General features: G+C 70.6%; 50 protein-coding genes, 1 other RNA gene and 1 riboswitch (2 of these 52 cut by a window edge). Of the genes, 10 read left to right on the top strand and 41 right to left on the bottom strand.

Translation table 11 applies throughout. The annotated features are described in order from the left end of the window. The 10 genes in view from murC to J2Y70_RS10355 are tightly spaced (at most 14 nt apart) and all read right to left on the bottom strand, a layout consistent with a single transcriptional unit that may run on beyond the window. A protein-coding gene (gene murC / locus J2Y70_RS10400; RefSeq protein ID WP_309916889.1) for a UDP-N-acetylmuramate--L-alanine ligase crosses the window boundary here: on the bottom strand, positions 1-961 show its 5' portion. It extends 476 nt beyond the left edge of the window; 961 of the gene's 1,437 nt are visible here — the first part of the coding sequence; it begins with the start codon at positions 959-961; its stop codon lies off the left edge, out of view. Beyond that, positions 958-2,259 (bottom strand): undecaprenyldiphospho-muramoylpentapeptide beta-N-acetylglucosaminyltransferase, encoded by a 1,302-nt coding sequence (gene murG / locus J2Y70_RS10395; RefSeq protein WP_309916886.1) that lies wholly within the window; start codon positions 2,257-2,259, stop codon positions 958-960. Before murG ends, murC begins: the two co-directional genes overlap by 4 nt. Beyond that, complete coding sequence (gene ftsW, locus J2Y70_RS10390; protein WP_263397276.1) at positions 2,256-3,578, bottom strand: putative lipid II flippase FtsW; 1,323 nt, start codon at positions 3,576-3,578, stop codon at positions 2,256-2,258. The genes murG and ftsW overlap by 4 nt, the downstream gene beginning before the upstream one ends. After that, positions 3,578-4,663: a phospho-N-acetylmuramoyl-pentapeptide-transferase gene (mraY, locus tag J2Y70_RS10385; RefSeq protein ID WP_263397275.1), complete on the bottom strand. Its 1,086-nt coding sequence runs from the start codon at positions 4,661-4,663 to the stop codon at positions 3,578-3,580. Before mraY ends, ftsW begins: the two co-directional genes overlap by 1 nt. Next, complete coding sequence (gene murF, locus J2Y70_RS10380) at positions 4,653-6,227, bottom strand: UDP-N-acetylmuramoyl-tripeptide--D-alanyl-D-alanine ligase (protein ID WP_309916881.1); 1,575 nt, start codon at positions 6,225-6,227, stop codon at positions 4,653-4,655. The genes mraY and murF overlap by 11 nt, the downstream gene beginning before the upstream one ends. Next, complete coding sequence (locus J2Y70_RS10375) at positions 6,224-7,720, bottom strand: UDP-N-acetylmuramoyl-L-alanyl-D-glutamate--2,6-diaminopimelate ligase (RefSeq protein WP_309916878.1); 1,497 nt, start codon at positions 7,718-7,720, stop codon at positions 6,224-6,226. The genes murF and J2Y70_RS10375 overlap by 4 nt, the downstream gene beginning before the upstream one ends. Next, entirely contained in the window at positions 7,717-9,588 is a 1,872-nt protein-coding gene (locus J2Y70_RS10370) for a penicillin-binding protein 2 (RefSeq protein ID WP_309916873.1), read from the bottom strand. Before J2Y70_RS10370 ends, J2Y70_RS10375 begins: the two co-directional genes overlap by 4 nt. Next, a complete protein-coding gene (gene ftsL / locus J2Y70_RS10365) occupies positions 9,585-9,848 on the bottom strand; it encodes a cell division protein FtsL (RefSeq protein WP_263397271.1) in 264 nt (87 codons plus the stop codon). The genes J2Y70_RS10370 and ftsL overlap by 4 nt, the downstream gene beginning before the upstream one ends. Beyond that, entirely contained in the window at positions 9,845-10,894 is a 1,050-nt protein-coding gene (gene rsmH / locus J2Y70_RS10360; protein WP_263398391.1) for a 16S rRNA (cytosine(1402)-N(4))-methyltransferase RsmH, read from the bottom strand. The genes ftsL and rsmH overlap by 4 nt, the downstream gene beginning before the upstream one ends. Positions 10,895-10,908: 14 nt before the next feature. After that, positions 10,909-11,310, bottom strand: coding sequence for a division/cell wall cluster transcriptional repressor MraZ (locus J2Y70_RS10355; protein ID WP_255424114.1), 402 nt, complete (start codon positions 11,308-11,310; stop codon positions 10,909-10,911). Positions 11,311-11,683: 373 nt separating this feature from the next. Here J2Y70_RS10355 and J2Y70_RS10350 point away from each other — a divergent pair, with 373 nt between their 5' ends. Next, positions 11,684-12,472 (top strand): NRDE family protein, encoded by a 789-nt coding sequence (locus J2Y70_RS10350; protein WP_309916869.1) that lies wholly within the window; start codon positions 11,684-11,686, stop codon positions 12,470-12,472. A gap of 411 nt (positions 12,473-12,883) precedes the next feature. Here the strand turns inward: J2Y70_RS10350 and rnpB are convergent. From rnpB to rsmI, 3 genes are all read right to left on the bottom strand, one after another. Beyond that, positions 12,884-13,250, bottom strand: an RNA gene (rnpB, locus tag J2Y70_RS10345) — RNase P RNA component class A. Positions 13,251-13,278: 28 nt separating this feature from the next. Next, entirely contained in the window at positions 13,279-13,956 is a 678-nt protein-coding gene (locus J2Y70_RS10340; protein ID WP_309916867.1) for a hypothetical protein, read from the bottom strand. 58 nt (positions 13,957-14,014) lie between these two features. Further along, positions 14,015-14,842, bottom strand: a complete 828-nt coding sequence (gene rsmI / locus J2Y70_RS10335) for a 16S rRNA (cytidine(1402)-2'-O)-methyltransferase (RefSeq protein WP_309916864.1) — start codon at positions 14,840-14,842, stop codon at positions 14,015-14,017. Between the two features lie 81 nt (positions 14,843-14,923). Here rsmI and J2Y70_RS10330 point away from each other — a divergent pair, with 81 nt between their 5' ends. The 6 genes from J2Y70_RS10330 to J2Y70_RS10305 all read left to right on the top strand — a co-directional run bounded on the left by J2Y70_RS10330 (position 14,924) and on the right by J2Y70_RS10305 (position 20,512). Beyond that, entirely contained in the window at positions 14,924-16,648 is a 1,725-nt protein-coding gene (locus J2Y70_RS10330) for a penicillin-binding protein activator (protein ID WP_309916861.1), read from the top strand. Further along, entirely contained in the window at positions 16,638-17,006 is a 369-nt protein-coding gene (locus tag J2Y70_RS10325) for a YraN family protein (RefSeq protein ID WP_309916858.1), read from the top strand. The genes J2Y70_RS10330 and J2Y70_RS10325 overlap by 11 nt, the downstream gene beginning before the upstream one ends. A 1-nt stretch (position 17,007) precedes the next feature. Next, a complete protein-coding gene (locus J2Y70_RS10320) occupies positions 17,008-17,553 on the top strand; it encodes a metal-dependent hydrolase (RefSeq protein WP_309916855.1) in 546 nt (181 codons plus the stop codon). Beyond that, positions 17,550-18,935 carry an FAD-linked oxidase C-terminal domain-containing protein gene (locus J2Y70_RS10315; protein WP_309916852.1) on the top strand — a complete coding sequence of 462 codons (1,386 nt, stop codon included), beginning with the start codon at positions 17,550-17,552 and terminating at the stop codon, positions 18,933-18,935. Before J2Y70_RS10320 ends, J2Y70_RS10315 begins: the two co-directional genes overlap by 4 nt. A 386-nt stretch (positions 18,936-19,321) precedes the next feature. Continuing rightward, positions 19,322-20,278, top strand: coding sequence for an acyl-CoA thioester hydrolase/BAAT C-terminal domain-containing protein (locus J2Y70_RS10310; protein WP_309916849.1), 957 nt, complete (start codon positions 19,322-19,324; stop codon positions 20,276-20,278). A gap of 48 nt (positions 20,279-20,326) precedes the next feature. Further along, positions 20,327-20,512, top strand: coding sequence for a hypothetical protein (locus tag J2Y70_RS10305; protein ID WP_309916846.1), 186 nt, complete (start codon positions 20,327-20,329; stop codon positions 20,510-20,512). A 44-nt stretch (positions 20,513-20,556) separates the two neighbouring features. On the opposite strand, the gene J2Y70_RS10300 is transcribed toward J2Y70_RS10305, so the two are convergent. The 20 genes from J2Y70_RS10300 to J2Y70_RS10205 form a co-directional block, all read right to left on the bottom strand. Further along, positions 20,557-20,790 carry a hypothetical protein gene (locus tag J2Y70_RS10300; protein ID WP_309916843.1) on the bottom strand — a complete coding sequence of 78 codons (234 nt, stop codon included), beginning with the start codon at positions 20,788-20,790 and terminating at the stop codon, positions 20,557-20,559. Between the two features lie 475 nt (positions 20,791-21,265). Then, positions 21,266-22,000 (bottom strand): response regulator transcription factor, encoded by a 735-nt coding sequence (locus J2Y70_RS10295; RefSeq protein WP_309916841.1) that lies wholly within the window; start codon positions 21,998-22,000, stop codon positions 21,266-21,268. Next, positions 21,990-24,680: a sensor histidine kinase KdpD gene (locus tag J2Y70_RS10290; protein ID WP_263397260.1), complete on the bottom strand. Its 2,691-nt coding sequence runs from the start codon at positions 24,678-24,680 to the stop codon at positions 21,990-21,992. The genes J2Y70_RS10295 and J2Y70_RS10290 overlap by 11 nt, the downstream gene beginning before the upstream one ends. A gap of 73 nt (positions 24,681-24,753) precedes the next feature. After that, positions 24,754-25,395 (bottom strand): potassium-transporting ATPase subunit KdpC, encoded by a 642-nt coding sequence (gene kdpC, locus J2Y70_RS10285; protein ID WP_309916837.1) that lies wholly within the window; start codon positions 25,393-25,395, stop codon positions 24,754-24,756. Positions 25,396-25,435: 40 nt separating this feature from the next. Beyond that, entirely contained in the window at positions 25,436-27,496 is a 2,061-nt protein-coding gene (gene kdpB, locus J2Y70_RS10280) for a potassium-transporting ATPase subunit KdpB (RefSeq protein WP_263397258.1), read from the bottom strand. Between the two features lie 10 nt (positions 27,497-27,506). Continuing rightward, complete coding sequence (gene kdpA, locus J2Y70_RS10275) at positions 27,507-29,228, bottom strand: potassium-transporting ATPase subunit KdpA (RefSeq protein WP_309916833.1); 1,722 nt, start codon at positions 29,226-29,228, stop codon at positions 27,507-27,509. 15 nt (positions 29,229-29,243) lie between these two features. Next, complete coding sequence (locus J2Y70_RS10270; RefSeq protein ID WP_046977662.1) at positions 29,244-29,336, bottom strand: potassium-transporting ATPase subunit F; 93 nt, start codon at positions 29,334-29,336, stop codon at positions 29,244-29,246. Between the two features lie 18 nt (positions 29,337-29,354). Next, a complete protein-coding gene (locus J2Y70_RS10265; RefSeq protein ID WP_309917069.1) occupies positions 29,355-30,047 on the bottom strand; it encodes a TorF family putative porin in 693 nt (230 codons plus the stop codon). A gap of 213 nt (positions 30,048-30,260) precedes the next feature. Further along, a complete protein-coding gene (locus tag J2Y70_RS10260) occupies positions 30,261-31,841 on the bottom strand; it encodes a CocE/NonD family hydrolase (protein WP_309916830.1) in 1,581 nt (526 codons plus the stop codon). Between the two features lie 458 nt (positions 31,842-32,299). Beyond that, positions 32,300-33,274: a thiamine-phosphate kinase gene (thiL, locus tag J2Y70_RS10255; protein ID WP_309916827.1), complete on the bottom strand. Its 975-nt coding sequence runs from the start codon at positions 33,272-33,274 to the stop codon at positions 32,300-32,302. Positions 33,275-33,477: 203 nt separating this feature from the next. Next, positions 33,478-33,951, bottom strand: a complete 474-nt coding sequence (nusB, locus tag J2Y70_RS10250) for a transcription antitermination factor NusB (RefSeq protein ID WP_309916824.1) — start codon at positions 33,949-33,951, stop codon at positions 33,478-33,480. Then, positions 33,948-34,415, bottom strand: coding sequence for a 6,7-dimethyl-8-ribityllumazine synthase (ribH, locus tag J2Y70_RS10245; RefSeq protein WP_263397252.1), 468 nt, complete (start codon positions 34,413-34,415; stop codon positions 33,948-33,950). Before ribH ends, nusB begins: the two co-directional genes overlap by 4 nt. 98 nt (positions 34,416-34,513) lie before the next feature. After that, positions 34,514-35,695, bottom strand: a complete 1,182-nt coding sequence (ribB, locus tag J2Y70_RS10240) for a 3,4-dihydroxy-2-butanone-4-phosphate synthase (protein ID WP_309917065.1) — start codon at positions 35,693-35,695, stop codon at positions 34,514-34,516. A gap of 115 nt (positions 35,696-35,810) precedes the next feature. Next, entirely contained in the window at positions 35,811-36,410 is a 600-nt protein-coding gene (locus tag J2Y70_RS10235; RefSeq protein ID WP_263397251.1) for a riboflavin synthase, read from the bottom strand. A gap of 78 nt (positions 36,411-36,488) precedes the next feature. Further along, a riboswitch (FMN riboswitch) is annotated at positions 36,489-36,660 on the bottom strand. 153 nt (positions 36,661-36,813) lie between these two features. Then, positions 36,814-37,932, bottom strand: a complete 1,119-nt coding sequence (gene ribD, locus J2Y70_RS10230) for a bifunctional diaminohydroxyphosphoribosylaminopyrimidine deaminase/5-amino-6-(5-phosphoribosylamino)uracil reductase RibD (RefSeq protein ID WP_309916819.1) — start codon at positions 37,930-37,932, stop codon at positions 36,814-36,816. Further along, a complete protein-coding gene (locus J2Y70_RS10225; protein WP_309917062.1) occupies positions 37,929-38,414 on the bottom strand; it encodes a GNAT family N-acetyltransferase in 486 nt (161 codons plus the stop codon). The genes ribD and J2Y70_RS10225 overlap by 4 nt, the downstream gene beginning before the upstream one ends. Continuing rightward, positions 38,411-38,941 (bottom strand): transcriptional regulator NrdR, encoded by a 531-nt coding sequence (nrdR, locus tag J2Y70_RS10220; protein ID WP_263397249.1) that lies wholly within the window; start codon positions 38,939-38,941, stop codon positions 38,411-38,413. The genes J2Y70_RS10225 and nrdR overlap by 4 nt, the downstream gene beginning before the upstream one ends. A gap of 144 nt (positions 38,942-39,085) precedes the next feature. Further along, on the bottom strand, positions 39,086-40,339 hold the full coding sequence (gene glyA, locus J2Y70_RS10215) for a serine hydroxymethyltransferase (RefSeq protein WP_263397248.1): 1,254 nt from the start codon (positions 40,337-40,339) through the stop codon (positions 39,086-39,088). A gap of 123 nt (positions 40,340-40,462) precedes the next feature. Next, on the bottom strand, positions 40,463-40,930 hold the full coding sequence (locus tag J2Y70_RS10210) for an RcnB family protein (RefSeq protein ID WP_263397247.1): 468 nt from the start codon (positions 40,928-40,930) through the stop codon (positions 40,463-40,465). Between the two features lie 240 nt (positions 40,931-41,170). Further along, the gene (locus J2Y70_RS10205) at positions 41,171-42,124 is read right to left on the bottom strand and encodes a helix-turn-helix transcriptional regulator (RefSeq protein WP_309916811.1); all 954 of its coding nucleotides are present in this window, start codon (positions 42,122-42,124) and stop codon (positions 41,171-41,173) included. Between the two features lie 152 nt (positions 42,125-42,276). On the opposite strand from J2Y70_RS10205, the gene J2Y70_RS10200 reads away from it, so the two are divergent. The 3 genes from J2Y70_RS10200 to J2Y70_RS10190 all read left to right on the top strand — a co-directional run bounded on the left by J2Y70_RS10200 (position 42,277) and on the right by J2Y70_RS10190 (position 46,895). Beyond that, positions 42,277-43,749: an MFS transporter gene (locus J2Y70_RS10200; protein WP_309916808.1), complete on the top strand. Its 1,473-nt coding sequence runs from the start codon at positions 42,277-42,279 to the stop codon at positions 43,747-43,749. Positions 43,750-43,887: 138 nt separating this feature from the next. Beyond that, positions 43,888-45,549 (top strand): energy-dependent translational throttle protein EttA, encoded by a 1,662-nt coding sequence (ettA, locus tag J2Y70_RS10195; RefSeq protein ID WP_263397244.1) that lies wholly within the window; start codon positions 43,888-43,890, stop codon positions 45,547-45,549. 329 nt (positions 45,550-45,878) lie between these two features. Beyond that, a complete protein-coding gene (locus tag J2Y70_RS10190) occupies positions 45,879-46,895 on the top strand; it encodes a DUF4434 domain-containing protein (protein WP_309916805.1) in 1,017 nt (338 codons plus the stop codon). 36 nt (positions 46,896-46,931) lie between these two features. Here the strand turns inward: J2Y70_RS10190 and J2Y70_RS10185 are convergent, their stop codons facing one another. The 8 genes in view from J2Y70_RS10185 to J2Y70_RS10150 are tightly spaced (at most 26 nt apart) and all read right to left on the bottom strand, a layout consistent with a single transcriptional unit that may run on beyond the window. Next, positions 46,932-48,065 (bottom strand): acyl-CoA dehydrogenase family protein, encoded by a 1,134-nt coding sequence (locus J2Y70_RS10185; RefSeq protein ID WP_309916801.1) that lies wholly within the window; start codon positions 48,063-48,065, stop codon positions 46,932-46,934. 2 nt (positions 48,066-48,067) lie between these two features. Further along, complete coding sequence (locus tag J2Y70_RS10180; protein ID WP_309916798.1) at positions 48,068-48,754, bottom strand: alginate O-acetyltransferase AlgF; 687 nt, start codon at positions 48,752-48,754, stop codon at positions 48,068-48,070. Further along, entirely contained in the window at positions 48,751-50,223 is a 1,473-nt protein-coding gene (locus J2Y70_RS10175; protein ID WP_309916796.1) for an AMP-binding protein, read from the bottom strand. Before J2Y70_RS10175 ends, J2Y70_RS10180 begins: the two co-directional genes overlap by 4 nt. Before the next feature lie 26 nt (positions 50,224-50,249). Continuing rightward, positions 50,250-50,480 (bottom strand): acyl carrier protein, encoded by a 231-nt coding sequence (locus tag J2Y70_RS10170; RefSeq protein WP_263397239.1) that lies wholly within the window; start codon positions 50,478-50,480, stop codon positions 50,250-50,252. A gap of 13 nt (positions 50,481-50,493) precedes the next feature. Then, complete coding sequence (locus tag J2Y70_RS10165; RefSeq protein WP_309916791.1) at positions 50,494-52,074, bottom strand: MBOAT family O-acyltransferase; 1,581 nt, start codon at positions 52,072-52,074, stop codon at positions 50,494-50,496. Positions 52,075-52,087: 13 nt separating this feature from the next. Beyond that, complete coding sequence (locus J2Y70_RS10160; RefSeq protein WP_309916788.1) at positions 52,088-53,212, bottom strand: cell division protein FtsQ; 1,125 nt, start codon at positions 53,210-53,212, stop codon at positions 52,088-52,090. Positions 53,213-53,216: 4 nt separating this feature from the next. Next, positions 53,217-54,254 (bottom strand): twin-arginine translocation pathway signal, encoded by a 1,038-nt coding sequence (locus tag J2Y70_RS10155; protein ID WP_309916783.1) that lies wholly within the window; start codon positions 54,252-54,254, stop codon positions 53,217-53,219. A 17-nt stretch (positions 54,255-54,271) separates the two neighbouring features. After that, positions 54,272-55,704, bottom strand: partial view of a hypothetical protein gene (locus J2Y70_RS10150; protein ID WP_309916780.1) — the 3' portion only. Its footprint extends 1,399 nt past the window's final position; 1,433 of the gene's 2,832 nt are visible here — the last part of the coding sequence; its start codon lies off the right edge, out of view — the gene reads right to left on this strand; its stop codon occupies positions 54,272-54,274.

Genomic DNA, 55,704 nt, shown 5'->3' with positions numbered 1-55,704 from the left:
CGATGCCGGCGAAGCTCTGCAGCGCGCTGGCGATCGCCTCGGGCGCCACGCCCAGCTGCCAGCCGATCGCAGCGGCGGCCAGCGCGTTGAGCACGTTGTGGCGGCCCGGCAGGGCCAGCGTCACCGGCGTGCTGCTGCCTTCCGGCAGGCGCAGGGTGAAGCGCATGTGCGGACCGTGCTGGACCACGTCCTCGGCGCGCACGTCGGCGTTCTCGCTGAGCCCGTAGCTCATCACGTGGCGCGGGGTCTTGGCGGCCAGCGCGGCCACTTCCGGATCGTCGATGCACAGCACCGCCAGCCCGTAGAACGGCAGGCGCTGCAGGAATTCGGCGAACGCGGCCTGCACGCGGGCGAAATCGTTGCCGTAGTTCTCCAGGTGATCGGCGTCGATGTTGGTGATCACCGAAATCAGCGGATTCAGGCGCAGGAAGCTGCCGTCGCTCTCGTCGGCCTCGGCCACCAGCCACTGGCCGCCGCCGAGTTTGGCGTTGGCGCCGGCGGCGAGCAGCTGGCCGCCGATGACGAAGGTCGGATCCAGCCCGCCTTCGCTGAGCACCGCCGCGGCCAGGCTGGTGGTGGTGGTCTTGCCGTGGGTGCCGGCCACCGCGATGCCGCGGCGGAAGCGCATCAGCTCGGCCAGCATCGCCGCACGCGGCATGATCGGGATGCGCTGGCTGCGCGCCTCCATCAGCTCCGGGTTGTCGTCGCGGATCGCGCTGGACACGACCACGCAGTCGGTGCCGAGCACGTTGGCCGCCGAATGCCCGCGCATCACCCGCGCGCCGAGCTTGACCAGGCGCCGCGTTGCCGCGTTGTCGGCGTTGTCCGAACCGGAGACCTCGTAACCCAGGGTCAGCATGACCTCGGCGATGCCGCTCATGCCGGTGCCACCGATGCCGACGAAGTGCACGCGCGGGAACGCGCGGACCAGATCGCCGGTGTCGTGGAGACGGCGGATCATGCGCGAACTCCGTTCGCGGCGGGACCGGGGACCGGGGACCGGGGACCCGGAAAAAGCGGAGCGGCGGCGCTGCGCGCCTGGCCGTGGAGATTGTCTGTGTGCATAGGCTTCTGCTGTTGATCTTGCTTGTCGCCGGTCCCCGGTCCCTGGTCCCTGGTCCCGCTACGGGTCCCCGGTCCCCGGTCCCCGGTCCCGGCTTCTTCCAAAATGATGTCCGCGATCCGCTCGGCCGCATCCGGCTTGGCCAGGCTGCGCGCGGCGTCGGCCATGGACAGGCGACGTGCGGGGTTGCCGAGCAGGTCGCGCAGCACGCCCTGCAGGTTGGTCGCCAGGGCGTCGTCCTGCTTCAGCAACACCGCGGCGCCGCGTTCGACCAGGTATTCGGCGTTGCGGGTCTGGTGGTCGTCGACCGCGGCGGCGAACGGCACCAATACGCTGCCGATGCCGACCGCGCACAGTTCGGCCAGGGTCGAGGCGCCGGCGCGGCATACGATCAGGTCGGCCCAGGCGTAGGCCGCGGCCATGTCGCCGATGAAGGCTTCGACGCTGGCGGCGACGCCGGCGTCGGCATAGGCCTGGGCCGCTTCGTCGCGCAGTTTTTCGCCGCACTGGTGGCGCACCTCGACCTGCGCACCGAGCGCGGCCAGTGCGCGCGGCAGCGCCTGGTTCAGCGCACGCGCGCCTTGGCTGCCGCCGAGCACCAGCAGCCGCACCGCGCCGTCGCGCGCGGCCAGGCGCTGCGCCGGCGGCGCCAGCGCGGCGATCTCGGCGCGCACCGGGTTGCCCACCGCTTCCTCGCGCGCGGCGAAGCTGCCCGGGAACCCGGTCAGCACGCGACGCGCGACGCGCGACAGCACTTTGTTGGTCAGGCCCGGGGCGCGGTTCTGTTCGTGCACCAGCAACGGCAGTTTCAGCAGGCGCGCGGCGATGCCGCCCGGGCCGGCCGCGAAGCCGCCGAAGCTGACCACCGCGCGCGGCATCCGCCGGCGCAGCACGAAGCCGGCGGCGCGGATCGCGCGCATGACCCGCAGCGGCGCGCCGAACAGCGCCAGCGCGCCCTTGCCGCGCAGGCCGCCGATCTCGATGGTGTCGATCTCGATGCCGTGCTGCGGCACCAGTTGCGTTTCCATGCGCCCGGCCGCGCCCAGCCACACCACTGGCACGCCGCGCGCGCGCAGCACCTTGGCCACCGCCAGCGCCGGGAAGATGTGCCCGCCGGTACCGCCGGCCAGGATCATCACCGGGCGCGACGCAGCGTCGGTCATAGCGGTGCTGGTCATCGGTACGGACGCACTCATCCCAGCCTCCCGAAGGTCGGCTCGACCCGCGGCTGCATGCGGCTGGTGCCGCGCGCCGGGGTGCCGGCCTGGATCGCCGCGGCCACCGCGCTGGCGCTGGCCTCGCGTGCGGCCTGCAGGTCCTCGGCGCTGTCCACGGTCTGCCTGACCGGCGGCGCCGCATCGCTGCGCACCTTCGCCACCTGGCGTTCGGCGCGATCGAGCTCGTAGGACACGCGCAGCAGCAGGCCCATCGCCACGCAGGTCATCAGCACGCTGGAACCGCCGGCGGAGATCAGCGGCAGGGTCAGGCCCTTGGTCGGCAGGATGCCCAGGTTGACGCCGACCGAGACGAAGCTCTGCAGGCTGATCCACAGGCCGATGCCGAAGGCGATGTAGCCGGAGAAGTGGCGCTTCATCTCCACGCAGCGCATGCCCAGCCAGAACGCGCGGCCGACCAGCAGCGCGTACAGCGCGATGATCAGGCACACGCCGGTGAAGCCCAGTTCCTCGGCGATCACCGAGAAGATGAAATCGGTATGCGCTTCGGGCAGGTAGTTGAGCTTCTGCACCGAGCCGCCCAGGCCGACCCCGAACAGTTCGCCGCGGCCCACCGCCATCAGCGCGTTGGACAGCTGGTAGCCGGAGCCGAGCTGGTCGGCCCACGGGTCCAGGAACGAGGTGATGCGGCGCAGGCGGTACGGTTCCAGGATCGCGATGAAGGCGAACACCGGCAGCCCGATCACGATCGGCATCGACATGCGCGGCAGGTTGACCCCGCCCAGCACCAGCATGCCGGCGGTGATCGCCAGCAGCAGCGTGGAGGAACCGAAGTCCGGCTGCATCAGCAGCAGGCCGACCAGCGCCACCGCCACGCCCAGCGGCTTGAGCATCGCCGGCCAGGTCGCGTTGACCTCGTCGCGGAAGCGCACCAAGTAGCTGGACAGCCACACGATGTACAGCACCTTGACCGCTTCCACGGTCTGGAACTTGGAGATGCCCAGGTTGATCCAGCGCCGCGCGCCGTTGACGCTGCTGCCCAGCCCGGGCACGAACACCACGATCAGCAGGCCGAAGCAGGCCAGCAGCAGCAGCTGGTTGTACTGCTCGATGTTCTTCAGCTCGGTGCGCATGGTCCAGATCGCCAGGCCGATGCCGCCGGCCAGGAATAGCAGATGCCGGGTCAGGTAGTAGAACGGGCTGACCGTCAGCTCGATCGAGCTGGAGCCGACCATCACCACGCCCAGCGAGGCCAGCGCCACCACGGCGCCGAGCAGCCACGGGTCGTAGCGGCCGCCGATGGCCTCCAGTCGGGTCGCCTGGCGCGTGCTGTCGTTCATCAGCGCACCTTCAACGTGGCCAGGCCGACCAGCACCAGCACCACCGAGATGATCCAGAAGCGCACGATCACCCGCGGCTCGGGCCAGCCCTTCAGCTCGAAGTGGTGGTGGATCGGCGCCATGCGGAACACGCGCTTGCCGGTGAGCTTGAACGAGGCGACCTGGATCATCACCGACAGCGTCTCGATCACGAACACGCCGCCCATGATCACCAGCACCAGTTCCTGGCGCACGATCACCGCGATGGTGCCGAGCACCGCGCCCAGCGCCAGCGCGCCGATGTCGCCCATGAACACCATCGCCGGGTAGGTGTTGAACCACAGGAAACCCAGCCCCGCGCCGGCGATCGCCGCGCAGATGATGATCAGTTCGCCGGCACCGGGAATCGACGGGATCTTCAGATAGGCCGAGAACACCGCGTTGCCCGAGGCGTAGGCGAACACGCCCAGCGCGCAGGCCACCAGCACCGTGGGCATGATCGCCAGCCCGTCCAGGCCGTCGGTCAGGTTGACCGCATTGGAGAAGCCGACGATCCAGAAGTAGGCGATGGCGACGAAGCTGATTCCGGCCAGCGGCAGCGCGATCGACTTGAACATCGGGATGTAGAAGGTGATCGCGGCCGGCACGTCGGCGGTGTAGTACAGGAACAGGCCGGCGGCCAGGCCGAAGATCGACTGCAGCAGATACTTCCAGCGCGACTTCAGCCCGTTCGGGTCGCGGCGCACGATCTTGATCCAGTCGTCGTACCAGCCGATCACGCCGAACGCCAGCATCACCGCCAGCACCAGCCACACGTAGCGGTTGCGCAGGTCGCCCCACAGCAGCACCGACAGCAGCACGGTGAGCAGGATCAGCGAGCCGCCCATGGTCGGCGTGCCGGCCTTGGAGAAGTGGGTCTGCGGGCCGTCCTTGCGGATCGGCTGGCCGCCCTTGAACTGCGCCAATCTGCGGATCACCGCCGGGCCCAGCCACAGCGACAGGAACAGCGAGGTCAGCGCCGCCAGGATGCCGCGGAACGTGAGGTAACCGAACAGCCCGAACAGGCTCTCCAGCTGCTGCAGCCAGCGGGACAGTTCAAGCAGCATGCGGCGTCTCCTCACCCTGCGCCAGCAGCGCGCTCACGATCTTGTCCATAGCGCTGCCGCGGGAGCCTTTGACGAGGATGGTGGCCGGGACTCGGGACTCGGGACTCAGTGAAGCCGGGACTCGGGACTCGGGACTCGGGACTCGGAGGGGCGCAACGCCAGCGGACGCCGCACCGGTGCTCTCATGCATTTGCTCTGTTTCCTGCTCTGTTTCCTGCTCTTGATCCTGCTTTTCCCGAGTCCCGAGTCCCGAGTCCCGAGTCCCGGCTGCGCGAAGATCCGCACGCAACGCCGCGATCAACGCCGCATGGCTGTCGAACACGCGTCCGTTCTCGCCGAAGGCCTGCGCGGCGACCGCGCTCAGCGGGCCCAGTGCGTACAGGCGGGTCAGGCCGGCGTGGCGGGCGCGGCGGCCGCCGCGGGCGTGCAGCGCCTCGGCGCCGTCGCCGAGTTCGCGCATGTCGCCCAGCACCAGCCAACGCTCGCCGCCGGCCGCGGCCAATGCGTCGATCGCCGCGGCCAGCGAGCCGGGATTGGCGTTGTAGCTGTCGTCGATCAGCACCGCGCCGCCGGGCAGCGTGTGCGCGATCTGCCGGCCCGGCACCGGCTGCACCTGCGCCAGGCCCGCGGCGATCATGGCCGGCGCGATGTCCAGCGCCAGCGCCAGCGACGCGGCGGCCAAGGCGTTCATCAGGTTGTGGCGACCGGGCAGCGGCAGCGTCGCGTCGACCTCGCCGTGCGGGGTGACCAGCACGAACTGCGAGCGGTCCGCGCCCACGCGCAGCCGCGTGGCGGTGACCTCGGCGCTGGCCTGCAGGCCGAAGCGCAGCACGCGCGGGGTCAGCGGCGCCGGCAGGCGCTGTTCGAACCACAGCCCGAACGCATCGTCGGCATTGATCACCGCGGTGCCGTCGGGCGGCAGCGCGGCGTAGATCGCGCCCTTGGTCTCGGCCACGCCGAGCAGGCTGCCCATGCGTTCCAGGTGCGCCGGGGCGATGTTGTTCACCAGCGCCGCGTGCGGAGCGACGATGTCGGTCAGGTAGGCGATGTCGCCCGGCTTGCCGGCGCCCATCTCGTAGATCGCGTAGTCGGCCGCGTCCGGCGCCTCGATCACCGCCAGCGGCAGGCCGATCTCGTTGTTGCGGTTGCCGGGGTTGGCGTAGACGCTGCCGCCGTTCACCCGGCAGGCGTGCTGCAGGATCGCCAGCAGCAGCGCCTTGACGCTGGTCTTGCCGTTGCTGCCGGTGATCGCGGCCACGCGCGTGGCGCGGCCGCGCTGCATGCCGGCGGCGATCCGCGCCAGCGCCAGCTGGGTGTCGGCGACCAGGATCTGCGGCAGTTCGACCTGCGGCTGCAGCGCCTGCACCAGCAGCGCGCTGGCGCCGCGCGCGGCGGCGTCGGCGACGAAGTCGTGGCCGTCGAAACGCTCGCCGCGCAGCGCCACGTACAGGCTGCCCGGCGCCAGCGTGCGGGTGTCGTGGGCGATCGCGTCGATCGCCACGTCGTCGCCGTGCAGTTCGGCGCCGGCCCAGTGCGCGAGCATCGACAGCGGCAGGCGCTTCATCGTGCACGCTCCATGGCCGGAGCGGCGGCGCGCGCCTGCAGCGCCTGCGCGGCAATCTTGGTGTCGTCGAACGGATGCTGGATGCCGGCGATTTCCTGGTACGGCTCGTGCCCCTTGCCGGCGATCAGCACGATGTCGTCGGGACCGGCTTCGGCCACGGCCTGGGCGATGGCCTGGGCGCGGTCACGCTGCACACGCACCGCCTGCAGGTCGGTGAAGCCGGCCAGGATGTCGGCGACGATGCGGTCGCCGTCCTCGCCACGCGGGTTGTCGTCGGTGACGATCACCACGTCGGCCAGGCGCTGCGCGATCGCCGCCATCTGCGGGCGCTTGCCGGTGTCGCGCTCGCCGCCGCAGCCGAACACGCACAGCAGGCGGCCGTGCACGTGGCCGCGCAGGCTCTCCAGCGCCTGCTCCAGCGCGTCCGGGGTATGCGCGTAGTCGATCACCAGCAGCGGCTGCGCCGCGCTGCCGCCGAGGCGGTTCATGCGCCCGCGGATCGGCTGCAGCTGCGACAGCGTCGCGGCGATGCGCGCCGGCGCCACGTCCTGCGCATGCAGCGCGCCGGCCACCGCCAGCAGGTTGTCCACGTTGAAACGGCCCAGCAGCGCCGACTGCACCGGATGCCGCGCGTCGCCGACCAGCAGGTCGAAGCCGATGCCACGCGCGTCCAGGCGCAGCGCCTCGGCGCGCAGCGTGGCGCCGGCCTGGCCGCGCGAGCTGACGCCGATGCGGCGCAGTTCCGGGTCCAGCGTCGCCAGCAACTCGCGACCGAACGCGTCGTCGAGGTTGACCACCGCCGCCTTCAGCCCCGGCGTGGCGAACAGGCGCGCCTTGGCCGCGCCGTAGCCGGCCATGTCGCCGTGGTAGTCGAGATGATCGCGGGTGAGATTGGTGAACACCGCCACGTCGAAGTGCACCGCATCCACGCGGCCCTGGTCCAGCGCGTGCGAGCTCACTTCCATCGCCACCGCCTGCGCGCCGGCGTCGCGCAGCTGCGCCAGCAACGCATGCGTCTGCAGCACCAGCGGCGTGGTGAAACCGGTCGGCACCACGTCGCCGTACAGGCCGACGCCGAGCGTGCCGATGCTGCCGCTGCGCGTGCCCAGGCTCTGCCAGGCCTGCGCCAACAGCTGCACGGTGGAGGTCTTGCCGTTGGTGCCGGTGACCCCGACCATGGTCATCGTCTGCGACGGATGGCCGTGGAACTGGTCGGCCATCGCGCCCATGCGCGCGCGCAGGCCCGGCACCGCGATCGCGTCGGCAGGCGCCGGCAACTCGGCCGGGGCCGGCGGTTCGAACAGGATCGCCGCGGCGCCATTGGCCTGCGCCTGCGCGACGAAGCCCAGCCCGTGCGCGCCGAACCCGGCGATCGCCACGAAGGCATCGCCGGGGCGCACCGCACGGCTGTCCATGACCAGCCCGGACACCTGCACGTCGCGCGCCAGCGCCAGATCCGGCAGCAGGTGCGACAGCGGCAGCGCGCGGCTCACTGGCGGGTCTCCTGCAACGGCACCGGCTGTGCGGCCGGCGGCGGCGCGACGGCACGCGCGCTGGGCAGCGCCGCTTCCACCTCGGTGGCGGCGTCGGGCACCAGGGCCGGATCCGGCTCCACCGGCGGCGGTGGCGGCGCATGGCCGCTCTTGCCGGCGGCCTGCGCCGCCAGCCACGCCTGGATGTCGTCCGGCGGCACGTCCATCAGCCGCAGCGCCCCTTCCATCACGTTGTGGAACACCGGCGCCGAGACCAGGCCGCCGTAGTACTTGGCGCCCTGCGGGTCGTTGATCACGATGACCGTGGCGAAGCGCGGATTGGTCGCCGGCACCAGGCCGGCGAACAGCGCGTTGTAGTGGCCGCGGATATAGCCGCCCGGCCCGTTGAGGCGCGCGGTGCCGGTCTTGCCGGCGACGTGGTAGCCGAGGATCGCCGCGCCCTTGGCGCCGCCCTGGGTCACCACGGTTTCCATCATCGCCACCACTTCCCGCGCCACTTCCGGGCTGATCACTTCGCGCGGTTCCTGGTGCTGGCCCTTGACGAAGGTCGGCTGCATCAACTTGCCGCCGTTGCCCAGCGCGGTGTAGGCGGTGGCGATCTGCAGCGGCGTCACCGACAGGCCATAGCCGTAGGACATGGTGGTCTTGGTGGTGCCGTACCAGCTGCGGCTGCCCGGATGCGACACCACGCCGGCCGATTCGCCGGGGAAGCCGCTGTGCGGCGCCGTGCCGTAGCCGAAATTGCGCACCGACTTGTAGAACGCCTGGTCGTCCAGCTTGGCGACGATCTTGGCCGCGCCGATGTTGGAGCTGCGGGTGATCACGCCGGTGACGTTGAGCACGCCGTTGTTGCGCGGCACGTCGCGGATGGTGTAACGGCCCAGGGTCATGAACCCCGGGTTGGTATCGATGATGGTATTGGGCGTCACCACCCCTGCCTGCAACGCGGTCGCCACCGTCAGCGGCTTCATCGTCGAACCCGGCTCGACCAGGTCGGTGACCGCGCGGTTGCGGCGCGCATCGGAATTGACCCCGCTGACCGCATTCGGGTTGTAGGTCGGCAGGTTGACCATCGCCAGCACTTCGCCGCTCTTCACGTCCACGATCACGATCGAGCCGGCGGCCGCCTTGTTCTCTTCCAGCGCGTTGCGCAGCTGCTTGTAGGCCAGGAACTGGATGCGGCGATCGATGCTCAGGGTCAGGTCCTTGCCCGGCTCGGCCGGCTTGACCAGGTCGATGCTCTCCACGATCGCGCCCTTGCGGTCGCGGATCACGCGCTTGGAGCCGGGCTTGCCGCGCAGCCATTCGTCGAACGCCAGCTCCAGCCCTTCCTGGCCGCGGTCGTCGATGTTGGTGAAGCCGAGCACGTGCGCCATCGCTTCGCCCTGCGGGTAGAAGCGGCGGAACTCGCGCTGCGAGAACACGCCGGGGATGCCCAGCGCGACCACCGCATGCGCCTTGTCCGGATTGATCCGGCGCTTGAGGTACATGAACTCCTTGTCCGACTTCTGCGACAGCTTGGCGGCCAGCTCGTCGCTGGGCAGTTCCAGCGCCCGCGCCAGCTGCGGAATGCGGTCGGGATTGCGCAGCAGTTCCTGCGGATTGACCCAGATCGACTCCACCGGCGTGGACACCGCCAGCGGCTCGCCGTTGCGGTCGGTGATCATGCCGCGCGAGGTCGCGATCGGCAGCTCGCGCAGGTAGCGCGCCTCGCCCTGGCGCTGGTAGAAATCGCTGTTGATGATCTGCACGTAGGCGGCGCGGCCGATCAGCGTGACCGAGCACAGGCTCAGCGCCGCACCGACCAGCACCAGCCGGCCACGGAGATTGAAGTTGCTGCGCGGGCGGTTGCGGCCGGTCTTGCTCATGGCCGCACCACCACGATGTCGCCGGTTTCCGGGAACTTCATGCCCAGCCGCTCGCGCGCGACCTGATCGACGCGATTGCTTTCCGCCCAGGTCGCCTGCTCCAACTGCAGCCGGCCGAACTCGATGTTCAGCTCGTCGCGGTTGTGCTCCAGCCGGGACAGCTCGACGAACAGCTGGCGATGGCGATGGCGCATGTACACCACCCCGATCGCCGAGGCGATGGTGCAGGCGAGCAACACGACGAGCAGCAGCCGGCTCATTGGGCGTCTCCTGGCGGAGACGCCGGGATTGGGGATTGGGCATTGGAGATTCGGGAAGAGCGCTCTTCCAATCCCGAATCCCCAATCCCCAATCCCAGCTTCTCAGCCACCCGCAACACCGCACTGCGCGCCCGCGGGTTGCCGGCCAGTTCGTCGGCATCGGCCTTGATCGCGCCGCCATGCAGTTGCAGGGTCGGCACGAACGCCTGCGCTTCGGGCAGGCGGCGGTTGCTCGGCGGGGCCTTGGCGTGGCGGTTCATGAACTGCTTGACGATGCGGTCTTCCAGCGAATGGAAGCTGATCACCGCCAGCCGGCCGCCCGGCTTGAGCTTGGCCAGCGCCGCGTCCAGCCCGGCTTCGAGGTCGGCCAGTTCGCGGTTGATGTGGATGCGGATCGCCTGGAAGCTGCGCGTGGCCGGGTGGGTCTTGCTGTCGCCGCGCGGCATCACGCTGGCGATCAGCTCGGCCAGCTGCGCGGTGCGGGTCAGCGGCTGCTCGGCGCGGCGCGCCACGATCGCGCGGGCGATGCGCCGGCTCTGGCGTTCGTCGCCGTAGGTCCACAGCACGTCGGCGATGGCGCGTTCGTCGGCGCGCGCCAGCCACTGCGCGGCGCTCTCGCCGGCGTCCGGGTCCATGCGCATGTCCAGCGGGCCGTCCTTGCCGAACGAGAAACCGCGCTCGGCCACGTCCAGCTGCGGGGAGGACACGCCCAGGTCGAACAGCACTCCGTCCAGGTCGGCGGCGGCGTCCCACTGCCCCAGTTCGGCGAAGCTGCCGCGACGGATGCTCACCCGCGCGTCGCCACCGAACGCATGTTCGGCTTCGGCGATCGCCTCGGGATCCTTGTCCATCACCAGCAGCCGGCCTCCCGGGCCGAGTTTGTGCAGCACCCCGCGCGCGTGTCCGCCACGCCCGAACGTGCCATCCAGATAGATTCCGTCTTCGATCACCTGCAGCCCGTCCATGACCTGCGCGAACAACACCGGCACATGCGCCGCCGGCGGTTGCGACACCGGAAGGTGACCGGCCTGCGCCTGTCCGCGCATCCGGACACCCCGGCTCACAACTTCAGATCGAGCAATCCATCGCCCAGATCCTCATCAGACAATGTCTGCTGGATCAGTGCGCGATGAGCCTGCTCGCTCCATAGTTCGAACTTGTCGCCCATGCCCAACAGCACGGCGCGCTTTTCGATGCCCACCGCGGCGCGATGGCTCGGCGGGATGGTGATGCGGCTGTTGGCGTCCAGCTCCAGCGCGGCCGAGGAACCGACCAGCTTCTGCTGCAGGATCCGCACCACGCGCTGGGTGTTGGGCTTGGCCATGACGTCGTCACGGACCCGCTCCCATTCCTTTTCCGCGTACAGCCACAGGCATCCGGCCTCGAACGGGTTGTAGGTCAGCACCAGCCGATTGCCGCTCGCGCGCACGACGAGGTCGCGGTACGCGGTGGGAACCGCCATACGCCCCTTGTCGTCCACTGTGATTGCGGTCTCGCCCTGAAACACGACGCCTACACCTTTCCAAATCCGCCTGGGCGGTCATTGAACCACGAAAAACCACAAAAAACCCGGTTTTCCCTCAGGTGCCCACCTTAGCAGCGCGCGAAAGGTTGTCAACAACTTTGCGACCGATAAATCGCCAGCCACATCAATGGCTTGCGCCATTCTTTAGAGACTTGTTCAAAGCTTATCCACAAGTTGCTGTTTCGTCTCATATTTTGAGATTGGGGGAAAATTCAGCCCTGTGCACAAGGCGTTAAGACGGCGGTCGGCTGCCGTGCCGGCGGCCGGCAGGCTCGCGCGCCACTGCGCAAAGGCGCACAATCGGCGGCCTATGTGCCTGGTCGCCCTCGCCCTCCGCTCGCACCCGCGCTGGCGCCTGCTGCTGGTCGGCAACCGCGACGAATTCCATGCCCGCCCGACCGCCCCGCTGCAGCGCTGGGCGGCTCCGGCACAACGCGTGCTGGCCGGACGCGACCTGCGTTCGGGCGGCAGCTGGGTGGGCCTGGACGACGCCGGCCGCTGCACGGTGGTCACCAACGTGCGCGATCCGCTGGCATCGATGTCCGGCGCCTCGCGTGGCGCCCTGGTCGCCGACTATCTGGCCGGTGCCGACCCGGCGGCCGCCTTCGCCGTCGCCCTGGCGCTGCGCGCCGACGCCTACCCGCCGTTCAATCTGCTGCTGGCCGATGCCGACGGCGCCGAATACATCGGCAACCACCCGCCGGCCCGGCAGCGCCTGGCGCCCGGCATCCACGGCATGTCCAACGGCGCGCTGGACGCGCCCTGGCCGAAGACCGCGCGCCTGTGCGACGCCGTGGCCGACTGGATCGCCGCCGGCGACGAGGACCTGGCCCCGCTATGGCGAGCGCTGGCCGACGAGACCATCGCCGCCGACGCGCAGCTGCCCGACACCGGCGTGGGCCTGGAACTGGAGCGGCGCCTGTCGCCGGCCTTCATCCGCGGCCACGAATACGGCACCCGCGCCAGCACCATCGTGGCGGTGGACGGCGACGAATACGGCTGGATCCACGAGCGCCGCTTCGGTGCGGACGGAGTGTTCCTGGGGGAGACGAGGCTTGAAGGGATCGGGACTGGGGGCTCGGGACTCGGGACCCGGTAAGAGCAACAGCAAAAGCGAAACGCGCTTCCATCTGCTACAGATCTCCGGTCAAGGCTCGCAGCACAGATGCCACAAATGCGCGCGGCGCAGGCCAGCAAGGCTGCCGCATCCGCGTAAGCAACGCCCACCGGCGGATCGGCCCTGCAGTCGGGACTGAAGTCCCTCCCACAACAGTTGAGCCAGCTTGGCAGCCACGGCAGCCACGGCAGCCGGAAGAACCACAGCGGCAGCACGCGCGGCTACATCTGAGCAGAGCGATCTGGGCAGAGCCCGCCGTGCATCTGGAGCAAAGCCCCCTTTAGTAAAGCGGGCGCGGCGAAGCCGCGGGGATTTGGCAGGCCAAGGGCCTTGGGGCCCAAACTTTTGCACAGCAAAAGTTTGGGGCTTTATTTGCGCGGCGCGCAAATAAAGCGGCGGAGCCGGCCGATAAGCCGGGTTCTGTCGTGGACAGTCATTCTTCTAGGCGCCGCGTCACCGCGGCGCTCGAGCAACCTACCCGGACCCGACGCGGGCAGCGCCATGAGGTCCCTATTTGGTCTTGCTCCAGGTGGGGTTTGCCGTACCGGTCCGTTACCGGACTCGCGGTGCGCTCTTACCGCACCATTTCACCCTTACCGGTCTGCTTGCGCAGACTTAGGCGGTATCTTTCTGTTGCACTGATCCGTCGGCTCGCGCCGCCCAGGTGTTACCTGGCACCTTGCCCTATGGAGCCCGGACTTTCCTCGGCACCCCGCCGCACCGAAATGCACCGGGATGACGCGACTGTCTGGCCGACTCCGCCGCGCGCATTATCGCACGTTTCGTAGTCAGAAGCTGATGCCATCCCCCTCACGGGACACAAGCAATACGCGCGAGAAACGGCTTTCCAAACACCATTCGGTGGCGTTCCGCGGTATCGACAAACTAGCCGCCATGGGCCATAAGTCGCAAATGACCAAGAGCCATACGTTATCGCAACACCCCAAGTAACCATCGATTTTTTTGTCTTTCTTGAAAACCGCAGCCTGCAGCATGGCTTGCGTCAAGCTCGGCGTACTCCAAACCGAACCACCGATCCAGCGAGAAGGCTCATCTGACTCTCGAATACGGATCGTCAATCCCTGTAGCCACCCAGGAAGGAGTGTCCGGGCTCGGGCCTCCAATGCCAGCACTTGGAACATGCCACCCGTTTCGGGGCGATGCCTCTCCACGAGCTCCACCAGTTCGCGAGCCGCTGCCTTTTTTGCAGGCGGAGCACCACTCTTGAACGAAGCGTTGATGAACAAGCCATGCCCATAAGAGGCTTCATATAGCCGTCTGGCCTCAACGAGAATGTTGCGCTGTGCAGCTTCGATTTCTCGAATAGGGATACGCAATGTTGCGTCGTCGAGCTGAAAGAGCTGAGTGACCTCAATGCCCAACACCCCTCTGTCGCTTCGAATCAGAAGGTCGGGAGCAGGTGGATGCAGTTGCTCTACTATCCCCTCAGGAATTGTCCCCGGCATTAGGGTTCTGGCGAGGTCGAGCCAAGCCAGTTCCTTGGCCTTCTGACGCGCGGCCTTGCTAGCCGCCCCCATACAACGCCTTGCGCGGCGCCCCTGTGATCTCCGCGGCCAGCTTGGCGGCGGTGGACGGCGGCAGGTGTTCGCTCAGCGTGGCGTAGACGCGGCGGCCTTCGGCCAGTTGCGCGTCGGCATCGTCGCCGGCGCCCTGCACGATCAGCACGAACTCGCCCTTGCGCTGGTTGTCGTCGGCTTCCACCCGCGCCTGCAGGTCGGCCAGGCTGCCGTCGAGCACGGTCTCGAACAGCTTGGTCAGTTCGCGCGCCAGCACCGCCGGACGCGCGTCGCCGAACGCGGCGCGGCAGTCGGCCAGGGATTCGACGATGCGATGCGAGGACTCGTAGAACACCAGTGTGCGCGGCTCGCCGGCCAGGCGTGCCAGGCGCTCGCGGCGGGCGGAGGCCTTGGCCGGCAGGAAGCCTTCGAAGCTGAAGCGGTCGCTGGGCAGGCCGGCCACGCTGAGCGCGGCGATCGCCGCGCAGGCGCCGGGCACCGGACTGACCCGCACCCCGGCCTCGCGCGCCGCGCGCACCAGCCGGTAGCCCGGATCGCTGACCAGCGGGGTGCCTGCGTCGCTGACCAGGGCCAGCGAGTCGCCGCCGAGCAGGCGCACGACGATGCGCTGCGCCAGCGCCTCTTCGTTGTGCTCGTGCAGCGCCAGCAGCGGCTTGTCGATGCCGAAATGCGCCAGCAGCTGGCCGCTGCGGCGGGTGTCCTCGGCGCAGATCGCGGCGACCGCGCGCAGCACCTCCTGCGCGCGCGGCGTCAGGTCGGCGAGGTTGCCGATCGGCGTGGCGACGACGTGCAGGGTTCCGGGCTGGGCGCTCATCTACGGCTTTCCATGGTCAAGGGTAGAATCGTAGCGGTTTTCCCCGGCGCGCCCCGGCGTGCCCTGCCGAATGGACCAGAAATGAACAAGCGATTCGCAAGGATTTCCGCCCTGTCGCTGCTGGCGCTGCTGTTCGCCGGCTGCGCCACCACCAGCGTCACCCAGAGCGCGTCGCCGGCCCAGTCCGCGGCGCTGGCGCTGCTGGACCAGGGCAAGCCGCGGGAAGCGGCGCAGCAGCTGGAAGCGCAGGCCGCCGGCGCCACCGGCAGCGAGCGCAACCAGTTGCTGGCCGACGCCGCCTTCGCCTGGTACGAGGCCGGCGACGTCGCGCGCGCGCGCAGCCTGGTGGCGCAGGTGCAGCCGCGCCAGCTGTCGGGCCTGAGCAAGGTGCGGCTGGCCCTGGTCAACGCCGAGCTGGCGCTGGTCGACCGGCAGCCGGCGCAGGCGCTGCAGGCGCTGGGCAGCGATCCGCAAGCCGTGCCGCAGAACCTGCGCGGGCGCTGGCACCTGGCCCGCGCGCAGGCGCTGGAAGGCACCGGCGACGGCAACGCGGCGCTGGACGAACGCGCCCGCGCCGACATCGGCCTGACCGGCCAGGCGCGCACCGACAACCAGCGCGCCATCGTGCGCCTGCTGGCCGCATTGAACGACGCCACGCTGCAGGCGCGCGCCGCCGCGCTGCCGGCCGGCGACCCGCTGTACAACTTCGCCGGGCGCGCGCTGATCAGCCGCGGCCTGCCGCTGCCGCGCCCGTTCGACCGCGGCGCGCAATGGGGCTTCGACACCAGCAAGCGCCCCCCCGCCGAGCGCGACGGCTATCGCCCGCCGGCCAAGCTGGCGGTGCTGCTGCCGCTGAGCGGCAGCCTGGCCACCGCGGCCGCGCCGGTGCGCGACGGCCTGCTCGCCGGCTACTACGGCGAGACCCGGCGCCGCCCGGAGATCAACTTCATCGACACCACCGGCACCGCCGCCGGCGCGCTGGCCGCCTACCAGAAGGCGATCGATGGCGGCGCCGACTTCGTGGTCGGCCCGCTCGGCCGCGACGAGGTCAGCGCGCTGTTCGCGCGCGACGCGCTGCCGGTGCCGCTGCTGGCGCTGAACCGCGGCACCGCCGCGCCGCCCGCCGGCAGCGCCGGCTTCTCGCTGGCGCCGGAAGACGACGGCATCGCCGCCGCCGAATACCTGCTGGCGCACGAGCGCCGCAACGCGCTGGTGATCGGCAGCAACGACGACAACGGCCGCCGTGCGGTGGCCGCGTTCCGCGAGCGCTTCAGCGAGCGCGGCGGCAAGGTCGTGGCCAGCGTCAGCGTGGCAGAGACGCCGGGCGATGTCGGCGCGCAGCTGCGCAATGCCGGCGCCGCCGACGCGGTGTTCCTGGCGGTCAAGGGCGGCACCGCGCGCGCGCTGGCGCCGCAGCTGGCGCTGGCCGGTTTCGCCGGCAAGAGCCGGGTCGCGACCTCGCAGCTGGTGCTGGGCACCGGCAAGGCGGAGGACGACCTGGTGCTGGACGGCATCGCCTACCCGAGCGAACTGTGGAACGTGCGCGGCGTCGGCGGCCTGCCGGCGGCGACCAGCGTAGCCGAGACCCTGCCGACCGCGCGCGGCCCGGCCGGGCGCCTGTTCGCGTTCGGCTACGACGCCTGGCAGATCAGCGCCTACCTGGAAAAGCTCGCCACCGGCGCCGAAGCCAACCTGCGCGGCGCCACCGGCGTGCTGCACCTGGACGGCTTCGGCAACATCCTGCGCACTCCGGCCTGGTCCACCTTCAGCGGCGGGCGCGCGACGCCGCTGCCCGATGGGCGTTGACCGCCGGCAACGCGGCAACGACGTGGAAGCGGCGGCGCGCGCCGAACTGGAGCGCGCCGGACTGCAACTGATCGCCGCGAACGTGCGCTATCGCGGCGGCGAACTGGACCTGGTGATGCAGCAGGCGCAGTGCCTGGTGTTCGTCGAGGTGCGCTACCGGCGCACCGACGCATTCGGCGGCGGCGCCGCCTCGGTCGACCTGCGCAAGCGCCGCCGGCTGGTGCTGGCCGCGCAGCTGTTCCTGGCCGCGCACCCGCGCTACGCGAACTGGCCGTGCCGCTTCGATGTGGTCGAAGCCGACGGCGAACCGCCGCGGCTGACCTGGCTGCGCGACGCATTCCGCGCCGACGACTGCTGACATGCCCAGCATCTTCACCCACGCCGCGGTGCCGCTGGCGCTGTGGGCCGCCGCCGATCGCGGACGCATCTCCGGGCGCCTGCTCGGCGCCGGCATCGCCGCGTCGATGCTGCCGGACCTGGACGTGGTCGCGTTCGCCCTGCACATTCCCTACGCCGACGCGTTCGGCCATCGCGGCGCCAGCCATTCGCTGCTGTTCGCCGCGCTGCTGGGCGTACTCGGCGCGCTGCTGTACCGACCGTTGCGCGCCGGCGCGCTGCAGGCGGCGACGTGGATGTTCGTGTGCACCGTCTCGCATCCGCTGCTCGACGCCATGACCTCCGGCGGGCTCGGCGTCGCGCTGGCGTGGCCGTGGAGCGAGCAGCGCTGGTTCGCGCCGTGGCGGCCGATCCGGGTGTCGCCGTTCGCCAACGGCTTCTTCGGCGCGCGCGGCGTCGCCACCCTGCTGTCCGAGCTGCGCTGGGTGTGGCTGCCGCTGGCGGCGGCGGTCGGCGCCTGGAAACTGCTGCAGCCACCCTCCTCTCCCGCACCGCGTTCGCCACCATGACCACGCCCTTGCCCACCGCCCTGACCGACACCCTCGCCGCACTGCTCGGCGGCGACGGCTGGCGCACCGACGACGCCAGCCGCCGCAGCTACGGCGAGGACGATTCGCGACGCTGGGCGCTGGCCGACGCGGTGGCGCTGCCGCAGACCCGCGAGCAGGTGCAGGCGATCGTGCGCGCCTGCCGCGCGCATCGCGTGCCGATCGTCGCGCGCGGCGCCGGCACCGGCACCGCCGGCGCCGCGGTGCCGTTCGGCGGCGGCGTGGTGCTGTCGTTCGCGCGCATGAACCGCATCGTGCAGCTGCGCCCGCAGGACCGCTGCGCGGTGGTCGAGCCGGGCGTGCTCAACGGCGACCTGCAGCAGGCGCTGATGCCGCACCGCCTGTTCTGGCCGCCGGACCCGTCCAGCGCCGAGATCTGCAGCATCGGCGGCAACCTGTCGACCAATGCCGGTGGCCCGCGCGCGGTGAAGTACGGCGCCACCCGCGACAACGTGCTCGGCGTGGTCGCGGTGACCGGCACCGGCGAGCTGATCCGCTGCGGCGGCGCCTACACCAAGGACGCCACCGGCTACGACCTGACCCATCTGCTGGTCGGTAGCGAAGGCACCCTGGCGCTGATCGTGGAGGCCACGCTGAAGCTGTCGCCGCGGCCGCTGGCGCAGGCCGGGCTGCGCGCGTTCTACCGCGATGCCGCCAGCGCCGCGGCGGCGGTGTCGCGGCTGATGGCGCAGCCGACCACGCCGGCGATGCTGGAATTCATGGACCGCAGCGCGATCGCGCTGCTGCGCCGCAACGGCAGCGACGTGCCCGAGGCCGGCGCGATGCTGCTGATCGAAGCCGACGGCGACCACGACACCCTGCCCTACGCCCTGCAGGCGCTGGGCGCGGCGGCCGAGGGCGACGGCCTGCTGTCGCTGGACGTGGCCACCGACGGCGCCGCGCGCGACCGGCTGTGGGCCGCGCGCCGCGCGCTGTCGCCGGCGCTGCGCACGATCAAGCCGGGCAAGATCAACGAAGACGTGGTGGTACCGGTGTCGCGCATCCCCGAACTGGTGGCCGGGGTGGAAGCGCTGGCGGCGGAATTCGACCTGCCGATCGTCGCCTTCGGCCACGCCGGCAACGGCAACCTGCACGTCAACATCATGTACGCGCCCGACGATGCCGCCGAGACCGCGCGTGCGCATGCGGCGCTGCCGCGCCTGTTCGCGCTGGTGCTGGCGCTGGAAGGCACGCTGTCGGGCGAGCACGGCATCGGCGTGGCCAAGCGCGACTACATGGCGCAGGCCTTCGATGCGGCGACGCTGGACGCGATGCGCGCGGTGAAGCGCGCGCTGGACCCGGACGGCATCCTCAATCCGGGGAAAGTGTTGCCGGAGGCGTGAGCGGGACTCGGGACTCGGGACTCGGGACTCGCAAGCATCGGCCTGGCTCCGCCATGCAGGCAAGCTGCACCCGCTTTTGTAGGAGCGGCTTCAGCCGCGACGAACGAAGCAGAAAAGGCTGACAACGTCGTAACCTGTCGAGGCTGAACCATCCTGTGGCACACGGGACCGGCCAACCCTGGCCACGTTTGCGGGAGACGCCCAGTCGTCAGCCACGGCTCGCATTGTCGGTAGCGCCTGCACGGCCGGGTCGCCTCGCCGGCGTCAAGGCATGACCATCCGGCCATGCGACCGAGGCATGAATGCACGATAGTGCCGCGGTGCGAACGGGGACGTGCGGCGCATCCGTGCCGCGACCCGAGCGCCCACACCAGGAACGGCGCTTCATGACGATCAGATTCGGCCTCGCGGCCGCCGTTGTATGGCTGGCCGGCTGCGGCGTCGCGACGGCGCAGCCGATCGACGAGCGCTCGATCGAGACCGCGACGCTCTCCGCCACGCTGTACACCCCCGAGGACACTGCGGCGCACCCGGCGGTGCTGGTATTGGGCGGCGCGGAAGGCGGACGCGCCTGGGCCAAGCGCATCGCCAGGCGCCTGGCCGAGCAGGGCTACGTCGCGCTCGCACAGAGTTACTTCAATGGGCCCGGCCTGCCGTCGCAACTCAGTGCGATCCCGCTGGAACGGCTGCAGGCCGGCGTCGACTACCTGGCGCAGCAAGGCCCGGCAGCGCCGCCGCGGATCGCCGTGCTGGGATTGTCCAAGGGCGCCGAAGCCGCACTGACGCTGGCTGCGCACGATGCGCGCATCGCTGCGGTGGTCGCCGCGTCGCCATCGGATGTGGTCTGGCAGGGCATCGACCGCAGCGGCGGCGCAGCGGCCAGCTCGTGGACCCTGGCCGGCACGCCGCTGGCCTACGTGCCCTTCACGCCCTGTCCCGATTGCAAGGGCCTGCTCGATCTCTACACGCACAGCGGCAAGGCGGTCGCCGCCGACAGCCCTGCCAGGATCGCGGTCGAACGCATCCACGGCCCGGTGCTGCTGATCGCCAGCGCGCAGGACCAGGTGTGGCCGTCCGCACAGATGGCCGATGCGATCGCCGAGCGGCTGCAGCGGCGCCAGTTCGCCCACCAGGTCAGCGTGCTGCAGTACCCGCAGGGCGGACATTTCGCCTTCGGCCTGGCGCCGACCGAGACCACGCTGCAGGAAGACATCGGCTTCGGCGGCGGCACGCCCTCAGGATTGACCGAAGCGCGCGCGGACAGCTGGACGCGGACCACGGCGTTCCTGGATGCCGCATTGCGCGACACCGGCGATACGCGTCCGGCAGCACCCGTGCGCTGACCCGGCAACCTGCACGTCGGCACCAGTACGCCCCAGCACCACGCGCAGATGCATAGCCACGGCTGTTCGGGCTGCTGGACGGCACGCTGTCGGGCGAACGCAGACATCGGCGCGGCCAAGCGCGACCACATAGCGCAGGCCTTCGACGCGGCGACGCTGGACGCAAGCGCGGTGAAGCGCGCGCTGGACCCGGACGGCGTTCTCGATCCGGGAGAGGTGCTGCTGGACAAGTAGCTGAGCGAAGACCGGGAAAGTGCAGCTCGCGCGTGCAAAGAAGGTTAGCGCCCCGCAATTGGGAATCTGATCGACGCCGCCGCATCCCTTGGCCATGCGCTGCGTTTTCCGATCACCGCCTTTGCCTTTGCCTTTGCCTTTGCTTTTGCCTTTGCTTTTGCCTTTGCTTTTGCCTTTGCTTTTGCCTTTGCTTTTGCCTTTGCTTTTGCCTTTGCTTTTGCCTTTGCTTTTGCTTTTGCTTTTGCTTTTGCCTTTGCTTTTGCCATTGCCATTGCCATTGCTATTGCTATTGCTGTTGCTGTTGCTGTTGCTGTTGCTCGTGACTTTGAATTGGCTTTTGACTTACCGGGTCCCTTCCGCAGCGGCGGGCGTGGCGGGGAAAAACCCGAAGGGCGACGCGCATGGATGCGCGTCGTTCGCGGCAGGGGCAGGAGCCCCTTCCGCGAATCCCCGCCGCGCCCGCGGACCTGGAGCGCGCAGCGCGGAAGGCGCGAGGACAGGGTGTGCTTTCTTTTGGTTACTTTTCTTTGCACAAGCAAAGAAAAGTAACTCGCGCCCGCAGGGCGTGAAATGCATTGAACAATGCGCTGCGTGCCAACTAAGTAGGATCAAATGCTGAAACGTGTTCCCGTCGCATTCACCGCGGCGCAGACCCACGCCACCGGGCAGAAGCTGGAAGCCAACGGCGTCAAGTCGTTACAGCTTTCTCCGCGCATCTGTCGCACCGGGCGCCTTGTCCGCGACACCCAGACATCAACGAAACTCAGGATTGCTCTGCACCCCGATGAAACGCAACCCCACACCCGGCTCCGTAGCGATGTAGCGCGGCGCCACCGCGCTGTCGCCGAGCTTCTGCCGCAGCTTGCCGACCAGGATGCGCAGATAATGGGTGTCCTCTTGATGCGTCGGCCCCCACACTTCGCGCAGCAACTGCGGCTGGGTGAGCACGCGCCCACTGTGGCGCAGCAGCAGCGCCAGCAACGCGTATTCCTTGCGGCTCAGCGGCAGCGGCTCGCCACCCAGGCGCACCTCGCGCAGGCCAAGGTGGATGTGCAGGTGGCCGTCGTCGAACACCGGCTCGGCTTCGCCGGCGGCCGGTTGCATGCGCAGCAGTACGCGGATCCGCGCCATCAGTTCCTGCACGCCGAACGGCTTGGTCACGTAGTCGTTGGCGCCGGCATCCAGCGCCTGCACCTTCTCCGTTTCGCCAGCGCGCACGGTGAGCATGATCACCGGCACCGTGGACCACTGGCGCAGTTCGCGCAGCACGCTGTGTCCGTCCTGATCGGGCAGGCCGACGTCGAGCACCACCAGTTCGGCGCCGTGCGCGGCCAGCTGCGCCAGGCCGTCGCCGCCGGTGGCCGCCTGCAGCACGCGGTAGCCCTGCGCGCGCAGGCTGATGTCCAGGAAGCGCCGGATCTGCGGCTCGTCATCGATGACCAGCACGCGCGGCGGCGGAATCGGATCGGCGTGGGAATCAGTCGGCATCGGGGCGGGGCGGCGGGGCGGCGGGTTCGATCAACGGCAGGGTAATGCGGATCGTGGTGCCGCGGCCATCGGCGCCGGGCAGCGCCTCGACGCTGCCGCCGTGCGCGCCGATCATGCCCTGGCAGATGGTCAGGCCCAGGCCGGTGCCGTGGCGGCCGCGGTCGCCGCGCTCGACGCTGTAGAACATGTCGAAGATGCGCGCGCGCTCGTCTTCGGGAATGCCGGGGCCGCGATCGCCGATATCGATGCGCAGGCGTCCGTCGACCATCGCCGCGGCGACGCGTATCGCCTCGTCCTGCGGCGAAAACTTCGCCGCGTTCTCCAGCACGTTGAAGATCGCCTGCTCGACCAGCGCCGGGTGCACCCACAGCGTCGGCAGGTCCGCCGCCAGCGCGATGTCCAGCCGCACCTGCGGCTGGTAGCGCTGCAGGCGCCGCGCGGCCGAGCCGATCAGTTCGTCCACGCCGATCCAGTCGCGGTTCAAGGTCAGCCCGGTGTGGCCGAGCCGGGTCATGTCGAGCAGGTTCTGGATGTAGCGGTCCAGGCGCTCGCCTTCCAGCTGGATCGTCTCCAGCAGGCTGCGGCGGTCGTCGGCGTCCATCGCCTGGCCATAGCTGGACAGGCTGCTGGCGGCGCCGATCATCGCCGCCAGCGGCGAGCGCAGGTCGTGCGACACCGACGACAGCAACGCCGAGCGCAGGCGTTCGGTCTCGCCGCTGACCCGCGCGCTTTCCAGGTCGGCGACCAGCCGCGTGCGCAGCGCGGCCTGGCCGATGTCCTCGACCATGGCCTCGGCCAGGCGCTGCTGCTCCAGTCCGGGGCGCTGCACGCCGGCAGCGAACTTCAGCCCGACCACGCCGATCGCGCCGCGTTCGTGGCGCACCGGCAGGAACCACCAGCTGGCGCCGGCCAGGGTGTCGGTGAAGCGGCCGGTGGCCTGGCCGTGGCGCTGCGCCCAGTCGGCGGCGCTGCGGTCCACCGCCGCCATCGACGGCGCGTAGTCGTGCGCGCCGTCCTGCGCGGCGGCGTGCGCCGCCTCCAGCGGCTGCAGCCGCACCCACGCTTCCGCTTCCAGCGTGGCGGCCAGCGCACGGCGCCCGGCCTCCAGCACCTGGCCCAGGTCGGCGGCGCTGGTCAGTTCGCGGCCCAGCCGCTGCAGCGCGGTGGTCTGCGCGTTGGCCGCGCGCAGCGCCAGCACCTGCATGCGCAGCCGCGACGCCAGCCGCCCGGCGACCAGCGCCGCGACCAGGAACAGCAGCACCGTGACCAGGCCCTGGCGCGCGCCGATGTGCAGCGTGTAGCGCGGTTCGATGAAGAAGAAGTTGTAGGCGAAGAAGCTCAGCAACGCCGACAGCACCGCCGCGGCCATGCGCGTCTTCGCCGCGACCATCACCACCGCGACGATGAACACCATCGACAGGTCGTCGATGCCGACCCAGCGTTCGGCGATCCAGGCCACCGCCACCGCCAGCAGCGACGCGACGGTGGCGAATGCCAGGTCGTCGCGCGACAGCCAGTGGCCGGGACTGCGCCAGCGCCGCCGCGCGCGCGCGCGCGCCTCCGGCGAACTGATGATGACCAGCTCGTAGTGCGCGCCGCGCTGCAGCAGTTGCTGGGTCAGGGTGCGATTGATCATCCGCGCCAGCGGCCGCTCGCGGGTGCGGCCGAGCAGCAGCGTGGACACGCCGTTGTGCGCGGCATGGTCGAGCAGCGCATCGGCCACGCTGGCGCCGTGCAGCAGTGCCGCGTCGCCGCCGAGCCTGCGCGCCAGCGCGAAGGCGCGATCGATCTCCAGCTGCCACGCTTCTTCCGGCTGCGCCTGGGTCTGCACGGTGACCACGCTCCATGGCGCGCCGCGGCGCTCGGCCAGGCGCCGCGCCACCCGCACCAGGTAATCGGACTGGCCGCGCCCGTCGATCGCCACCAGCACTCGCCGCCGCAGCGCCACGCCGGTGCGGCCCTGCGCGGCCTGCACGTCGCGCAGGTCGTTGTCGACGCGGTCGGCCGCGGTCTGCATCGCCAGTTCGCGCAGCGCGGCCAGGTTGGACGGCGAGAAGAACGCCTGCAGCGCCTGCCCCGCCTGCTCGGGCAGATAGACCTTGCCTTGCTGCAGGCGTTCGATCAGTTCGCGCGGCGGCAGGTCGACCAGCACGATGTCGCGCAGCCGGTCGAAGATCGCATCGGGCACGGTCTCGCCGACGCGGATGCCGGTGATGCGGTGGACAACGTCGTTGAGGCTTTCCAGGTGCTGGATGTTGACCGTGCTGTAGACGTCGATGCCGGCGTCGAGCAGTTCCTGCACGTCCTGCCAGCGCCGCTCGTGGCGGCTGCCGGGCGCATTGCGGTGGGCGAGTTCGTCGACCAGCACCAGCGGCGGGCGCCGTGCCAGCAGCGCATCCAGGTCCATTTCCTCGAGCGTGCGGCCGCGGTACTCCACGCGCCGCCGCGGCTGCACGGTCAACCCGTCGAGCAGCGCCGCGGTCTCCGCGCGGCCATGGGTCTCGACCACCCCGACCACCACCTCGCTGCCCTGCTGCTGCAGCTGCCGCGCGCGCGACAGCATCGCGTAGGTCTTGCCCACGCCCGGCGCCGCGCCCAGGAACACGGTCAGCCGCCCGCCGCGCTCGCGCTGGAGCGCGCCGATCAAGGCGTCGGCCTGTTGGGTGCGGGGATCGGGCATAGGTGCGGTTCGGGACTCGGGACTCGGGACTCGGGACTCGGGACTCGCAGAGCCTACAGCGCGGGCCGTCGGCTTATTGCTTTTGTTCTTGATTTTCCCGAGTCCCGGGTCCCGAGTCCCCAGTCCCGGCTCCATCCAACGCCAGGTTCAGCGCCAACACATTCACCCGCGGCTGGCCGAGCACGCCGAACTGGCGCGGCTGCACCTGCGCGGCGACCAGCGCGGCGACGGTCGCGACCGGCAGCTCGCGGGCCTTGGCCACGCGCGCCACCTGCTGCTGCGCCGCGGCCACGCTGATGTCCGGATCCAGGCCGCTGCCGGATTGGGTCAGCAGGTCGTCCGGCACCTGCGCCGCGGCGACGCCGTCGCGCGCGGCCAATGCCGTGCGCGCGTCGGCGATGCGCTGCTGCAGTTCGGGATTGTTGCGCGCCTGGTTGCTGCCGGCCGCGGCCATCGGATCGAACTTGGCCGCCGACGGACGCGGCTGGAAGTAACCGGGCGCGGCGAACGGCTGCGCGACCAGCGCCGAGCCGAGCACGCGGCCGTCGCGTTGCAGCAGGCTGCCGTTGGCCTGCGCCGGGAACAGCGCGCCGGCGAACAGGGTAGCGAGCAACGAGTACAGCGCGGCGGCGCCCAGCACCAGCAGCGGCAGCACCACCGCCGCACGCCAGCGCAGCGGTTCGCGACAGGAAGGAGAAACCAGGGAAACGTTCATCGCAGGAGATCCGAAAAGAAGCGGAAGATCGGCGCCGGGCTCAGCCCAGCGCCACCAGCAGCAGGTCGATCAGCTTGATCCCGACGAACGGCAGCAGCACGCCGCCGACGCCGTAGATCAGCATGTTCCGGCGCAGCAGCGAGGTCGCCGTGGCCGGGGTGAAGCGCACGCCGCGCAGCGCCAGCGGGATCAGCGCCGGAATCACCAGCGCGTTGAAGATCAACGCCGCCAGCACCGCATGGGTGGGGCTGGACAGGCGCATCACGTTCAGCGCGGCCATCTGCGGGATCGAGGCGGCGAACAGCGCCGGCAGGATCGCGAAATACTTGGACACGTCGTTGGCCAGCGAGAAGGTGGTCAGCGCGCCGCGGGTGATCAGCTGCTGCTTGCCCACTTCCACCACCGCCAGCAGCTTGGCCGGATCCGAATCCAGATCGACCATGTTGCCGGCTTCCTTGGCCGCCTGCGTGCCCGAGTTCATCGCCAGGCCGACGTCGGCCTGGGCCAGCGCCGGCGCATCGTTGGTGCCGTCGCCGACCATCGCCACCAGCCGCCCGCCGGCCTGCTCGGCGCGGATGCGCGCGAGCTTGTCTTCCGGCGTGGCCTCGGCGATGTAGTCGTCGACGCCGGCCTCGGCGGCGATCGCCGCGGCGGTGAGCGGGTTGTCGCCGGTGATCATCACCGTCTTGACGCCCATCGCGCGCAGCCGCGCGAACTTCTCGCGCACGCCGTGCTTGACCACGTCCGACAGCTCGACCACGCCGAGCACGTGCCGGCCCTCGGCCACCACCAGCGGCGTGGCGCCGCTGCGTGCGACCTGTTCCACGCGCCCCTTCAGTTCCGCCGGCACCTGCCCACCCAGCGCGGTGACGTGGCGGATCAGCGCGTCGGCCGCGCCCTTGCGGATCGAACGCGGCGGGTGTGGCCCCTGCGCGGGCAGGTCGACGCCGGACATGCGCGTCTGCGCGGTGAAGGCGACGAAGCTGGCGCCGTCCGGGTCGGCCGGCGGCAGGCCCTGCTCGCGCGCCAGGCGCACGATCGACTTGCCTTCCGGGGTCGGGTCGGCCAGCGAGGACAGCATCGCCGCCTCGCGCAGCTGCGCCGCATCGACGCCGCTGAGCGCATGGAACGCGGTGGCCTGGCGGTCGCCGTAGGTGATGGTGCCGGTCTTGTCGAGCAGCAGCACATCGACGTCGCCGGCCACCTCCACCGCCTTGCCCGACTTGGCCAGCACATTCGCCGACAGCGCGCGGTTCATGCCGGCGATGCCGATCGCCGGCAGCAGCCCGCCGATGGTGGTCGGGATCAGGCACACCAGCAGTGCGATCAGCAGCAGCGGGTCGATGCGCACGCCGACGAAGCCGGCGATCACCGGCAAGGTGGCAACCACGATCAGGAAGGTCAGGGTCATCGCCGCCAGCAGCATGGTCAGCGCGATCTCGTTCGGGGTCTTCTGCCGGTTGGCGCCTTCGACCAGCGCGATCATGCGGTCCAGGAAGCTATGCCCCGGCTCGGCGGTGACCTTCACCACGATCTCGTCGGACAGCACCTTGGTGCCGCCGATCACGCCGGAGCGATCGGTGCCGGCCTCGCGCAGCACCGGCGCCGATTCGCCGGTGACCGCGGCTTCGTTGATGGTGGCCACGCCATGCACGATCTCGCCGTCGGCCGGAATGAGCTCTCCGGCGGAAATCACCACCAGGTCGCCGGGCTTGAGCTCGGCGGCGGGAATGCTGGTTTCGCCATCCAGTTGCGCGCTGCTCACCCGGCGCGCCACCAGGTCCTTGCGCGCGCGCCGCAGCGAAGCGGCCTGGCCGCGGCCGCGCGCCTCGGCCACCGCTTCGGCGAAATTGCCGAACAGCACGGTGAGCAGCAGGATCGCGGTCACCGCCCAGCCGAAGCCGGGCGCGCCCTGCCCGGCCGCGGTGATCAGGGCCGACAGCAAGGTGCCGGCGAACACCACCGCCATCACCGGGCTGCCGAGCAGATGGCGCGGCGAAAGTTTCAGCACGCTGGCGCGCAGCGCCGCACGCAACGCGGGGCCGTCGAGCAGACCGGGCTTGTGGACCGAGGAAGAAGCTTGCGGAAGCGGAGTGCTCATGGTCGTGGTCTCAGTGCGCGGCAAGCGTCAGGTGATCGGCGATCGGGCCCAACACCAGTGCCGGCGTGAATTGCAGAACGGTCAGGACCGCGATGACCGCGATCAGGGTCAGCGCGAAGGTCGGCGTTTCCACCTGCAGGCTGCCGCCGGTTTCCGGCGCCACGCGCTTGCGCGCCATCTGCGCGGCCACGACCAGCGGCACGATCAACGCCGGGTAGCGGCCCAGGATCAGCACCAGCGTGCAGGTCAGGTTCCACCAGGGGATGCCGTCGCCGAGGCCTTCGAAGCCGGAGCCGTTGTTGGCGAACGCCGAGGTGTACTCGTAGAACACCTGGCTGATGCCGTGGAAGCCGGGATTGGAGGTGGCGGTGATCGCCGCCGGCATGGCCAGGGTCAGCGCGGTGAAGCCGAGCAGCACCAGCGGCTGCAGCAGCACCAGCAAGGCCAGCAGGCGCACTTCGCCGGCCTCGATCTTGCGGCCGAACAGTTCCGGCGTGCGCCCGGTCATCAGCCCGGCCAGGAACACGCTGAGCAGCAGGTACACCAGGAACTGCTGCAGGCCGCAGCCGATGCCGCCCCAGATCGCGTTGACCAGCATGTCGACCATGGCCACGCCGCCGGTCAGCGGCGCCAGCGAATCGTGCATCGCGTTGACCGAGCCGTTGGAGGTCTGCGTGGTCAGCGCCGACCATGCCGCCGACGCATCGGCGCCGAAGCGCACTTCCTTGCCTTCCATCAGCGCCGCGCTCGCGGTGCTGGCCGAATGGCCTTCGGACCACACCGCCACCGCGGTGGAGGCCAGCGACATCGCCAGCATGCTGCCGAACACCAGCGCGGTGAATTTGCGGCGCCCGGTGAACGGCCCGACCATGAACGCGATCGCGACCGGGATCAGCACGATCGCCAGCATTTCCAGCAGGTTGGAGAACGGGGTCGGGTTCTCCAGCGCCATCGCGCTGTTGGGGCCGTACCAGCCGCCGCCGTTGGTGCCGAGCTGCTTGATCGCCACCATCGCCGCGACCGGGCCGAGCGGGATCTTCTGCGTGGCCATGCCGGCGCTGGCGTCCAGCGGCGTCGCCACCGGACCGGTAGCCAGCGTCGACGGCACGCCCTGCTGGGTCAGCAGCACCGTCCACAGCAGGCACAGCGGCAGCAGGAAGCGCAGCGTCGGCCGGATCACGTCGGCCCAGTAGTTGCCGACGTCGGCTTCGTCGACGCTGAGCGTCGCAGTCTGCGAACCGCCGTTCGCTGCGGCCGCTCGCCCACCGAACAATGCACGCAGCGTCGCCACCACCAGCGCCAGGCCCATCATCGGGGTGACGAACTGCAACCCGACCACGCCCACCGCCTGCGACAGGTACGACAGCTGCGCCTGGCCGGAGTAGTGCTGCTGGTTGGTGTTGGTCAGGAACGAGACCATGGTGTGCAGCGCGGTGTCCCAGCGCATGTTCGGCACCGCGTCGGGATTCAGCGGCAGCCAGGCCTGGGTGACGAACAGCGCGAACACCAGCACGCCCAGCACCAGGTTGCTGGCCAGGAACGCGGCAGCGTAGCCGCGCCAGCTCATGCCCTGCGCCGGATCGGTGCCGAGCAGCCGATACAACGGCCGCTCGATCCAGCCGAACAGCGCGTCGCCGCGCATCGGCGCGCCGCGCATCACCTTGGCCAGGTACAGCCCGAGCGGCCAGCCGAGCAGCAGCGCCAGCGCATAGACAAGCAATGTATCGATCATGTCGGCGGTCTCGGCTCAGAAGTCTTCGGGGCGCAGAATCACGTACAGCAGGTAGCCGGCGGCGACGATCACCGCCACGCCGCAGATCAGCGATAGCCAGGTCGGCATGTCATCTCTCCTAGGGAATCAGAACGTGGCTTGCAGCGCGGCTTCGACGCGCGCGCCGGCCATGCCGGGGAACAGCCGCTCGGCGGCGCGGTCGCTGTCGTGCGCGGTCAGCCGCAGCTCCAGCCCGGGGCCGCCCTGGCGGCCGCTGGGCAGGGCGAACACCGCGCTGACCAAGCCATGGCTGTAGCTGTCGGCGTAGCCGCGGGCGAGCCAGTAATGGCCCACCGCCGCCTCGACGCGGACGCGTTCGTTGAACGGATAGCGCGCGCCGAGCTGCGCATAGGTGCCGGTGCTGTCGCTGGCCAGCGCGTCGTCGGACCAGCCGAGCTGCGCCCACACGCGCTGCTTCCAGGTCACGGTCGCGCCCAGCTCGGACCAGTTCAGCGCGGCGGCCGAGGGGTAGTGGTAGCGGGTCAGGTTCGCGTCCCAGGCCCAGTCCGGCGCCCACTGGCCGCGCCAGCCGAGCACGCCATCGACCTCGGTGCTGGCGTGCGGTGTGCTGTCGAACGTGATCGACGAGGCCCACAGCGACGCGTACGCGCCGTTGTCGGCGGCCAGCGCCAGGCCGGCCTGCACGGCGGGATCGCCGTCGCTCTGGGTGCTGCCGCGCCAGACATAGTCGCTGGTGAGCGTGGCGTTGCCACTGACGCTGGCGGCGTGCACAGATGCCGCGCCGGCAAGCAGGGAAAGCGCGAGCGCGCCGCGCGACATGGGCCGGCGGGCGGTGCGGGGAAGCGGGGAACGCATGACGTGAAATCCAGGGCGGAACCATTCCGCCGACCTGGTCATGTTCCGGCGCGGGGCCGTAAAGTCGCTATCGGCCGATGCCGGTCGCGGCGTAAATTCCGCGTAATTTCCGCCACGGGCTGGCGGCCGGATACAGGAAAGGCCGGCATCGCGCCGGCCTTTCCGTCACCCACACATTCAGTGCAGCGGCACGCTCAGGCTCGACGGCGCCGCCGCCGGCGAACTGAAGCTGACGCTGCCACCGAAGCGGCTGGCCGAGGTGTAGCGCGGATCGGTGGTGTCCACCACCAGCACCAGGCGGTTGCCGGCCGGGATCTCGGCGGCGGTCGCCTGCAGCGGCAGATCAATCGTGGTCGCCACGCCCGGGGTCGCGTTGCGCAGCGAGTACGGCGCATGGGTGAGCAATTTCCCCACACCCAGGCCGTCCATGCTGTAGAGGTAGGCGAACAGCGACACGTTGGCCTGGCTCGGGGTCACGGTCACGCGCAGGGACGGGCTGCCGGCCAGGCGCTTGGTGCTGGCATACGCCGGGCCGGCCCAGACCGCGGCGCCACTGCGGGTCACCAGCGGGATCGAGGTGGTGACCGGCGCGCCCAGGCCCTGCAGCAGGCCGCTGACCAGCAACACGCCCGAATCGGCCAGGGTCGGCACGCCGGTGGCGATGCGGTGGCTCCAGCCGGTGCTGGTCGCGCCGGCCAACGTGCCGGTGGGCGCCAGCAGGCCGCTCGGGCGGGTCAGTCCGTAGCGGGTCGCGCCGGCCTGCACGCTGTTCCAGTCGGCATAGCGCAGCCAGGTACCGCCGAGGGTGGACAGCTGCACCGGCAGCTCGCTGTCCACGCCATTGGCCTGGCCCTTGAGGTAGTGGTCGAACCAGCGGGTGGTCTCGGTGTAGATCTCGTTCGGCAGGCCGAGCGCGCCCGGCAGTTCGGCGGTGGCGTGGTCGCCCTGGCTGAACATCAGGTGCTTGGGCACGGTCAGGCGGTTGTACAGGTCGATGTACTGGTTCGGCGGGAACAGGCCGTCGTTGAACGCATTGGCCAGCAGCACCGCCGGACGGTTGCGGTTGAGCGCCTGCAGCTCGTTGATCACGCCGCGCTCGCCGGCCTTGGGCAGGAAGCCCTGCACCGCGCCGTCGTAGTCGCCGACCGCGACCCGCGCGCTGATCTGCGCCAGGTCCGGGCCGGGCCGGCCGGTGATCGCGCCGGAAGCGACCAGCAGGGCCACGCCCTGCTCGCTGACGGTGGCGTTGGCGTACAGCGAGGCCTGCAGGTCCGCCCAGCCGCTGAGCGCGGCGACCGCCTTGATCCGCGGATCGCGCGCGGCGGCGAGCAGGCTGGTGCCGGCGCCGTAGGAAATGCCGGAGACGCCGATCGCCTTGGCATTGGCCGGGGTATTGGCCAGCGCCCAGTCGATCACCGCGCTGACGTCTTCCACCGTCGCCGCCCCGGCGATGTCGATCTGCCCGGCCGAATCCCAGAACCCGCGCGAGGTGTAGCTGACCACCACGTAGCCATTGCTGGCCAGTTCGCTGGCGCGGCCCACGTATTCCAGGTTGGGCAGCGACCAGCTGGCCGGCATCACCACCAGCGGGAACGGCCCGTCGCCCTGCCCCTGCGGTACCAGCACCAGCGCGCCGAGCTTGGTCCCGTCCCAACCCGGGATGGTCTGATACTGCTTGCTGAAGCCGCCGGCGAAGGCGGCGGCGGAGAACAACAGCATCGCGCACAGGGCGATGCAGCGGGACACGGACGTACGCATGTACTGCCTCCCAAACGGCGCCGGGTCGGAATGGCCCAACTGCCAGATACGGTTACGAACACGCGACGTGGGGGTGTCGAGTGCCGCGACCATACCAGCGGGTACGGGCGACTTCACGCCGCAGTGCGGCACGGTATGGTGGCGCGCTTGTGGCCGTCGATCAGGCACCTGGCCTTCTCTCATCCGGCCCTGCGGGGCACCTTCCGCCGAAAAGGGGGCCCATCCTGACGGGAGAAGGGGAACAGCCGCGGCGTGCTTAGCCCCTCTCCCATCGGGAGAGGGTTGGGGTGAGGGTACGGCGCGAAGCGACTCGCTGCGTTGGGTGCGCGAGGCTGCGCCCGTACCCTCATCCGCCCCTCCGGGGCACCTTCTCCCGCAGGGAGAAGGGAACTGCTTAGCCCCTCTCCCACCGGGAGAGGGGTTGGGGTGAGGGTCCGGCGCGAAGCGACTCGAAGTCCCTAACCGGCGAAATGCTCGTAGCCGCGCCGCGGCGGCTGCCATGGCTGGCCGTGCGCGTCGCGGACGACGATGCCGGCGCCCGCGACAATGCGGCCGATCGGCGTCGCGTCCTCGCCGATCGCCTGCAGCGCCTGCACGATGGCCGCGCGCTGCGCCGGTGCGGCGGTGAAGCACAGCTCGTAGTCGTCGCCGCCGCCCAGTTGCCAGGCGTGCACCTGCGCGGCATCCGCCTCCGCCGGTGCGGCGGCGGCCGGCAACGCGGCCAGCCATAGTTCGGCGCCGACCCCGCTGCGTACGCAGATGTGGTCCAGGTCGGCCAGCAGACCGTCGGAGATGTCGACGCAGGCGTGCGCCAGCCCGCGCAGGCGCAATCCGGCCTGCACCCGCGGCGACGGCCGCAGCAGGCGCTGGCGCAAATGCTCGTGAATCGGATCGGCAGCGACCTGTGCCACGTCCAGGCGTCCGGCCTGCCACAGCGCCAGCGCGGCGGCGGCCTCGCCCGGGCGGCCGGTCACCCAGATCTCGTCGCCCGGCTGCGCGCCGTCGCGGCGCAAGGCGGCGCCGGGCGCCACGCTGCCGATCGCGGTGACCGACAGCGACAGCGGTCCGCGCGTGGTGTCGCCGCCGGCCAGCACGATGGCGTGCGCATCGGCCAGCGCGAAAAAGCCGTCGGCGAAGGCGTCGATCCAGCCCGCATCCTCGTGCGGCAACGACAGCGACAGCGTGCACCAGCGCGGTTGCGCGCCCATCGCGGCCAGATCGGACAGGTTCACCGCCAGGGTCTTCCAGCCCACGTCGGCGGGCGCGGTCTCAAGCGGAAAGTGCACGCCGACGTTGAGCGTGTCGGTGGTGATCGCCAACTGCTCGCCCGGCGGCGGCTGCAACAGCGCCGCATCGTCGCCGATCCCCAGCGGCACGTCGTCGCGCACCCCGATCCGGACACGCAGGCGATCGATCAGATCGAATTCGGGCATTTGGGGGGCCGGGATTGGGGATTCGGGATTGGGGATTTGCAACAGCCGGGATGGGCCGCCATTCGCCGGGAAGAGCTGGATTCGGGGTCGAGGCCTACGGTCGCCAAGCATTGCCGCGAATGCATTCCTTCGCGCGATCAACGATGGCTACCGGGAAGCCGCTCTTGCGAATCCCCAATCCCCAATGCCGAATCGCGCGCCGCCTAGGCGGCGCCCCCCGACTCCACCGCGCGCCATTCCAGCGCGGCGCGGTCGAGCACGCCGTTGACGTAGGTGTGGCCGTGTTCGGAGCCGAACCGCTTGGCGGTCTCGATCGCTTCGTTGATCACCACGCGGTACGGCACGTCCTGGCGATGCAGCAGTTCGTAGGCGGCCAGGCGCAGCACCGCGCGCTCGATCGCGTCCACTTCCTCGACCGTGCGGTCCAGGTAGCCGACCAGCGCCGCGTCCAGTTCGGCGCGGTGCTTGAGCACGCCTTCGACCAGGTTCTCGAAATAGATCAGGTCGGCCAGTTCGTGCGCCTGCTCGTGCGCGAACTGCGCGATCACGTGCTGCGCGGTGCCGCCGGCGATCTGCCAGGCGTAGATCGCCTGCAGCGCGCGCCGGCGCGCGCGCGAACGCAGCACCGGATCGACGCCGTCGCGGCGGACGTGCTTGTGGCCAGCGGACTTGTTCACGGCAGCAGCTCCAGAAGATTGACCATTTCCAACGCGGTCAGCGCCGCTTCCTCGCCCTTGTTGCCGTGGCTGCCGCCGGCGCGTGCCTCGGCGTCCTCGACCCGCTCCACCGCCAGCACGCCGTTGAGCACCGGGATGCGGAAATCCAGCGACACCCGCAGCAGGCCTTCGGCGCAGCCGTCGGCCACGTGCTCGTAGTGTCGGGTGTCGCCGCGGATCACGCAGCCCAGCGCGATGATCGCCGCATGCTTGCCGGCGGCGGCCAGGCGCGCGGCGGCCAGCGGCAGTTCCCAGGCGCCGGGCACGCGGATCACGTCCACCGCCTCGTCGGCGATGCCGTTGCCGGACAGGCTTTCGCGCGCGCCGGCGACCAGCACGTCGGTGATGCGCGCGTTCCAGCGGCTGGCGATGATCGCGAACCGGGCCGCTTCGGGAGCGCGGAGGTCGCCTTCGTAGTGGGTCATGGCGGTGGCGGGTTCAGGGGGTTGGAGAGTTTAGCAGTGCAGCCGGGACCGGGGACCGGGGACCAGGGACCCGGAAAAGCAAAAGCGCGCCGCGGACTTCATGCCGTTGGCTCTTGCCGTTCCGGGTCCCCGGTCCCCGGTCCCCGGTCCCGCCCGAGTCCCGAGTCCCGAGTCCCGAGTCCCGCCCCCACCTCCACATGCTCCACCACTTCCAGCCCGAACCCGGCCAGGCCGACCTGGCGGCGCGGGGTGCCCAGCACGCGCAGCTTGCCCAGGCCCAGGTCGGCCAGGATCTGGCTGCCGGCGCCGTTGCGCCGCCACTGCCCCACGTCCTTGCTGTTGGCGACCACGTCGGGCTGCTTGCGCAACCGCGCCAGCAGCGCCTGGCTGTCGCGCGGCGCCGACAGCACCACCATCACCCCGCTGCCGGCGTCGGCGATCGCGCGCAGCGCGTCGCTGGCGGCCACGCCGAAATCGTCGCGGCGCCAGTGCAGCAGGTCGGCCAGCGGGTTCTCCACCTGCACCCGCACCAGCGTCGGCGTGTCCGCGTCCGGGGTGCCGCGGACCAGCGCGAAATGCAGGTCGTGGGCGATGCGGTCGCGGTAGGTGACCAGGGTGAAGCCGCCGAACTCGGTCTCGATGGCGCGCTCGTCGATGCGCTCGACGGTGTGCTCGGTGGCCAGGCGGTAGGCGATCAGGTCGGCGATCGAGCCCATCTTCAGCCCGTGCAGGCGCGCGAATTCCTCCAGCTGCGGGCGCCGCGCCATGCTGCCGTCGGGATTGAGCACCTCCACCAGCACCCCGGCCGGCTCCAGCCCGGCCAGCAGCGGCAGGTCGCCGGCGGCCTCGGTGTGGCCGGCACGGGTCAGCACGCCGCCGGGCTGGGCGATCAGCGGGAAGATGTGGCCGGGCTGGCTCAGGTCGTGCGGCTTGGCGTCGGGTTTGACCGCGGTGCGCACGGTATGCGCACGGTCGTAGGCGGAGATGCCGGTGGTGACGCCCTCGGCCGCTTCGATGCTGACGGTGAAGTTGGTGTGGAACTGCGCGGTGTTGTGCTGGACCATCGGCGCCAGCCCGAGCTGCGCGCAGCGCTCGCGGGTCAGCGACAGGCACACCAGGCCGCGCGCATGGGTGACCATGAAATTGATGTCGGACGGCTTGACCAGTTCGGCGGCCATGATCAGGTCGCCCTCGTTCTCGCGGTCCTCGTCGTCGACGATGACCACCATGCGGCCGGCGCGGATCTCTTCCAGCAGTTCGGGGACGGGGGCGAAGTTCAGGCTGGGGGCAGTGGACGGTGACATGGGGACTCGCAGGATTCGCAGGAGGTGGCGCCGCGGCGCCGGCAGCGCGGGCTGCGGCGACACGGCCATCGGGAGCAAGGACGGGGTGGCGTCAGCCGTCGCGGCCTTGCAGCAGGCGTTCGACGTAGCGCGCGACCAGGTCGATTTCAAGATTCACCGCGGCGCCCACCGCGGTCTGCGCGAACGCGGTGTTGGCCACCGTGTGCGGAATCAGCGCGACCTCGAACCCGGCGGCGTCCACCTCGTTGACGGTCAGGCTGACCCCGTCCACGCAGATCGAACCCTTCTTGGCGATGTAGCGCAGCAGCGCCGGCGGCGCGGCGAAGCGCCAGCGTTGCGCGCGCGCGTCCTCGTGGATCGACAGCACGCTGCCAAGGCCGTCGACATGGCCACTGACCAGATGCCCGCCGAGGCGGTCGGTCGGGCGCATCGCCCGCTCCAGGTTCAGCGCCGCGCCTTCGGCGAGCGCGCCGAGCGTGGTCAGCGACAGGGTCTCGGTGGACGCATCGGCCTGGAACGACGCCGCGTCAAAGGCGACCACGGTCAGGCACACGCCGTTGACCGCGATGCTCTCGCCGAGCTGCACGTCGGCGAACGGCAGGCTGCCGGTGGAGAAGGTGAAGCGGATGTCGCCGCCCTGCGGCTGGCGCGCGGCCAGGCGGCCGACGCCTTCGATGATTCCGGTGAACATAAACGTTTCTCGCAAGGATGGTGAGCGAAAAACGCCACAAGGCAAACAGGCGCGCGCGCAGCCGCGAGGCTGCGCGAAGGCCGTCTTCTTTCATCCGGACTATACCGTCGGCTCCGGCATCGGACCGGATCTGCTGACCTTGAGCAGCGCACCCGCACTGCGTGCCGGCTGCCCTGCCCAAGCGCTCGCGGGCTCGTGCGCGAACGCACCTACCGCCGGTGGGGAATCGCACCCCGCCCTGAAGACGTTTGTGGTGCCGGCGAACCGGCGTGCGCATTCTAGCAGGGCGCGGCTTGGCACCCGCTGCGACGGGATGGGCCACCGATGGGACGTAGCGTCGCGGCGAAGGCGGCAACCGTGCGCCGTGGCGACAGCACACCGGCGCAGCAGATGCCGGTCGCGGTTACCCGGCGTCCGCCGCCGCCGGACGCAGCAACAGGCGCAGGTCGTCGCCGACCTGGCGCGTCTCCAGCAAGCGCAGCGGCACGCGCTGCGCCATCGTGTCGATGCCCAGGCCGGCCAGCAGCGGGCGCGCGGCGTCGCCGAGCAGCAGCGGCGCCAGGTACAGCAGCACCTCGTCGACCAAGCCGGCGCGCAGCAGCGCCCCGCCCATGGTCGCACCGGCTTCGACCTGGACTTCGTTGACGCCGCGCTCGGCGAGCAGGCGCAGCACCGCGGCCAGATCGAGGCGCCCGGACTGCAGCGCGACCGCGGCGAACTCGGCGCCCGGCAGCGGCGGCGGTGCCAGTCCCGGCGCATGCAGGTACAGCGTCGGCGCGGCGCCATCGCGCACCTTGGCCCGCTGCAGCGTGCGCAGCTGCGCATCCAGCACCACGCGCAGCGGCGGCGTCACATCGGTGCCATCGTCCAGGCGCACGGTCAGCGACGGATCGTCGGCCAGCACGGTGCCGGCACCGGTCAGGATCGCCCCGGCGCGCGCGCGCCAGCGCTGCACGTCGTGGCGCGCGGCCGCGCCGGTGATCCACTTCGATTCGCCGCTGGCCAGCGCGGTGCGTCCATCCAGGCTGGCGCCGAGCTTGACCCGCAGCCACGGCCGGCCGCGCTCCACCCGCGACAGGAAGCCGCGGTTCAAGGCGCGCGCCTGCGTGTCCATCAGCCCGCTGCGGACCTCGATGCCGGCCTCGCGCAGCAGCGCAAAGCCGCCGCCGTTGACCTGCGGAAACGGGTCGGCCATCGCCGCCACCACGCGGGTCACCCCGGCCTCGATCAACGCCAGCGCGCACGGCGGCGTGCGCCCGAAATGCGCGCACGGCTCCAGGGTCACGTAGGCGGTGGCGCCGCGCGCACGCGCGCCGGCGTCGCGCAGCGCGAACACCTCCGCATGCGGGCCGCCGGCACGTTGGTGGAAGCCCTCGCCGACCACCTCGCCGTCGCGCACCAGCACGCAGCCGACCATCGGGTTGGGCCGCGTGGTGTAAGCGCCGCGCTCGGCCAGGCGCAGCGCCTGCGCCATGTACCGATGATCGTCGGCGGAAAACCCGCCCATCTCGCTACCGCTCATGCCGCCAGCGCGCCGGCGTCGATGCGCATCACCGTCACCTGCAGCGGCCCCAGCGGCAGCTGCACATGCGGCTCCCAGCCCAGGCGCTGGTAGAACGGCACCAGATGCGGCTGGCAATACAGATACAGGTGGCCCACCCGCAGCCGCGCCGCAGCCTGCACGCAATGCGCGACCAGCTGCGCGCCGAGCCCGCCGCCGCGCGCCTGGGGGCGCACGTACAGCGTCGCCAGCCACGGCGAGAACTGGCGGATGCGCGCGTCGTCGTTCTGCAGCAGGCTGACCGAACCGAGCCAGTCGTCGCCGTCGAGCGCGATCCAGGTGGTCGGGATGCGGCTGTCGCAGCGGTGGCTGCGCAGGTCGGCTTCGGCTTCGTCCAGCGCCCATTCCGGCAGCAGCGGGCCGAACGCCTGCAGGTGTTCGCTGGCCAGCGCCGGGATGTGCTGCGGCGCCTCGGCCAGGCAGACGATGCGCATGCCGGTCAGCGCTTGCCGGACTTGTCGCCCGGCTTGTCGACGCGGACCAGGTCCAGCAGCGGCAACTGCTCGCTACCTACCGGCAACTCGCGTTCGAGCTTCTCGATCTCCTCGCGGAAATCGGCCACGTCCTGGAAGCTGCGGTACACCGAGGCGAAGCGCACGTAGCCGACATGGTCGAGCTTGCGCAGCTCGGCCATCACGTATTCGCCGACCCGGATCGACGGCAGCTCGCGCTCGCCGGACATGCGCAACTGGTGCACCACCGCGCGCACCGCCGCCTCGATCTGCTCCTCGGCCACCGGCCGCTTCTGCAGCGCGCGGTCGAAGCTGGTGCGCAGCTTGCGCGCATCGAAGGCCTCGCGGCCGCCATCGCTCTTGATCACCGTCGGCAGCTTCAGCTCGATCGTCTCCAGCGTGCTGAAGCGCTCGCCGCAGGCCTCGCACTCGCGGCGCCGGCGGATCGTCGCGCCGTCCTCGGACACGCGCGAATCGATCACGCGGGTGTCGGTGTGCTGGCAGAAGGGGCAGTGCATCAGGAAAGCCGGGACTCGGGACCCGGGACTCGGGACCCGGTGAAAAGCGGAATCCATCGACCGGCCGGCCCGATGGCCATGCCAGCGGATGCGGGAGCCGGCGCTGTGCCGAGTCCCGAGTCCCGAGTCCCGAGTCCCGACACCTCAGCCATACACCGGATACTTCCTGCACTGCGCGGTCACCGCCTCGCGCACGCGGGCGATGACCGCGGCATCGGCCGGGGCGTCGAGCACGTCGGCGATCCAGTTGGCCAGGTCGATGCTGTCCTGCTCCAGGTAGCCGCGGGTGGTGATGGCCGGGGTGCCCAGGCGCAGGCCCGAGGTCACGAACGGCGAGCGCGGGTCGTTGGGCACCGAGTTCTTGTTGACGGTGATGTGGGCCTTGCCCAGCGCGGCTTCCGCGTCCTTGCCGGACACGTCCTTGCCGATCATGTCCACCAGCATCAGGTGGTTCTCGGTGCCGCCGGAGACGATCTTGTAGCCGCGCGCGATCAGGGTCTTGGCCATCGCCTGCGCGTTCTTCACCACCTGCTGCTGGTAGTCCTTGAATTCCGGCTCCAGCGCTTCCTTGAACGCCACCGCCTTGGCCGCGATCACGTGCATCAGCGGGCCGCCCTGGATGCCCGGGAACACGATCGACTGCAGCTTCTTGACCAGTTCCTCGCTCGCGCCCTTGGCCAGGATGATACCGCCGCGCGGGCCGCGCAGGGTCTTGTGGGTGGTCGAGGTGACCACGTGCGCGTGGTCCATCGGGCTCGGATACACGCCGGCGGCGACCAGGCCGGCCACGTGCGCCATGTCCACGAACAGCACCGCGCCGACCTGGTCGGCGATGGCGCGGAAGCGCGCCCAGTCGATCTTCTGCGAATACGCGGAGAAGCCCGCCACGACCATCTTCGGCTTGTGCTCCAGCGCCAGCCGCTCGACTTCGTCGTAGTCGATCAGGCCCTGCTCGTTCACCCCGTACTGCACCGCGTTGAACAGTTTGCCGGAGGCGTTGACCTTGGCGCCGTGGGTCAGATGGCCGCCGTGGGCCAGCGACATGCCCAGGATGGTGTCGCCCGGCTGCAGCAGCGCGAAGTACACCGCCTGGTTGGCCTGCGAGCCGCTGTGCGGCTGCACGTTGGCGTAGTCGGCGCCGAACAGCTGCTTGACCCGGTCGATCGCCAGCTGCTCGGCGATGTCGACGAATTCGCAGCCGCCGTAGTAGCGCTTGCCCGGGTAGCCCTCGGCGTACTTGTTGGTCAGCTGGCTGCCCTGGGCTTCCATCACCCGCGGGCTGCAGTAGTTCTCGCTGGCGATCAGCTCGACATGGTCTTCCTGGCGGCCGGCTTCGGCGGCGATGGCCTGGGCCAGTTCGGGATCGTAGGTTTCGATGCGGGCGTCGCGCGGGAACATCGGGTCTCCAGGGGCATGGACAAAAGGCAGACCGCTAGTTTAAGCCCCGCGCAGGGCCGGCGGCGAACCAAAACGACGACGGCCTCCCGCAGGAGGCCGTCGTGGCGTGCCCAGTGGCCCGGATCAGCGGCCGTTGAGCACCAGGTCGGCGATGATGCCGCTGGCGATGGCGACCATCAGCAGGTTGCCGCGGTCGTCGCGGACCCAGCGGTAGCCGTATGGCGGACGCCGCACCTGGTAGCGGTCGTAGTCGTAGACCACGTAGTTGGGCCCGTAGTAGCGCTGGCCGCGCGCCCACGGCGGCGGGCCGGGATGGCGGTAGTAGACGACGTCCGGACGGCGCCGGTAGCCGTCGCGGTAGCCCTGGCTGTAGTAGCGACGGTCGTCGTGGCGTTCGCGCTCGCGCCAGCGGCGGTCGCGGTCGCGATCCCGGTCGTGCCAGTCGCGATCGCGGCCGCGGTCGTTGTCGTTCCAGCCGTGACGGTCGCGGTCGCGATCGCCCCAGCCATCGCGGGCGAAGGCCGGCGGCGCCATGAAACCCAGCGCCAGCAGGGACGAAAGGGCAAGGGTGGCAATGCGTGTGGTGTTCATGGCTGCTCCGTCACTTTTGGTGTCACGACTGCATTAATGCGCCCGGCGTCTGAACCGCTTCCTGCTGGAACCGGTTACGCATTCAGCTTGCTGGAAACGAGTAAGCGACCGTTACTTTTCGGTCAGTTTTCCGGTGCATGTCAGCGTGTCGGCGACGTCGGCGCATTGCGGCTATCGCCGCGATCACACGCTCACCCTGGCTCCTGCCCCGCAAGCCGCGTGCGCACCCGCCACCCGCGCTCAGTGGCGGTGCGCGTCGTCGCTTGCCGCTGCGGCAACGCCGGGCGGCTGCGCATGCAGCTGCAGCAGCGCCGTCCGCGCCGCTTCGTCGGCAGGCAGGTAGACCACCAGCCGGTTGCCGTTGCGCGGCGCCGACCACCAGTTGACCTGCTGCAGCTGCAGCTCGCCGACCTGCGGATGGTGGAAGCGCTTGAGCTGGTTTTCCACGCCGCGCACCTCGCGCCGTTGCCGCCACAGCGCATCGAATTCGGACGAGGCGTCGCGATACCGCGCCAGCAGGCGCTCCCATGCCGGTTCGCCCAGGTGCTCGCCCATGGCGGCGCGCAACAGCGCCACCATCTGCTGCAGGACGTTGTCCCGGTCGCCCAGGCGCGCGCGCCAGCACGGGTTGGTGAACGCCTGGTAGACGCAGTTGCGGTCGGTTTCGGGCAGGTCGGCCAGGGTCACTCCCATCAGACGCTCGAAGGCGACATTGGCGCCCAGGATGTCGAAGCGCGGACTCTGCAGCATCGCCGGCCAGGGACCGAGCTGATCGAGCAGCATGCGCCCGGTATCGGTCAGCCGCTCGCACGGCGGCTGCAGCCGCTGCACCGCATCGCCCAGGCCGGCCAGCGCCAGCACGTGGCCGGTCTCCACATCAGAGCACTGCAGGGCGCCGGCGATGGCGGTCAGCACGCGCGCGGAGGCGCGCACCGGTCGGCCCTGTTCGAGCCAGGTGTACCAGGTGACGCCGACGTCGGCGAGCGCGGCCACTTCCTCGCGGCGCAGTCCGGGCGTGCGGCGCCTGCCGGCACGCGGCAGGCCCAGCCGCGCCGGATCCAGGCTCTCGCGGCGCGCGCGCAGGAAGGCGCCGAGCGCACGGGCACGTTCGACGGCCAGCGCCGGGCTGTGCGTGGCGACGGCTACGGCGCTGCTCGCCGCAGCGCTGGTAGGAGACAGCCGGTCGTTGAGCATTCTTGTTCTCCGTCCTGGTCCACGCATCGAACCGAGTCACAGGCAGGAAGCGCCAGTACCAGGATAAATAACTACTTGTACCAGTTTAGAGGGTTCGCATACTGCGCGCCATGACCACCTCCTGCCCCTCCTCCGCCGTGCCCACGCCCGCCATGCCCACGCCCGTCGATCGCGGCGACCGGCACCCGCCACTATTCGCCCACCCCGACGCCGCGGCGCCGACGCTGGGCGCACGCGGGCTGGCGATCCTGCTGATTGGCCAGATGCTGCCGCTGATCGACTTTTCCATCATCAACGTCGCCCTCGGCTCCATCGCCCACACGCTGCATGCCTCGGCGATGGCGCTGGAACTGATCGTGGCGGTGTACGGCGTGGCCTTCGCGGTGGGCCTGGCCGCGGGCGGGCGGCTGGGCGACAACCTGGGCCGGCGCCGGGTGTTCGCCGCCGGGGTGCTGCTGTTCGGCTTGGCCTCGTTGCTGTGCGGGGCGGCCGGATCGGTGGCGGCGCTGCTGGCCGGGCGCGTGCTGCAGGGCCTGGGCGCGGCGCTGGCGGTGCCGCAGATCCTCGCCACCATCCACGTCAGCCTGCGCGGCGAGGCGCATGCGCGTGCGCTGGCGCTGTACGGCTCGCTGGGCGGGATTGCGTTCGTCATCGGCCAGGTGCTGGGCGGCACCCTGGTCAGCGCCGACATCGCCGGTTCCGGTTGGCGCGCGATCTTCCTGATCAACCTGCCGTTCTGCGTGCTGGCGCTGGCGGGCCTGCGTTCGGTGCCGGAGACCCGCGCCGCGCGGCGGACGCTGCCGGACCTGGCCGGTGCCGGCTTGCTGGGGCTGTTCCTGGCCTGCCTGCTGCTGCCGCTGGCGCTCGGCCCCACGCTGCACTGGTCCGCGCCGTGCCTGGCGGTGCTGGCCGCGACGCTGCCGTTGCTGGCGGCGCTGGCCCGTACCGAGGCATGGCAGGAACGCCGCGGCCGCCAGCCGCTGTTGCCGCCGGCGCTGCTGCGCCTGCCCAGCGTGCGCTTCGCGCTGCTGCTGGGCGCGCTGTTCTTCGCCTGCTGGAGCGGCTTCATGTTCGTGCTCGCGCTGACCTTGCAGGCCGGCGCGGGACTGTCGCCGCTGCAGTCGGGCAATGCCTTCATCGTGCTCGGCGCGGCGTATTTCTGCTCGGCATTGGTCAGCGCGCGTGCGGTGGCCCGGTTCGGGCTGCTGCCCACGCTGCTGCTGGGCTGCACGGTGCAGATGCTGGGCCTGCTGGCGCTGGCCTGGACGCTGCACGCGGCCTGGCCGCATCCCGGCTGGCGCGACCTGGCGGCGCCGACGGCGCTGATCGGGGCCGGTCAGGCGTGGATCGTGGCCTGCTTCTACCGCATCGGCCTGTCGCAGGTGCCGACCGAGCACGCCGGTGCCGGCAGCGCCATGCTCTCCACCATCCTGCAGGCCGCGATGGGCCTGGGACCGGCGGCGCTGGGCGCGGTCTACGCGCATGCGCACGGCGGCGGCAGCCTGGCCGCGATGCAGGCGGCGCTGGCAAGCGAGTGGCTGGCGATGCTGCTGCTGGTGGCGTGCACGCTGCGCTACCGGCAGCGTCAGCGTCGCGCCGGCCAGGTGCCGACGGCGCGCCCCTAGCCCCGGCATTGCCGCGTCGGCACGCGGCGCGTGCATGCCGGCGCGGGCGTGCCAACGCCGGTGCCGCTATAATCGAGGGCATCCATTTCGCCGCCTTCCGGCCCCGGCCGGCGGGCGTCCTGCGCCTCCGGAGACCCCATGTCGCAATACATCTACACCATGAACGGCGTCAGCAAGACGGTGCCGCCGAAGCGCCAGATCATCAAGGACATCTCGCTGTCGTTCTTCCCCGGCGCCAAGATCGGCCTGCTCGGCCTCAACGGCGCCGGCAAGTCCACGGTGCTGAAGATCATGGCCGGCGTGGACACCGACTTCAGCGGCGAAGCGCGCCCGCAGCCGGGCATCAAGGTCGGCTACCTGGCGCAGGAGCCGGAGCTGGACCCGACCAAGACCGTGCGTGAAGCGGTCGAGGAAGGCGTCGGCGAAGTGCTGCAGGCGCAGGCCGCGCTGGACAAGATCTACGAGGCCTATGCCGAGGAAGGCGCCGACTTCGACAAGCTCGCCGCAGAGCAGCAGCGGCTGGAGGCGATCCTCGCCGCCGGCGATGCGCACATGGTCGAGCAGCAGTTGGAGATCGCCGCCGACGCGCTGCGCCTGCCGCCGTGGGACGCGGTGATCGGCCCGCTGTCGGGCGGCGAGAAGCGCCGCGTGGCGCTGTGCCGGCTGCTGCTGCAGAAGCCGGACATGCTGCTGCTCGACGAACCGACCAACCACCTCGACGCCGAGTCGGTGGAATGGCTGGAGCAGTTCCTGGCGCGCTACACCGGCACCGTGGTGGCGGTGACCCACGATCGCTACTTCCTGGACAACGCCGCCGAGTGGATCCTGGAACTGGACCGTGGCCGCGGCATCCCGTGGAAGGGCAACTACACCGACTGGCTGATGCAGAAGGAAGAGCGCCTGAAGCAGGAAGACAACCAGGAGAAGTCGCGGCAGAAGGCGATCCAGAAGGAGCTGGAATGGTCGCGGCAGAATGCCAAGGGCGGCCGCACCAAGGGCAAGGCGCGTCTGGCGCGCCTGGAAGAACTGCAGTCGGTCGACTACCAGCGCCGCAACGAGACCAACGAGATCTTCATTCCGCCGGGCGAGCGCCTGGGCAATGCGGTGCTCGAGTTCAAGCACGTCACCAAGAAGTTCGGCGACCGCCTGCTGATCGACGATCTCAGCTTCCTGGTGCCGTCCGGCGCCATCGTCGGCATCATCGGCCCCAACGGCGCCGGCAAGTCGACGCTGTTCAAGATGATCATCGGCAAGGAGAAGCCGGACTCGGGCGAGATCGTGCTCGGGCCGACGGTGAAGCTGGCCTACGTGGACCAGAGCCGCGACAAGCTGGAAGGCAACCACAACGTGTTCCAGGAAGTCTCCGGCGGCCTGGACATCCTCAACATCAACGGCGTGGAGATCCAGTCGCGCGCCTACCTGGGCCGCTTCAACTTCAAGGGCCAGGATCAGCAGAAGCTGGTCGGCAGCCTCTCCGGCGGCGAACGCGGGCGCCTGCACATGGCCAAGACCCTGCTGCAGGGCGGCAACGTGCTGCTGCTCGACGAACCGTCCAACGATCTGGACATCGAGACGCTGCGCGCGCTGGAAGACGCGCTGCTGGAGTTCCCGGGCAATACCTTCGTGATCTCGCATGACCGCTGGTTCCTGGACCGCATCGCGACCCACATCCTGGCGTTCGAAGGCGACTCGCACGTGGAGTTCTTCCAGGGCAACTACCGCGAGTACGAGATCGACAAGCGCCGCCGCATGGGCGACGACGCCGGTCCGAAGCGGCTGCGCTTCAAGGCGCTGAAGTAAGCCTGTAGGCAAGCGTTCCCGCAAACGGCCGCGCCCTGCGCGGCCGTTTGCGTTTCGGCGTTGCGTCGCCACGCCGCCGTCCTCGCATCGACGTACACGCCAGCGAGCATGCGCACGCGGCGCGCACCCGCAACGCAGACACTCCTCCCGAATGCGCTGCAGCGGCACCATGCCCAGCCACGCAGCATGGCGCGTCCGTGCACGCCGAACCGCTGGCCACCGAACCGCATCGGCAGCATGACTGGCAGCCGGCCAGTACGCGCCGCGCCACGCGATCTTTCTGGGCGATGGTGTAGAAACATGCCTGGACCTCGCCGCTCGCGGAAGCAATGAACAACGCTCGCCCTGGATCCCGTCCCTTCCCGCTCAGTCGCCGCGACCTGCTGCGGCTGGCCGTGCTCGCGCCTGCCGCGTTCGGCGCGAGCCTGCTGCCGGGCTGCGCCAACCCGCCGCGGTTCGATGGCGGCTTCATCCAGCCCTGGCGCAGCCACCTGGAAATGAGCGCGCAGGACTGGCAGCAGCACATGGCGCTGGCCCAGCGCATGGGCTGCCGCCAGATCGTGGTGCAGTGGGCGGGGCTGTACGGCAGCGGCGGCGATGCCGACTGGGACGTGCCGGACAGCGTGATGCAGTTGATCTTCTCCACCGCCGCTGCGGCGGGCCTGCGGGTGCGCGTCGGCCTGCCCTACCACAGCGGCTGGTGGAAGGCGCTGCAGGCGCAGGACCTGGCCGCGCTGGACGCCTTCCTGGCGCTGACCCTGGACAATGCCCGCGCCTACCTGCTGCGCGCGCCGTGGACCGCGCAGGGCAACTTCGACGGCTGGTACCTGCCCTACGAGCTGGAGCAGTTCCACTGGGCGCAGGACGAGCGCCAGCAGCGCCTGTGCGCCTGGCTCGCCGCACTGTGCGCTGCAGCCAAGGCCGGCACCGCGCAACCGACCGCGATCTCCACCTATTTCAGCCGGCTGCAGACCGACGGCTCGCTGGCGCAGCTGTGGACCCGCATCCTCGACCAGGTGCCGCTGCGGCCGATGGTGCAGGACGGGGTCGGCGTCGCCGGGCTGGACAACCTGGACGGCGTGGATCCGCTGCTGGCGCTGCTGCGCGCGCGCCAGGTCGACTTCGACGTGGTGGTCGAACTGTTCGAGCAATTGCCGAGCTCGGCCGCCGACGGCAGCAACTTCCAGGCGCAGACCGCCGATGCCGCGCGCATCCGCAAGCAGCTGGCGTGGGCGCATGGCAGCGGTGCCGCCGGCATCTTCGCCTTCGCGCTGGATCCGTGGCTGTCGCAGGACACGCCGCGCGCGCAGGCGCTGCGCCGGCAGTGGCGCGCCGGGCGCCAGTAGCGCCGGTGCGCGCCTCGGCAGAAGCCGTGGCGCCTGTTACAGCGCGCGGCCGATGATGTCGCGCAGGATCTCGCTGGTGCCGCCGAAGATGCGCAACGCGCGCGCGTCGGCCCAGGCGCGGCCGATGCCGTACTCGCTGCTGTAGCCGTAGCCGCCGTGCAGCTGCAGCAGCGCGTCCAGCACCTGGCCCTGGATCTCGGTGGCGTTGAGCTTGGCCATCGCCGCGGTGGTGGCCTGCAGTCGGCCCTGCAGCTGCGCGTCCAGGCACTGGTCGAGGAAGCTGCGCAGCATCGCCAGCTGCGCGGCCGCGTCGGCGAGCACGAAGCGGGTGTTCTGGTGGTCGATCAGGTGGCGGCCGAACGCCTTGCGCTGGCGCACGTAGGCGATGGTCTCGGCGAGCATGCCTTCGGCCGAGGCCGCCGCGCGCAGCGCGATCGCCAGGCGTTCGGCGGCCAGTTGTTCGCCGAGGTAGTCGAAGCCGCGCTGCTCTTCGCCGAGCAGGTGCGAGACCGGCACCGCCACGTCCTGGAAGAACAGCTCGCTGGTGTCCTGCGCGTGCTGGCCGATCTTGGCCATCGGCGCGCCGCGGCTGATGCCGGGCAGCGCGGTATCGACGCAGAACAAGGTCAATCCGCGCGCGCCCAGCTCCGGCGCCACCGTGGCCACCACCACCGCCACGTCGGCGTTGCTGCCGTTGGTGATCCAGGTCTTCTGGCCGTTGAGCAGGTAGTGATCGCCGTGCCGTTCGGCACGGGTACGGATCGCCTTCAGGTCGCTGCCGGCGCCGGGCTCGGTCATCGCGATCGCGCCGATCGCTTCGCCGCGCGCCATCTTCGGCAGCCAGGCATCGCGTACCGCGTCGCTGCCGTACTGCATCAGGTACGGCGCGGCCATGTCCGAATGGATCGAGAAGCCGATGCCGAGGAAATTGGCCCGCGCCAGTTCCTCGATCACGCAGGCGGCATGCCCGTAGTCGCCGCCCAGGCCGTAGGGTTCGGGCAGCTGGCAGTTGAGCAGGCCGGCGGCGCCGGCCGCGCGCCACAGCGAACGCGGGGTGATGCCGTCGCGTTCCCATTGCGCGTAGTGCGGGGCGATCTGCGTGTCGATGAAACGCCGCACCTGTTCGCGGAACAGGGCATGGTCTTCGCGGAAGACGGCGCGGTCGATCACGCTCAGCGGCCCACCGGATCGGTGCCGCTGAGCTGGCCCTGCAGCACCGGTGCGGCGGCGCTGCCGCTCAGGAACAGGCTGTAGTGGTCGCCGGGCTGCAACGGCGGCAGCGCCAACGGCGCGCTGTCCTTGCCGCCGCACGCGGCGACCAGTCGCGCCTGGACCGGGTTGATCGCGCGCGCGCCGCTGGCGCCCGCGGCGACCGCCGGGAACACCACCGGGCCGTTGTCGGCCATCGCCAGCCGCGCCTGGCTGCAACCGCTGGCCAGGTTGTAGAAACGGATCTCGGCCTTGAGCGCATCGCTGCTGCCGCCGCCGTCGGCCAGTACCGCCAGCGGCCGCGCCGGCGCGGCCGGGTCCAGCACCAGCGTGGTGAAGCTGCCGGCGGCGACCTGCGCCTGCTGGCGCGCCTTGCCGGCCACGCGTACCGCGAACGGCTTGCCGCCTTCGACGATGGCGTAACGGGTGGCGCGGACGGCCGGGCCGATGCGCTGCTCGGCACCGTTGCCGACGCCGACCGCGAGCGCGGCGCTGCCCGGGTTGAGCACGCGCACGAACGCCGAACCGGCCGGCGGGCGCGCGGCATACAGCTGCGCGAGGCGACCTTCCGATGCGCCCTGCTGGGCGCTGGCGGCCAGCGGCGCAAGGGCCAGCACGGCGCTGGCAAATAAGGTGAAGGGCAGTTTCATCGTTTGGTTTCCTGGCTGCGGAGCGTGCGCGCCAGTGCGTAGCGCTGCTCCAGTTGTTTGCGATCGACCTTGCTGGTGGCGCCGGTGGGCAACGCGTCCACGGCGATCAGTTCGGAGGGAATCATGTATGGCGGCACGCGCTGGCCGAGCTGCCGCTTCCAGTCCTGCAAGGCGTCGGGCAGCGGCTGCACCGCGCCTGCGCCCGGCGCGGCCAGTTCGACGAAGCCGATCATCCGCACCAGGCTGCCGTCGGGCCGGCGCAGCACCACCGCCGCGCCGGCGACCACGCCGTCCAGGGTGGACAGCGCCGCATCCACCTCGGCCAGTTCGATGCGGTAGCCGTTGAGCTTGATCTGGTCGTCCTTGCGGCCGCGGAAATAGAGGCGGCCCTGCGCATCGATCTCGCCCAGGTCGCCGCTGCGGTAGGCGCGCTTGCCGTCGTGCTCGAACAGCACGCCCTGGTCCAGGTCCGGGCGCTCCAGATAGCCGCGCATCACGTGGTCGCCGGCCATGCAGATCTCGCCGCCGTCGATGAACACCTGCGCATACGGCTTGGCCACGCCGATCGGGAACGGGTTGGGCGCGGCCGCGCGCAGTGCGGCATCGATCTCCACCCAGGTGGTGGAACAGGTGGCTTCGGTCGGGCCATAGGAGTTGACGATACGCGCCTGCGGGAAGCGCGCCCACAACTCTTCGGCCACGCGCGGGGTCAACGATTCGGCGCCGAACACGAACACCTGCAACGTGGGCAGGTGTTCGGCGCAAAAGCGCGGATTGAGCAGCTGCTGGCGCACGAACGAGGGCGTGGACGCCCACACCGCCACGTCGGCATCGCGCAGGTGCTCGACGAAGCGTTCGCTGTCGGCGATCACCTCGCGCGGGCACAGCACGCAGCAGCCGCCCAGGCCGAGCGCGCCGCACAGGTCGAACAGCGAGAAATCGAAGCTGAACAGCATCTGGTTGAGGAACGCCGGCGCCGGCCCCAGCGCCAGGCAGTCGCGGATCCAGCCGGCGAACAGGGCCACGCTGTCGCGGCCGATCTGCACGCCCTTGGGATCGCCGGTGCTGCCGGAGGTGAACATGATGTAGGCCAGGTCCGGCACCGCCAGCGCGCGCGCGTCGTCGGCGCCGGGGCCGAACGTATCGGCCGCCGCGTCGTAGACCGCGGCATGCACCAGCGCGGTGATGCGCCGCAGCCGCGCCGGCGGATTGATGGTGTCCACCGGCACGTAGGTCACGCCCAGCTGCAGGCAGCCGAGCATGGCCACCACGAAGGCGGACTGCTTGTGGCCGGAAATCACCAACGCATGGCCAGGCTGCACGCCGGCCTGCTGCGCGCGCGCGATCCAGTCCTGCGTGGCCTGGTACAGCCCGGCCCAGTCCAGCACGCCGGCGGCATCGCGCAACGCCGGCGCATGCGGCGCCTGCTCGCGTTCGACAAAACGGCACTGGTCGAAATCAAAGCGCATGGCGGCGGCTCCGCTGGTGGCCCGGCTCAGCGCTGGTGCGCGGCGACGTAGTCGGCCAGCACCTGCACCGATTCGACCAGCGTGTCGATCTCGTCGATCGGCAGGGTCACGCCGAGGCGGTCCTTGACCTCGACCATCAGCTGCACCTTGGACATCGAATCGAACAGCGATTCCATGTATTCGTCGGGCTGCACGCGGGTGCCGATCACGCTCTCGACGATGTCGGTCAGCTGGGTCTGGAGGGTCTGCATGTCCATGGGGTTCACCTTGTCAGAACTGGAAATAGAGGAAACGCGATTCTTTGTGCAGGCTCGACAGGCACAGCGCGAGCAGCGACAGCATCGCCAGCAGCCACGGCAGGTTGGGCTGCCAGCGCATCCACGCGCGCGGCGCCGGGCTCGGCTTGGCCAGCGCGGGCGAGTACACGCCCATGATCTGGTGCGCGTTGGGCGCCAGCCACACCACCGCCAGCAATCCGGCGATGTAGAGCAGCTGCAGGTGATGGCCGGCCAGCAGGCGCCAGCCGTCGGCCGCGCCCATGCCGGCGATGTGGCCGAGGTTGTCCAGGCTTTCCCAGCCGCGCAGGCCGGCCATGCCCTGCACCAGCTGCCACGCCGCGTGCACGCCGTCGGCGCGGAAGAACGCCTGCGCGAACAGCACCGCGACGAAGGTCAGCAGCAGGTAGCCCACATGCTGCAGCGGGTTGAGCGTGCGCAGCGCCGCCGGCTTGCGCCCGCCGACGAAGATGCGCCAGGCGTGGTTGATCGCCAGGTAGGCGGCATGCAGCAGGCCGAAGATCAGGAACTGCAGGCCGGCGCCGTGCCAGATCCCGGCCAGGCCCATCGCCCACACCGTGGGCAGCACGATCATCGAGGCGAAGCCGCCGGCCGAGGCCACCGCGGCCGGGCCGGTGGCGCGCCCGTGGCGGGTGCGCCAGCGGGTCACCGCCATCGCCACCGGGTAGTACAGGTAGGCGGTGATGTAGCGGGTCAGGGTCATGTGCCAGCGCGCCCAGAAATCGATCACGCTGGTCGCCTTGTACGGCGAGTTGAAGTTGAGCGGGAAGCGGATGCCGAACATCCGCGCCAGGCCCAGCGCCATGTCCGAATAGCCGGAAAAATCGAAGTACAGCTGCAGCGCGTAGCTCAGCGCGGTGGCCCACGCGCCCCAGAACTGCACCTCGCCGGTGCTGGCGAAACCGGCGTCGGCGTACGGCGCGATGCTGTCGGCCAGCAGCACTTTCTTGGCCAGGCCGATCACGAACAGCATGCCGCCGACCGACAGGTTGTCGGCGTGGAAGCGGTAGGTCTCGCGCTTGCTGAACTGCGGCATCATCTCCTTGTGGTGGAGGATGGGGCCGGCGATCAGGTGCGGGAAGAAGGTCACGAACAGCACGTAGCTGAGCGGGCTGCGGTCGTTGACCACGCCGGCGCGGCAGTCCAGCAGGTAGCCGATCTGGGTGAAGGTGAAGAAGGAAATGCCCAGCGGCAGGATCAGCGCGTCCATCGGGCCGACGTTGAAACCCACGTCGTGGGCGAAGGTGACCATCGCCGCGAAATACTTGTAGTGCACCAGCAGCACCAGGTCGGCGGCCACGCCCAGCGTGGTGACCAGCAGTTGCAGCCTGGGGCGCTTGGCCAGCGACAGGATCGCCAGGCTGACCAGGTAGTTGAACACGATCGAGCCGGCCAGCAGCACCACGAACTGCGGGTTCCACCAGCCGTAGAACACGATCGAGGCCACGCACAGCCACAGCGCGGCCAGGCGCGGCTGCAGCGCGCCGAGCAGGTAGTGCACGCCCAGCGCGACCGGCAGGAAGATCAGCAGGAACAGGAAGGAGTTGAACAGCATCGTCGGTCGGCGCTCAGTCGATCTCGGCCAGCGCCGCGCGTTCGCCGTCGGTCAGCGGCAGCGACAGGGCCATTTCGGAGAATTCCCAGACCACCAGCTTCAGGCTCGGCGGCCATTGCCGACGCTGCGGCCAGGCCGCCAGCAACGCGCCGGAGAACTGGCCGCCGTCCAGGCTCTGGTTCCACACTTCGCGGCCGAGGGCGTGGCCCAGGCGTTCGCCGAACAGGCTGCGGCGCCCGTTGGAGCTGCCCAACAGCAGCACCTCCACCGGCGGCGTGTCGTCGAGCAGGCCACCGCTGCGCAGCGGCGCGATGGTCTGCTGCGGCTCGCGGTCCAGCGCCGGGCGCCAGGCCGGCGGCGCATGTTCCAGCCCGGCCAGCACGATCAGGTCGCCCATCCGCGGCGCCGGCGCGCCGGGCGCGCCGACCGCGAAGGCCTGCGCGCCGCGCCCGCCGAGCAGCGGCAACGCCGAGGCCGCCACCGCATCGGCGGCGCGCTGCGCGCCGATCCGGTTCATGTGCACGTCGGTGCGGAAGAACACCGGCGCGTCGCCGGCCTGCAGCACCGGCAGCAGGTCGGTCGAGGCCACGCCCGCGGCGGCCAGCGCCTGGTGCCATTGCCCCAGCCGCGCGCGCATCGGCGCCGAATGGCGCAGGCCGCAGGTGTGCGCCTGCTCGATCCGCGATTTGTCCGGCACCACCACCACCAGCAACTGCACGCCCTGCGCCTGCAGCTGCCGCGCCCAATGCCGCATCAAGCGCACGCGCTGGGCGAACACCGCTTCGCCGGCGCCGGCGGGCGGACGCAAGCCGTCGCGGTAGAACAGCCAGCCTGGGCAGCCCAGCGCGACCTGCGGCCCGGCATCGCCGAGCAGCCGATAACGCAACGCCGCGCCGGCCAGGTCGGCCTGCGCCTGCAGCGGCAGCTTCAGCGCCTGGTTGATCGCGCGGCCGGCCTCGCCGTCGGCCCAGCGCGCCGGCGCCAGCGACGCCGCCGGCAGCGGCGCGCGGCCCAGCATCCAGCCACCGGACAACAGCCCGGCGACCAGCAGCAGCACCACCACCACGGCGGTGACCACATGCGCGCGCGCCGGGGCCGCCGCAGGCAGGGGCGCAGGCGCGCCGGGACGTGCACTCATCGGCCTACTGTCCCAGGGCCTTGTGCAGGCGCGCCTGCCACTGCTGCGCGCTCATGATCGAGGCGTTGTCCCACTGTCCACGCGCATCCGGGCCCTGCCCATAGGACGGCTCGAACATCTGCCACACCAGCACCTGCGGCTTGGTCTTCTGGAACTCGGGTGATTCCAGATATTCCAGCAGCATCACCCAGGGGCCGACGTTGCCGGGCTTCCAGTTCACCGACACCGGGCGATCGAGCAGGTTGGACAGCTTCTGCGGGAAGCCGAAATACGGCTGCACCATGCTGTGCCCGGTGACGTGCAGCGGCGCCGGCGCGTCGTCCAGCAGCGCCTGCTGATCGGACTGGCGGCGCACGGTGAAGGTGTCGCGGCCCACCGCCTTGCGCTGCGCGTCGGTCAGGAACAGTTCGGCCAGGTCGCCGAAGCGACGCTCGGTGATCTCGCTGCCCAGGGCCATGCCGGTGCCGTCCTGGCCCTGCAGCCGCGGCACCTGCTGGCGGACCTGCGCGGCGACCGCCACGGCCACCGCGTCGGCGGCCGGCTGGGTCCAGTGCTGATCGCTGCGGTAGAACACCTCCTTCCCGCCCTGCTTGACCTGGCGCAGCACCTGCAGCGCGTCCACCGCTGGCACCTGCGCCGTGCCCAGGCTGTCCTGGATCAGCGCATAGCGGCCGCGCACGGCATCGCTCATGCGCTTGCCGTCGGGCAGCTTGTCTTCGTAGAACAGGGCCTTGTCCGGCAGCACCAGCACGTCCAGGCGGACCCCGGCCGCCGCCAGCGCGGCGCGCGCCTCGGCGATCAGCGCGGTGTTGCGGTCGATCGCCGCACCGTCGACCTCGGTCAGGCTGCCCCATCCGGGGAACAGCCAGCCGTCCTTGCCGACCATCACGATCGAGGAATCCTGTGCGGCGCCGGCGGCGGCAGGCGGCGCCTGGGCCAGCGCCGGCGCGGCGGCGAACGCACACGACAGGCCCACGCACAGCAGGCCCAGCCACAACGCGCGGGCATGCGCACGGGGGGACGGGAAGACAACAGCGGTCATGGCGGTTCCTTGCATGATCAGTAGTAGAAGGTGGCGGTGGCGAACAGGCCCTTGGCGCGCTGGGTATCGCCGCCGCCGATGGCGAAGCGGTACTGCACGCTCAGGTCCAGCGAGGAGCGTGCGGCGTTGTAGCGGTCCTCGCGGAACCAGTAGCGCACGCCGAGGCCGGGGCCGGCGCCCAGCGACCAGCTGCGGTCGGTGTCGGACAACGCGAACGCCTGCTTGCCGATCAGCGGATAGGCGATGCCGCTGACGCGCGTGCGCTGGTCGAGCCAGTCCGCGCCCACCACCACCGACGGGGTCAGCACCCAGCGGGTCTGCTCGGCGCCGAACCGGTAGCTGCGGCCCAGCCGCAGTTCGGCGGCGGCGAACCATTGCGCGCGATGCAGGCGGCCGTCGGAGTCGAGCAGGTTTTCGACCGGGGCGCCGGTGGCGTCCAGCCGATCCACGCTGAAGCGCGCGCGGTTGTCGTCCCAGCTGTAGCCGGCCTGCGCGTAGCCGCTCAGCGTCCACCACTGGTTCACGTCGGTGCGCACGCCGGTGCCCTGGTAGAAGCCGTAGGTCAGGTACGACATCCAGCCGCCGGCGTTGCTGTCCAGGCGGTAGCGCGCCAGCGTGTTGACCTGCAGCGGCTGGTTCGAGTCGCGCTGGATGCGGCACTGGATCGCGGCCGAATCCGGATAGACGCCGCCGTTGCGGGTGGCAGTGCCGAGGAACTGGCGGCGCTCGATGCCTGCGCTCAGGCCGGTGCGGCCGAACGCGTAGCGCACGCCGAACGATCCGATCGTGGAGGGCCAGCCGGCGATCGAGCGCGAGCGGCTCAGGCGCTCGGCCCGCGCGCGCGCGTCCTCGGTGGCTTCGCCGGTGCAAGGATCCACCGCGCGCACGGATTCGAAGGTGCCGCCCTCGTCGTACAGCGTGTTGGCCATGCGTGCGTACGCTTCCAGCGTGCCATGGCGGTTGTTGAGCGCCTCGGGCCGCCAGAACGCCTCCACGGTGCCGAAAGCCGAATCGCCCGGGGTGCTGATCGCCGACCCGCCGAGGTTGGTCGCGGCCTGGCGCGCGCCGCGGTAGCCGGCCGAGGCGATCAGGCCCCATTCGCGCGAGAGGTTGGCGATCGAACTGCGGGTGTTGTAGCGCTGCGCCTTGTCCAGCGGCAGCCGGCCCTGGTCGGCGCGGTCGATCGCGCTGCGCAGCAGCGCCACCGCCTGCGTGTTGTCGCCCTGCGCGGCGCTGGCATAGGCCTGGTCGAGCACCACGCTGGGCGGCGCCTTGCCGGTGGCTTCGGCCGCGCGGAAATCGTCCAGCGCCTGCGCCGGTTCGCCGCTGCGCTGGTACAGATAGCCGCGCTGCATCAGCAGCCCGGCGTCGGCGGGGCGCTGGCCCAGCGCGCTGTCCAGGCGTTGCCGCGCCTGCGCCTGCTGGGCGCGGTCGCCGGCGGCCAGCGCGG

Source organism: Xanthomonas sp. 1678 (assembly GCF_031455575.1).
Classification (GTDB): domain Bacteria; phylum Pseudomonadota; class Gammaproteobacteria; order Xanthomonadales; family Xanthomonadaceae; genus Xanthomonas_A.
The sequence above is the reverse complement of the archived record's forward strand: the minus strand, read 5'-3'. Positions and strand labels throughout refer to the sequence as shown.

What these genes read in the sequence shown, in the direction of transcription:
- murG (WP_309916886.1), bottom strand. Translation starts at nt 2,259, where the DNA reads ATGAGTGCGTCCGTACCGATGACCAGCACCGCTATGACCGACGCTGCG.
- ftsW (WP_263397276.1), bottom strand. Translation starts at nt 3,578, where the DNA reads ATGAACGACAGCACGCGCCAGGCGACCCGACTGGAGGCCATCGGCGGC.
- mraY (WP_263397275.1), bottom strand. Translation starts at nt 4,663, where the DNA reads ATGCTGCTTGAACTGTCCCGCTGGCTGCAGCAGCTGGAGAGCCTGTTC.
- murF (WP_309916881.1), bottom strand. Translation starts at nt 6,227, where the DNA reads ATGAAGCGCCTGCCGCTGTCGATGCTCGCGCACTGGGCCGGCGCCGAA.
- J2Y70_RS10370 (WP_309916873.1), bottom strand. Translation starts at nt 9,588, where the DNA reads ATGAGCAAGACCGGCCGCAACCGCCCGCGCAGCAACTTCAATCTCCGT.
- ftsL (WP_263397271.1), bottom strand. Translation starts at nt 9,848, where the DNA reads ATGAGCCGGCTGCTGCTCGTCGTGTTGCTCGCCTGCACCATCGCCTCG.
- rsmH (WP_263398391.1), bottom strand. Translation starts at nt 10,894, where the DNA reads ATGCGCGGACAGGCGCAGGCCGGTCACCTTCCGGTGTCGCAACCGCCG.
- J2Y70_RS10355 (WP_255424114.1), bottom strand. Translation starts at nt 11,310, where the DNA reads ATGGCGGTTCCCACCGCGTACCGCGACCTCGTCGTGCGCGCGAGCGGC.
- J2Y70_RS10350 (WP_309916869.1), top strand. Translation starts at nt 11,684, where the DNA reads ATGTGCCTGGTCGCCCTCGCCCTCCGCTCGCACCCGCGCTGGCGCCTG.
- J2Y70_RS10340 (WP_309916867.1), bottom strand. Translation starts at nt 13,956, where the DNA reads ATGCCGGGGACAATTCCTGAGGGGATAGTAGAGCAACTGCATCCACCT.
- rsmI (WP_309916864.1), bottom strand. Translation starts at nt 14,842, where the DNA reads ATGAGCGCCCAGCCCGGAACCCTGCACGTCGTCGCCACGCCGATCGGC.
- J2Y70_RS10330 (WP_309916861.1), top strand. Translation starts at nt 14,924, where the DNA reads ATGAACAAGCGATTCGCAAGGATTTCCGCCCTGTCGCTGCTGGCGCTG.
- J2Y70_RS10325 (WP_309916858.1), top strand. Translation starts at nt 16,638, where the DNA reads ATGGGCGTTGACCGCCGGCAACGCGGCAACGACGTGGAAGCGGCGGCG.
- J2Y70_RS10320 (WP_309916855.1), top strand. Translation starts at nt 17,008, where the DNA reads ATGCCCAGCATCTTCACCCACGCCGCGGTGCCGCTGGCGCTGTGGGCC.
- J2Y70_RS10315 (WP_309916852.1), top strand. Translation starts at nt 17,550, where the DNA reads ATGACCACGCCCTTGCCCACCGCCCTGACCGACACCCTCGCCGCACTG.
- J2Y70_RS10310 (WP_309916849.1), top strand. Translation starts at nt 19,322, where the DNA reads ATGACGATCAGATTCGGCCTCGCGGCCGCCGTTGTATGGCTGGCCGGC.
- J2Y70_RS10305 (WP_309916846.1), top strand. Translation starts at nt 20,327, where the DNA reads ATGCATAGCCACGGCTGTTCGGGCTGCTGGACGGCACGCTGTCGGGCG.
- J2Y70_RS10300 (WP_309916843.1), bottom strand. Translation starts at nt 20,790, where the DNA reads ATGGCAATGGCAATGGCAAAAGCAAAGGCAAAAGCAAAAGCAAAAGCA.
- J2Y70_RS10295 (WP_309916841.1), bottom strand. Translation starts at nt 22,000, where the DNA reads ATGCCGACTGATTCCCACGCCGATCCGATTCCGCCGCCGCGCGTGCTG.
- J2Y70_RS10290 (WP_263397260.1), bottom strand. Translation starts at nt 24,680, where the DNA reads ATGCCCGATCCCCGCACCCAACAGGCCGACGCCTTGATCGGCGCGCTC.
- kdpC (WP_309916837.1), bottom strand. Translation starts at nt 25,395, where the DNA reads ATGAACGTTTCCCTGGTTTCTCCTTCCTGTCGCGAACCGCTGCGCTGG.
- kdpB (WP_263397258.1), bottom strand. Translation starts at nt 27,496, where the DNA reads ATGAGCACTCCGCTTCCGCAAGCTTCTTCCTCGGTCCACAAGCCCGGT.
- kdpA (WP_309916833.1), bottom strand. Translation starts at nt 29,228, where the DNA reads ATGATCGATACATTGCTTGTCTATGCGCTGGCGCTGCTGCTCGGCTGG.
- J2Y70_RS10270 (WP_046977662.1), bottom strand. Translation starts at nt 29,336, where the DNA reads ATGCCGACCTGGCTATCGCTGATCTGCGGCGTGGCGGTGATCGTCGCC.
- J2Y70_RS10265 (WP_309917069.1), bottom strand. Translation starts at nt 30,047, where the DNA reads ATGTCGCGCGGCGCGCTCGCGCTTTCCCTGCTTGCCGGCGCGGCATCT.
- J2Y70_RS10260 (WP_309916830.1), bottom strand. Translation starts at nt 31,841, where the DNA reads ATGCGTACGTCCGTGTCCCGCTGCATCGCCCTGTGCGCGATGCTGTTG.
- thiL (WP_309916827.1), bottom strand. Translation starts at nt 33,274, where the DNA reads ATGCCCGAATTCGATCTGATCGATCGCCTGCGTGTCCGGATCGGGGTG.
- ribH (WP_263397252.1), bottom strand. Translation starts at nt 34,415, where the DNA reads ATGACCCACTACGAAGGCGACCTCCGCGCTCCCGAAGCGGCCCGGTTC.
- J2Y70_RS10235 (WP_263397251.1), bottom strand. Translation starts at nt 36,410, where the DNA reads ATGTTCACCGGAATCATCGAAGGCGTCGGCCGCCTGGCCGCGCGCCAG.
- ribD (WP_309916819.1), bottom strand. Translation starts at nt 37,932, where the DNA reads ATGAGCGGTAGCGAGATGGGCGGGTTTTCCGCCGACGATCATCGGTAC.
- nrdR (WP_263397249.1), bottom strand. Translation starts at nt 38,941, where the DNA reads ATGCACTGCCCCTTCTGCCAGCACACCGACACCCGCGTGATCGATTCG.
- glyA (WP_263397248.1), bottom strand. Translation starts at nt 40,339, where the DNA reads ATGTTCCCGCGCGACGCCCGCATCGAAACCTACGATCCCGAACTGGCC.
- J2Y70_RS10210 (WP_263397247.1), bottom strand. Translation starts at nt 40,930, where the DNA reads ATGAACACCACACGCATTGCCACCCTTGCCCTTTCGTCCCTGCTGGCG.
- J2Y70_RS10205 (WP_309916811.1), bottom strand. Translation starts at nt 42,124, where the DNA reads ATGCTCAACGACCGGCTGTCTCCTACCAGCGCTGCGGCGAGCAGCGCC.
- J2Y70_RS10200 (WP_309916808.1), top strand. Translation starts at nt 42,277, where the DNA reads ATGCCCACGCCCGTCGATCGCGGCGACCGGCACCCGCCACTATTCGCC.
- ettA (WP_263397244.1), top strand. Translation starts at nt 43,888, where the DNA reads ATGTCGCAATACATCTACACCATGAACGGCGTCAGCAAGACGGTGCCG.
- J2Y70_RS10190 (WP_309916805.1), top strand. Translation starts at nt 45,879, where the DNA reads ATGAACAACGCTCGCCCTGGATCCCGTCCCTTCCCGCTCAGTCGCCGC.
- J2Y70_RS10180 (WP_309916798.1), bottom strand. Translation starts at nt 48,754, where the DNA reads ATGAAACTGCCCTTCACCTTATTTGCCAGCGCCGTGCTGGCCCTTGCG.
- J2Y70_RS10175 (WP_309916796.1), bottom strand. Translation starts at nt 50,223, where the DNA reads ATGCGCTTTGATTTCGACCAGTGCCGTTTTGTCGAACGCGAGCAGGCG.
- J2Y70_RS10170 (WP_263397239.1), bottom strand. Translation starts at nt 50,480, where the DNA reads ATGGACATGCAGACCCTCCAGACCCAGCTGACCGACATCGTCGAGAGC.
- J2Y70_RS10165 (WP_309916791.1), bottom strand. Translation starts at nt 52,074, where the DNA reads ATGCTGTTCAACTCCTTCCTGTTCCTGCTGATCTTCCTGCCGGTCGCG.
- J2Y70_RS10160 (WP_309916788.1), bottom strand. Translation starts at nt 53,212, where the DNA reads ATGAGTGCACGTCCCGGCGCGCCTGCGCCCCTGCCTGCGGCGGCCCCG.
- J2Y70_RS10155 (WP_309916783.1), bottom strand. Translation starts at nt 54,254, where the DNA reads ATGACCGCTGTTGTCTTCCCGTCCCCCCGTGCGCATGCCCGCGCGTTG.